Source organism: Acinetobacter bereziniae (assembly GCF_016576965.1).
Taxonomy (GTDB): domain Bacteria; phylum Pseudomonadota; class Gammaproteobacteria; order Pseudomonadales; family Moraxellaceae; genus Acinetobacter; species Acinetobacter bereziniae.
Genome location: NZ_CP066119.1, coordinates 4,209,656 through 4,267,326 on the forward strand (window position 1 = coordinate 4,209,656; position 57,671 = coordinate 4,267,326).

At 38.2% G+C, this 57,671-nt stretch carries 53 protein-coding genes and 4 tRNA genes (2 of these 57 running past the window's edge); 32 read left to right on the forward strand and 25 right to left on the reverse strand.

Features of this window, described 5'->3' with window-relative positions; genetic code table 11:
* Both I9192_RS19690 and I9192_RS19695 read right to left on the reverse strand, forming a co-directional pair.
* Positions 1 to 867, reverse strand: the 5' portion of a protein-coding gene (locus I9192_RS19690; RefSeq protein ID WP_005035552.1) for an MBL fold metallo-hydrolase. The gene continues 264 nt to the left of window position 1, outside the view; 867 of the gene's 1,131 nt are visible here — the first part of the coding sequence; it begins with the start codon at positions 865 to 867; its stop codon lies off the left edge, out of view.
* A 2-nt stretch (positions 868 to 869) separates the two neighbouring features.
* Complete coding sequence (locus I9192_RS19695) at positions 870 to 1,808, reverse strand: cation diffusion facilitator family transporter (protein WP_004826547.1); 939 nt, start codon at positions 1,806 to 1,808, stop codon at positions 870 to 872.
* A 128-nt stretch (positions 1,809 to 1,936) separates the two neighbouring features.
* Between I9192_RS19695 and I9192_RS19700 the strand changes: the two genes are divergently transcribed.
* The 3 genes from I9192_RS19700 (at position 1,937) to I9192_RS19710 (ending at position 4,561) form a co-directional block, all read left to right on the forward strand.
* A complete protein-coding gene (locus I9192_RS19700; RefSeq protein WP_005035550.1) occupies positions 1,937 to 2,386 on the forward strand; it encodes a GNAT family N-acetyltransferase in 450 nt (149 codons plus the stop codon).
* Between the two features lie 291 nt (positions 2,387 to 2,677).
* On the forward strand, positions 2,678 to 3,583 hold the full coding sequence (gene hcaR, locus I9192_RS19705) for a DNA-binding transcriptional regulator HcaR (RefSeq protein ID WP_005035548.1): 906 nt from the start codon (positions 2,678 to 2,680) through the stop codon (positions 3,581 to 3,583).
* Between the two features lie 300 nt (positions 3,584 to 3,883).
* On the forward strand, positions 3,884 to 4,561 hold the full coding sequence (locus I9192_RS19710; RefSeq protein WP_151713972.1) for a DUF1345 domain-containing protein: 678 nt from the start codon (positions 3,884 to 3,886) through the stop codon (positions 4,559 to 4,561).
* Between the two features lie 156 nt (positions 4,562 to 4,717).
* Here I9192_RS19710 and I9192_RS19715 read toward each other — a convergent pair whose 3' ends face one another.
* The 4 genes from I9192_RS19715 to I9192_RS19730 form a co-directional block, all read right to left on the reverse strand.
* Positions 4,718 to 5,323 carry a glutathione S-transferase family protein gene (locus tag I9192_RS19715; RefSeq protein ID WP_151780697.1) on the reverse strand — a complete coding sequence of 202 codons (606 nt, stop codon included), beginning with the start codon at positions 5,321 to 5,323 and terminating at the stop codon, positions 4,718 to 4,720.
* Between the two features lie 48 nt (positions 5,324 to 5,371).
* Positions 5,372 to 6,082, reverse strand: a complete 711-nt coding sequence (locus I9192_RS19720; RefSeq protein WP_200150008.1) for a helix-turn-helix transcriptional regulator — start codon at positions 6,080 to 6,082, stop codon at positions 5,372 to 5,374.
* Between the two features lie 77 nt (positions 6,083 to 6,159).
* The gene (locus I9192_RS19725; RefSeq protein ID WP_004826534.1) at positions 6,160 to 6,828 is read right to left on the reverse strand and encodes an HAD-IA family hydrolase; all 669 of its coding nucleotides are present in this window, start codon (positions 6,826 to 6,828) and stop codon (positions 6,160 to 6,162) included.
* 200 nt (positions 6,829 to 7,028) lie between these two features.
* Positions 7,029 to 7,967 carry an RluA family pseudouridine synthase gene (locus I9192_RS19730; RefSeq protein ID WP_004826533.1) on the reverse strand — a complete coding sequence of 313 codons (939 nt, stop codon included), beginning with the start codon at positions 7,965 to 7,967 and terminating at the stop codon, positions 7,029 to 7,031.
* A gap of 767 nt (positions 7,968 to 8,734) precedes the next feature.
* Between I9192_RS19730 and I9192_RS19735 the strand changes: the two genes are divergently transcribed.
* The 6 genes from I9192_RS19735 (at position 8,735) to I9192_RS19760 (ending at position 15,088) form a co-directional block, all read left to right on the forward strand.
* Positions 8,735 to 12,142: an Rne/Rng family ribonuclease gene (locus I9192_RS19735; RefSeq protein ID WP_200150009.1), complete on the forward strand. Its 3,408-nt coding sequence runs from the start codon at positions 8,735 to 8,737 to the stop codon at positions 12,140 to 12,142.
* 331 nt (positions 12,143 to 12,473) lie between these two features.
* Positions 12,474 to 14,315, forward strand: a complete 1,842-nt coding sequence (locus tag I9192_RS19740) for a long-chain-acyl-CoA synthetase (RefSeq protein WP_005035534.1) — start codon at positions 12,474 to 12,476, stop codon at positions 14,313 to 14,315.
* 130 nt (positions 14,316 to 14,445) lie between these two features.
* Positions 14,446 to 14,521: transfer RNA gene (locus I9192_RS19745), tRNA-Lys, on the forward strand.
* A gap of 88 nt (positions 14,522 to 14,609) precedes the next feature.
* A tRNA-Lys gene (locus I9192_RS19750) sits at positions 14,610 to 14,685 on the forward strand.
* Positions 14,686 to 14,775: 90 nt separating this feature from the next.
* Positions 14,776 to 14,851, forward strand: a tRNA-Lys gene (locus tag I9192_RS19755).
* Between the two features lie 161 nt (positions 14,852 to 15,012).
* A tRNA-Lys gene (locus I9192_RS19760) sits at positions 15,013 to 15,088 on the forward strand.
* A 23-nt stretch (positions 15,089 to 15,111) separates the two neighbouring features.
* Here I9192_RS19760 and I9192_RS19765 read toward each other — a convergent pair.
* Positions 15,112 to 15,774 (reverse strand): hypothetical protein, encoded by a 663-nt coding sequence (locus I9192_RS19765; RefSeq protein ID WP_200150010.1) that lies wholly within the window; start codon positions 15,772 to 15,774, stop codon positions 15,112 to 15,114.
* A gap of 345 nt (positions 15,775 to 16,119) precedes the next feature.
* Between I9192_RS19765 and I9192_RS19770 the strand changes: the two genes are divergently transcribed.
* Positions 16,120 to 16,380 (forward strand): PspC domain-containing protein, encoded by a 261-nt coding sequence (locus I9192_RS19770; RefSeq protein ID WP_005035529.1) that lies wholly within the window; start codon positions 16,120 to 16,122, stop codon positions 16,378 to 16,380.
* A gap of 82 nt (positions 16,381 to 16,462) precedes the next feature.
* Here I9192_RS19770 and I9192_RS19775 read toward each other — a convergent pair whose 3' ends face one another.
* Both I9192_RS19775 and I9192_RS19780 read right to left on the reverse strand, forming a co-directional pair.
* The gene (locus I9192_RS19775) at positions 16,463 to 17,563 is read right to left on the reverse strand and encodes an HPP family protein (protein WP_005035527.1); all 1,101 of its coding nucleotides are present in this window, start codon (positions 17,561 to 17,563) and stop codon (positions 16,463 to 16,465) included.
* A gap of 121 nt (positions 17,564 to 17,684) precedes the next feature.
* Positions 17,685 to 18,098, reverse strand: a complete 414-nt coding sequence (locus I9192_RS19780) for a lysozyme inhibitor LprI family protein (protein ID WP_005035525.1) — start codon at positions 18,096 to 18,098, stop codon at positions 17,685 to 17,687.
* A gap of 117 nt (positions 18,099 to 18,215) precedes the next feature.
* On the opposite strand from I9192_RS19780, the gene I9192_RS19785 reads away from it, so the two are divergent.
* On the forward strand, positions 18,216 to 18,578 hold the full coding sequence (locus I9192_RS19785; RefSeq protein WP_227559280.1) for a hypothetical protein: 363 nt from the start codon (positions 18,216 to 18,218) through the stop codon (positions 18,576 to 18,578).
* Here I9192_RS19785 and I9192_RS19790 read toward each other — a convergent pair.
* Positions 18,547 to 20,025, reverse strand: coding sequence for an FAD-binding oxidoreductase (locus I9192_RS19790; RefSeq protein ID WP_005035520.1), 1,479 nt, complete (start codon positions 20,023 to 20,025; stop codon positions 18,547 to 18,549). The genes I9192_RS19785 and I9192_RS19790 overlap by 32 nt on opposite strands.
* 259 nt (positions 20,026 to 20,284) lie before the next feature.
* Between I9192_RS19790 and I9192_RS19795 the strand changes: the two genes are divergently transcribed.
* The 6 genes from I9192_RS19795 to I9192_RS19820 all read left to right on the forward strand — a co-directional run bounded on the left by I9192_RS19795 (position 20,285) and on the right by I9192_RS19820 (position 26,812).
* On the forward strand, positions 20,285 to 20,680 hold the full coding sequence (locus I9192_RS19795) for a hypothetical protein (protein WP_005035518.1): 396 nt from the start codon (positions 20,285 to 20,287) through the stop codon (positions 20,678 to 20,680).
* Positions 20,681 to 20,786: 106 nt separating this feature from the next.
* Positions 20,787 to 21,764, forward strand: coding sequence for a glycine--tRNA ligase subunit alpha (gene glyQ, locus I9192_RS19800; protein ID WP_004826512.1), 978 nt, complete (start codon positions 20,787 to 20,789; stop codon positions 21,762 to 21,764).
* Positions 21,764 to 23,833 (forward strand): glycine--tRNA ligase subunit beta, encoded by a 2,070-nt coding sequence (gene glyS / locus I9192_RS19805; protein WP_005035513.1) that lies wholly within the window; start codon positions 21,764 to 21,766, stop codon positions 23,831 to 23,833. Before glyQ ends, glyS begins: the two co-directional genes overlap by 1 nt.
* A gap of 251 nt (positions 23,834 to 24,084) precedes the next feature.
* Positions 24,085 to 24,468 carry a hypothetical protein gene (locus I9192_RS19810; protein WP_005035510.1) on the forward strand — a complete coding sequence of 128 codons (384 nt, stop codon included), beginning with the start codon at positions 24,085 to 24,087 and terminating at the stop codon, positions 24,466 to 24,468.
* Positions 24,469 to 25,215: 747 nt separating this feature from the next.
* The gene (locus I9192_RS19815) at positions 25,216 to 25,935 is read left to right on the forward strand and encodes a hypothetical protein (RefSeq protein ID WP_004826503.1); all 720 of its coding nucleotides are present in this window, start codon (positions 25,216 to 25,218) and stop codon (positions 25,933 to 25,935) included.
* Between the two features lie 211 nt (positions 25,936 to 26,146).
* Positions 26,147 to 26,812 carry a hypothetical protein gene (locus I9192_RS19820; RefSeq protein WP_005035506.1) on the forward strand — a complete coding sequence of 222 codons (666 nt, stop codon included), beginning with the start codon at positions 26,147 to 26,149 and terminating at the stop codon, positions 26,810 to 26,812.
* A 109-nt stretch (positions 26,813 to 26,921) separates the two neighbouring features.
* On the opposite strand, the gene I9192_RS19825 is transcribed toward I9192_RS19820, so the two are convergent.
* Both I9192_RS19825 and I9192_RS19830 read right to left on the reverse strand, forming a co-directional pair.
* A complete protein-coding gene (locus tag I9192_RS19825; protein ID WP_005035504.1) occupies positions 26,922 to 27,878 on the reverse strand; it encodes a 2-hydroxyacid dehydrogenase in 957 nt (318 codons plus the stop codon).
* A 146-nt stretch (positions 27,879 to 28,024) separates the two neighbouring features.
* On the reverse strand, positions 28,025 to 28,726 hold the full coding sequence (locus I9192_RS19830) for a TetR/AcrR family transcriptional regulator (protein WP_004826499.1): 702 nt from the start codon (positions 28,724 to 28,726) through the stop codon (positions 28,025 to 28,027).
* Between the two features lie 82 nt (positions 28,727 to 28,808).
* Between I9192_RS19830 and I9192_RS19835 the strand changes: the two genes are divergently transcribed.
* On the forward strand, positions 28,809 to 29,912 hold the full coding sequence (locus I9192_RS19835; RefSeq protein ID WP_005035502.1) for a fatty acid desaturase: 1,104 nt from the start codon (positions 28,809 to 28,811) through the stop codon (positions 29,910 to 29,912).
* Positions 29,913 to 30,037: 125 nt separating this feature from the next.
* The gene (locus tag I9192_RS19840) at positions 30,038 to 30,469 is read left to right on the forward strand and encodes a hypothetical protein (RefSeq protein WP_005035499.1); all 432 of its coding nucleotides are present in this window, start codon (positions 30,038 to 30,040) and stop codon (positions 30,467 to 30,469) included.
* A gap of 181 nt (positions 30,470 to 30,650) precedes the next feature.
* Here the strand turns inward: I9192_RS19840 and I9192_RS19845 are convergent, their stop codons facing one another.
* On the reverse strand, positions 30,651 to 31,913 hold the full coding sequence (locus I9192_RS19845) for a hypothetical protein (protein ID WP_034715533.1): 1,263 nt from the start codon (positions 31,911 to 31,913) through the stop codon (positions 30,651 to 30,653).
* A 116-nt stretch (positions 31,914 to 32,029) separates the two neighbouring features.
* Between I9192_RS19845 and I9192_RS19850 the strand changes: the two genes are divergently transcribed.
* A complete protein-coding gene (locus tag I9192_RS19850) occupies positions 32,030 to 32,806 on the forward strand; it encodes a class I SAM-dependent methyltransferase (RefSeq protein WP_005035496.1) in 777 nt (258 codons plus the stop codon).
* A 29-nt stretch (positions 32,807 to 32,835) separates the two neighbouring features.
* A complete protein-coding gene (locus I9192_RS19855) occupies positions 32,836 to 33,390 on the forward strand; it encodes a hypothetical protein (protein ID WP_004826494.1) in 555 nt (184 codons plus the stop codon).
* A gap of 503 nt (positions 33,391 to 33,893) precedes the next feature.
* Here I9192_RS19855 and I9192_RS19860 read toward each other — a convergent pair.
* Together I9192_RS19860 and I9192_RS19865 are read right to left on the reverse strand one after the other, a co-directional pair.
* Positions 33,894 to 34,298 (reverse strand): protease inhibitor I42 family protein, encoded by a 405-nt coding sequence (locus I9192_RS19860; protein ID WP_004826493.1) that lies wholly within the window; start codon positions 34,296 to 34,298, stop codon positions 33,894 to 33,896.
* Positions 34,299 to 34,378: 80 nt separating this feature from the next.
* Positions 34,379 to 34,969, reverse strand: a complete 591-nt coding sequence (locus I9192_RS19865) for a hypothetical protein (protein ID WP_004826492.1) — start codon at positions 34,967 to 34,969, stop codon at positions 34,379 to 34,381.
* Between the two features lie 178 nt (positions 34,970 to 35,147).
* Between I9192_RS19865 and I9192_RS19870 the strand changes: the two genes are divergently transcribed.
* On the forward strand, positions 35,148 to 35,771 hold the full coding sequence (locus I9192_RS19870; RefSeq protein ID WP_005035492.1) for a class I SAM-dependent methyltransferase: 624 nt from the start codon (positions 35,148 to 35,150) through the stop codon (positions 35,769 to 35,771).
* On the opposite strand, the gene I9192_RS19875 is transcribed toward I9192_RS19870, so the two are convergent.
* Positions 35,768 to 36,235 carry a Holliday junction resolvase-like protein gene (locus I9192_RS19875; RefSeq protein ID WP_005035489.1) on the reverse strand — a complete coding sequence of 156 codons (468 nt, stop codon included), beginning with the start codon at positions 36,233 to 36,235 and terminating at the stop codon, positions 35,768 to 35,770. The two genes, I9192_RS19870 and I9192_RS19875, sit on opposite strands and share 4 nt — an antisense overlap.
* Before the next feature lie 128 nt (positions 36,236 to 36,363).
* Between I9192_RS19875 and I9192_RS19880 the strand changes: the two genes are divergently transcribed.
* The 4 genes from I9192_RS19880 to I9192_RS19895 all read left to right on the forward strand — a co-directional run bounded on the left by I9192_RS19880 (position 36,364) and on the right by I9192_RS19895 (position 40,969).
* Positions 36,364 to 37,008, forward strand: a complete 645-nt coding sequence (locus tag I9192_RS19880) for a ParA family protein (RefSeq protein WP_004826486.1) — start codon at positions 36,364 to 36,366, stop codon at positions 37,006 to 37,008.
* A gap of 101 nt (positions 37,009 to 37,109) precedes the next feature.
* Positions 37,110 to 38,231: an AI-2E family transporter gene (locus tag I9192_RS19885; protein WP_005035487.1), complete on the forward strand. Its 1,122-nt coding sequence runs from the start codon at positions 37,110 to 37,112 to the stop codon at positions 38,229 to 38,231.
* A gap of 201 nt (positions 38,232 to 38,432) precedes the next feature.
* Positions 38,433 to 38,987, forward strand: a complete 555-nt coding sequence (gene sodC / locus I9192_RS19890; RefSeq protein ID WP_005035485.1) for a superoxide dismutase family protein — start codon at positions 38,433 to 38,435, stop codon at positions 38,985 to 38,987.
* A gap of 1,013 nt (positions 38,988 to 40,000) precedes the next feature.
* Complete coding sequence (locus I9192_RS19895; protein ID WP_151801028.1) at positions 40,001 to 40,969, forward strand: omptin family outer membrane protease; 969 nt, start codon at positions 40,001 to 40,003, stop codon at positions 40,967 to 40,969.
* A 148-nt stretch (positions 40,970 to 41,117) separates the two neighbouring features.
* Here I9192_RS19895 and I9192_RS19900 read toward each other — a convergent pair whose 3' ends face one another.
* Positions 41,118 to 42,341: a DUF2252 family protein gene (locus tag I9192_RS19900; protein WP_005035480.1), complete on the reverse strand. Its 1,224-nt coding sequence runs from the start codon at positions 42,339 to 42,341 to the stop codon at positions 41,118 to 41,120.
* Between the two features lie 182 nt (positions 42,342 to 42,523).
* Here I9192_RS19900 and yccS point away from each other — a divergent pair, with 182 nt between their 5' ends.
* The 3 genes from yccS to I9192_RS19915 all read left to right on the forward strand — a co-directional run bounded on the left by yccS (position 42,524) and on the right by I9192_RS19915 (position 45,794).
* On the forward strand, positions 42,524 to 44,674 hold the full coding sequence (gene yccS, locus I9192_RS19905; protein ID WP_005035479.1) for a YccS family putative transporter: 2,151 nt from the start codon (positions 42,524 to 42,526) through the stop codon (positions 44,672 to 44,674).
* A gap of 29 nt (positions 44,675 to 44,703) precedes the next feature.
* Positions 44,704 to 45,258, forward strand: coding sequence for a hypothetical protein (locus tag I9192_RS19910; RefSeq protein ID WP_005035477.1), 555 nt, complete (start codon positions 44,704 to 44,706; stop codon positions 45,256 to 45,258).
* Positions 45,259 to 45,506: 248 nt separating this feature from the next.
* A complete protein-coding gene (locus tag I9192_RS19915) occupies positions 45,507 to 45,794 on the forward strand; it encodes a DUF3817 domain-containing protein (RefSeq protein WP_005035475.1) in 288 nt (95 codons plus the stop codon).
* A gap of 59 nt (positions 45,795 to 45,853) precedes the next feature.
* Here I9192_RS19915 and craA read toward each other — a convergent pair whose 3' ends face one another.
* Positions 45,854 to 47,095, reverse strand: coding sequence for a chloramphenicol efflux MFS transporter CraA (gene craA / locus I9192_RS19920; RefSeq protein ID WP_004826478.1), 1,242 nt, complete (start codon positions 47,093 to 47,095; stop codon positions 45,854 to 45,856).
* A gap of 344 nt (positions 47,096 to 47,439) precedes the next feature.
* Between craA and I9192_RS19925 the strand changes: the two genes are divergently transcribed.
* A complete protein-coding gene (locus I9192_RS19925) occupies positions 47,440 to 47,832 on the forward strand; it encodes a hypothetical protein (RefSeq protein WP_005035473.1) in 393 nt (130 codons plus the stop codon).
* Positions 47,833 to 47,865: 33 nt separating this feature from the next.
* Here the strand turns inward: I9192_RS19925 and I9192_RS19930 are convergent, their stop codons facing one another.
* The 6 genes from I9192_RS19930 to I9192_RS19955 all read right to left on the reverse strand — a co-directional run bounded on the left by I9192_RS19930 (position 47,866) and on the right by I9192_RS19955 (position 53,780).
* Entirely contained in the window at positions 47,866 to 48,747 is an 882-nt protein-coding gene (locus I9192_RS19930) for a pirin family protein (RefSeq protein ID WP_005035471.1), read from the reverse strand.
* A 30-nt stretch (positions 48,748 to 48,777) separates the two neighbouring features.
* Complete coding sequence (locus I9192_RS19935) at positions 48,778 to 49,542, reverse strand: nucleotidyltransferase domain-containing protein (RefSeq protein ID WP_005035469.1); 765 nt, start codon at positions 49,540 to 49,542, stop codon at positions 48,778 to 48,780.
* A gap of 268 nt (positions 49,543 to 49,810) precedes the next feature.
* On the reverse strand, positions 49,811 to 50,908 hold the full coding sequence (gene ddlA / locus I9192_RS19940; protein WP_005035467.1) for a D-alanine--D-alanine ligase: 1,098 nt from the start codon (positions 50,906 to 50,908) through the stop codon (positions 49,811 to 49,813).
* A 55-nt stretch (positions 50,909 to 50,963) separates the two neighbouring features.
* Positions 50,964 to 51,335: a hypothetical protein gene (locus I9192_RS19945; protein ID WP_004826467.1), complete on the reverse strand. Its 372-nt coding sequence runs from the start codon at positions 51,333 to 51,335 to the stop codon at positions 50,964 to 50,966.
* 78 nt (positions 51,336 to 51,413) lie between these two features.
* On the reverse strand, positions 51,414 to 52,232 hold the full coding sequence (locus I9192_RS19950; RefSeq protein ID WP_005035464.1) for a DMP19 family protein: 819 nt from the start codon (positions 52,230 to 52,232) through the stop codon (positions 51,414 to 51,416).
* Positions 52,233 to 52,370: 138 nt separating this feature from the next.
* Positions 52,371 to 53,780: an FAD-binding oxidoreductase gene (locus I9192_RS19955; RefSeq protein WP_005035462.1), complete on the reverse strand. Its 1,410-nt coding sequence runs from the start codon at positions 53,778 to 53,780 to the stop codon at positions 52,371 to 52,373.
* A 371-nt stretch (positions 53,781 to 54,151) separates the two neighbouring features.
* Between I9192_RS19955 and serA the strand changes: the two genes are divergently transcribed.
* Entirely contained in the window at positions 54,152 to 55,384 is a 1,233-nt protein-coding gene (gene serA / locus I9192_RS19960; protein ID WP_005035460.1) for a phosphoglycerate dehydrogenase, read from the forward strand.
* 151 nt (positions 55,385 to 55,535) lie between these two features.
* Positions 55,536 to 56,405 (forward strand): EamA family transporter, encoded by an 870-nt coding sequence (locus tag I9192_RS19965; protein ID WP_005035458.1) that lies wholly within the window; start codon positions 55,536 to 55,538, stop codon positions 56,403 to 56,405.
* 43 nt (positions 56,406 to 56,448) lie between these two features.
* On the opposite strand, the gene I9192_RS19970 is transcribed toward I9192_RS19965, so the two are convergent.
* Positions 56,449 to 57,671: the 3' portion of a PKD domain-containing protein gene (locus I9192_RS19970; RefSeq protein WP_151801029.1), read on the reverse strand. Its footprint extends 781 nt past the window's final position; only the last 1,223 of its 2,004 coding nucleotides appear in the window; its start codon lies beyond the right edge, outside the window; it ends in the stop codon at positions 56,449 to 56,451.

Genomic DNA, 57,671 nt, shown 5'->3' on the forward strand with positions numbered 1-57,671 from the left:
ACCTAAACGCTTTTGAATTTCTTTAAAATGTGGTCCATAGCCTGTATCGCCTGCAAAAAAGAAATGACCATGCTCAGACACGACCGAGAATCCACCCCACAAAGCAATATTTTGATCACGTAAACCACGACCAGAACCATGTTGTGCTGGCGTATAAACGATTTTTAAGTTTTTAAAAAGTGCAGATTGCCACCAATCCATTTCAATCACATGAAATTCTTTAGGTAAATAACTGGCATTGCCTAAACCCGTGTAGATCGGCATCGCAAATTTGTTATGCAACCATCTCAATGTTGCTAAGTCCATATGGTCATAGTGATTATGACTCAATAAAACAGCATGAATTTCTGGAAGTTGTTCTAAAGCAATTCCTGCAGGAATAACGCGTTTTGGACCACGACCATGTTTTGGACTGACATAATCTGCCCAAACAGGATCAGTTAAGAAATTATAAGGACCTATTTGTACCAACACCGTGGCATGACTCACAAACCAGACTTGCCAATCGTGATCATCGACTTCTTGGCGATTTTGCGGAAGTAGCCGCTTAGTTGCATAAAACTCTGCTGCTTCTTTTTGAGTGTCTACATTCCAAGTATAGGATTTACGTGTTCCCAGCCACTTCATAAGATCCCAACGGCTACGACCTTGTGGTTTAGGTACTTCATTAAAGAAACGTTCGCCATTGTGTTGCTTAGAACCAATTACACTAAATACAGGTTTATACCAGGTGTGTGACAAACAATTTTCAGTATCAATTCGATAATGCAATTGCTGTATATGCTCAGATTGAATTGTCTTTTCTTGCATTGTATGGTCTTGTACCGTTTTATCATCCAAACGGACGATTGGCTCTTGTTTCGACATGATTACTCTAAACGCCCTTTCATTCTTTCAAGCCAAACTTGCTGTGTTTGTGGCTTGACAAATAATGCCACGATTTCGGGATGAATACTTTTAATCTTTACTTCAATTCGGTTGACACATGCTTCAATCTCATCAGAGGTTAAACCATCTTTAAACTCTAAGCTTAATGATGCAATCACCTGATGAGCACCCATTTGTTCAGTCAATACACCATTTGCTGAATATACGGCAGGATCTTCCTGAGCAACTTCTAATACATTATGACGCAGTTTTGGATCAGCAGTTTCACCCATCAGTAGTCCTTTCGTCTCTCTGGCTAAAAGTAAAGCAGAGATTGCAAGAACCACACCGATCAATATTGAAGCAATACCATCCAATATAGGTAAATCAAACTGTTGTGCGCAGAATATACCAACAAAGGCAATGATCAAGCCGATCAATGCTGCAGAATCCTCAAAAAGCACTGTAAATGTCGTAGGATCTTTACTGCGGCGGAAACTTTCAAAATAGCCCATTTTTCCTTTCATTTTCTTAAAGCTTTTTAAGGCAATAAACCACGAAGTTCCTTCACACAGCATTGCAAATCCAAGTACAACATAATTCACCAAAGGTGATTCTATAACTTCTGGATGACGAATATGTTGAATACCCTGATAAATTGAAACCATTGCACCCAATGCAAAAACCAACAATGCAACAATAAATGCCCAAAAATATAACTCTCGACCATAGCCAAAAGGATGTTGATAATTTGCAGGTTGCTGAGATTTCTTTAAGCCATACAATAATAAAATTTCATTGAGTGTATCGACTACGGAATGAACAGCCTCACTCAACATAGCCGAACTATTGGTGATATAAGCGGCGATGAACTTTACCAAAGCAATTGCTAAATTGCCCAAAAGTGCTGCATATACAACAATTTTGTTGGAATCTGACATTTATTGTCCTGCTTTTTATCATCAAATACATCAATTTGATTTTTATACCTATCCTGCCTCATATTAACCAAACAACTTGTGATTTATTTTTATTTTTTGTTGCTTTTCACAATTGAGTGAATCTTTTTATGCAATCTGATTTAACCCCTATTCTAATGACTCATTCAAAGCACCACCCACAATTATTAGAAATTTGGGAGGCATCTGTACGTGCAACACATGATTTTTTAAATGAACAACATATTCTGCAAATTAAAGAATTAATCATTCAGCACCATTACTTTGACCATGTAAAATTGTTTCATGTGGAACGCGAACAGCAAATTGCAGGTTTTATGGGGCTAGCTTATAAAAAAATTGAAATGCTATTTGTAAACCCTATTTTTTTTGATCAAGGTATTGGCTCACTGTTGATTCAAAAAGCTTTTGAATTAGGTGCGGATGAAGTGGATGTCAATGAACAAAATACTCGCGCTTTAGAGTTTTATCTTAAACATAATTTTCAACAAATGGCGCGCTCTGAACTTGATGCGGAAGGTAATCCCTTTCCAATTTTGCATTTGAAACTGAAAAAGTAATCAAGACGATAAAGCCTGTATACCGTATGAGATAAATCTAGATCATCTCATACGGTAATAAGCTCAAAAAGTTGTAGTTAAAAGAATAATGATTAAATATTGAATTGCTGTTCATTAATATATTTTAAGAATTATTTAAAAGAGGATTTTCTATATTGAAATATCTATGGGTTTTAATAATCCATTTATTTTCTAAATACTATAACCATCTTCACCTGATCATTGTTTATCGATTATACTCTTGCAAAATCTTAATAAGACTTTTTTTGGATTATTCTTTGGACGAGTTATATGGAATTACGACACCTAAGATACTTCATTACTGTGGCTGAAGAGCTGAACTTCAGTAAAGCAGCATTGAGGCTTTATACTGCACAGCCCTCACTCAGCCAACAAATCAAAGATCTTGAAGAAGATGTCGGTGTCAAACTATTGCATCGAACCAAACGGAAAGTCGAACTGACAGAAGAAGGTGCTGTTTTTCTTGAGCAAGCACGTCTCACCTTGGCACAAGCAGATAAGGCTGTTGCCATGGCTCGACAAGTTTCTAAGGCAAAACAACAATTACTACGCATAGGTTTTGTACCTGTTGCTGAAATGAAAGTCTTCCCTTATGTGTTACCCAATCTCAGAGTTCAAAACCCTGATTTAAAGATTGAGCTACTCAGCTTAGACAATCACGAACAAATACGTGCCATCAAAAAAGGTGATTTGGATATCAGCTTTACTCGGCATAATTTTCATAATGATACAATCGAAAGTAAATTTGTATTGCGTGAACCACTCATTTTTATTTTGCCTAAAGACCATCCACTGGCACAATACGAGCGTATTCCAGTAAAAGCACTCAATGGCGTTGATTTTGTGATTCCTGCGGAAGAGCCATCAGGTACATTACACAATTCTATTTTAGACTTTGCGAAGCAGCATCATATTGAATTTAATATTGTGCAAAAAGTAGACAATATTTTATCTCATATCAATTCTGTGGGTATGGGGCTCGGTTGTAGTATTGTGCCTGGCTATATCGCTCCATTGGCAATGAGTAATACCGTCATTCGTCCATTAGATGTTGAACTTCCTTATTTAGACTTATATGTCAGCTATAAGAAACTTAGCCACGCTGTTACAGTACAAAAATTTATGGCTTTACTGACAAAAACGTTCCATCTTGATATCAACCGTATAGACAATTAAATGTTGCTATGGAATAAATTCATGCTGTATTTACATGATTCATCGCACAGAGTGCTTAAGACATTCTCTTGCTTACAAACAGCGAAACTTATTCATCGTTGAAAGCAACAAATACACTTGAATAAGTTACTTTCAATCGCATATATTTCTCATTTTAGAGAAAAATATCCTCCAAAGTATTAGAAGCTTTTCACTTTCTTTAATCAAGAACGACAACATAAGTCTCAATAAGTCTCATCATCTGATGCTATTTCAGTTAAGATATTTCTGAATAATCATAACAATGATAGTAAAGGCTGAATGATTGTGGCGATATCGACATTTCATCATATTCGTACAGGGATTCAATCTCGTCCCTATTTTTTTATTACTTTTCTTATCACTTTTGTGGTTTATGTTGTATTGGGGCTAAGTACAGATTGGGCATGGTCAACCAAATTGTTATTCGGTTGGAATATCGCAATCATGATCTATCTAGTACTAACCATGAAGACTTTATGGGCAACCCATCAAACCCACATTCTCAAGCGAGCCCAACAACAGGATGCCAGTAAGTGGATTATTTTACTTTTGGTCATCTTTGCTTTAGTGATGTGCTTCATTGCAATTGTGGTTGAACTCTCACATATGCCCAGCAATGCAATGTTTAAATTTGGGCATTTGAGCTTGGCGATATTGACCATTATTTTCGCATGGTTATTTATGCATACTGTGTTTGCCATTCATTATGCACATGATTTTTATTTGGCTGTGGCAAAGCATCAAGATGGCGGATTGGATTTTCCCAAAACACCTGAACCAACCTATCCTGAATTTCTATATTTTAGTTATGTGATCGGTACTTCTGCACAAACCGCTGATGTATCCATTACTTCTCGCTCAATGCGTGTCTTAAATATTTTACATATCCTTTTAGCCTATGGCTTTAACACTACAATTTTGGCGATCTGTATTAACGTTGCCGCAGGTTTTATCTAAATATTGAATAGCGACATGAATTCGAATCAATGTCATCGTAAAACTGTTGAAAACTCATACCGTAAAATATAATTTCTCATTTGTCGGCGACGCCTCAATTTTCCGAGACAATGATGCAAAACCAGTCTAATTTCTGATTTTGCATCGTCTTGAAAGTTACTCAGCAAAAAGCGATTGAGGATTTTTTAAATTTTTACGACTTTTGACTGCATCAAGATATTTTTCAATTGCTGGATGACTTTCAATCTCTGCCATCTTTAATTGCCAAAATAGCATCGAGCCCACAAAAACATCCGCTGCCGTAAATTGCTCACCACAAAGATAGGGTTGAGCTTGTTCCAAGCCCTGAATTAAAGCCGTATAGGTATCCTGAAAATTCCCATAGCCAATATGCTTTTTTTGTTCATCAGCAATTTCAACCTTTAAGGCGCGATCCGAATTAGCTGCATCCCACGGTCCAGCAGCAAAGAGTAACCAACGGTAATATAAACCACGTTTTGGATCATCTAATGCAGGTGCAAGACCCTGATCAAAAAATTTATCTGCCAAATAAGCACAAATTGCCGCCATTTCATAAATCACAATGTCGCCATCAACCAAAGTTGGCACTTTCCCAAATGGATTAATTTTTAGATAAGATTCTGATTTCATCTCAGTATAAAAAGCCAACTCAATTTTTTCAAATTCAGCACCAAGTTCAATCATTAGCCACTCAATCACAAGACCTCTAGATTGTGCGTTGGTATATAGTTTTAAGCCCATTTTTTCCATTCCTTTATTGTGGTCCTTTAACTATAGTCATGGGCTGTGTCAGTTTTTGTCAGGAGCGTTTGTGTTTGATTTCTTTTCTAGCTCTTTTTGCCACCATGCCTGAAAAAGATGACGTTTAAATTCAGGATAGACTGTTTCTGACACATGCATTTTTTGAATGCGATCTAAACGAAAATTTCGAAAGTCTTCGCGCAATTCACACCACGCAGCCAAAAGCATTTTGTCGTTAAAATAGCCCAACACAAATGGCCAAAGTACTCGTGTAGAAATATTCTGTTTTTCATCTAAATAATCAACTTCAATTTTGACTTGATAGCGGATTGCCAAACGCACCTGTTCTACAGTTTTTTCATCAACAGCCAGCCAGTGATTGATAGAACGAAGCATGGTTTCATTAATTAATTCCTGTTTATTTTTTGGAAGTACTGCATTGAGCTTCGTTAAGACGGAATGTGAGGCACTTTTCAATGCAGGATCTGGCACAGATTTTAACCAATGCAATGCCAAAAACACTGCTTCAACTTCTGTTTCATCCAGACTCATTGGGGGAAGCAAAAAGTTTTCTTTGAGCTGAAAACCTAAGCCTGCACTGCCTTCGATATGAACACCTTGATCTCGTAAACTTTCAATATCCCGATAAACGCTCCTAACACTGATTTCTAAATGCTCAGCTAAATGGCGTGCAGTAATCGGATAACGTTGTTCCCGTAAATGTTGTAGTAAAGTGAGTAATCGTATTGAGCGGCTCATAAAAAATTTTCTTGTAATGTTTTTTGCTTTTGAGTAAAGAACGTTGTTTGCCATATACAAACAACGTAAAGAGACAGTTAGGCAACTTCAGAAGTATTGATTTGTGTCTTTAAAAATTGATGTAAAACAGTCACATTATTGGCAATCATCAAGGGATTAAATGTTTTGAGTACATCAACACTGTGCACACCATAACTCACACCCACACGCGGCATTGCAATTTTTTGCGCCATTTCCAAATCATATGAGGTATCCCCCACCATAATCGCCTGTGTAGCATCCATCCCCGTGTAATTTAAAATTTCAGTCAACATCAAAGGATCTGGCTTAGATTTAGTCTCATTGGCTGCGCGCGTGACTTCAAATAATTCAAGACTTTGTGTTTGAGCTAAAACTCGATCTAGACCACGACGGCTTTTACCTGTTGCAACAGCCAATTTAATATTCTGACTTTTTAAATCGTACAACATCTCAGAAACGCCAGCGAACCACTGATCATCTTTAGAGTGTTCAACATAATGATCGCCATAACACTTCAAAATATCTGCGTGCAATTCAGGAACTTGAGGAAATAGCACTTGTGCCACTTCAGGCAACCCTAAACCAATAATGCTTTTAGCTGCTTCAGGCGTTAAGGGTTGTTCATAGACTTTTGCAGCAAATAATAAACTTTCAACAATTTGCCCAACTGAATCAAATAATGTTCCATCCCAGTCAAAGACAATCAGTTCTACAGGCTTTTGCATGAATTACTTCCAATATGTGTTCCGTTGATTGGGTCTTTACATTCCCGATAAAGGTTACCGTATCACAGACCAAGAGAGGTGATATTGATTTATTTTCATCCTTGACAGGTTAAAGTCATCACTTATTTTAAACATGTGGAAATTTTGATCATCAAATTTCCACATGCTATAAAGCAAAAGAATAGGATCGTTTGATCCAATTAATCTTTCTTTTGTGCTCTTAGCTGTGCAACCAAACTCTGCATATCTTCGGGTAAAGGCGCTTCAATCACAGGATAACCCGGAATTTCCAAGCGCATCGCATGCAAACATAAGCGACGTGGATTTGGTCCGCGATATTCTGTCTCATGACCATATTTTTCATCCCCAACCAGAGGATGACCAATACTTAATCCATGCACACGAATTTGATGGGTACGCCCTGAAAGAGGTGACGCATAGACCAAAGTGGCATGCATAAAACGTTCAGCAACATTCCACTGCGTCTTAGATTCTTTACCATCTTTTGACACACGTACACGACGTTCGCCATTAGATAACTCATAACGCAATAATGGTTGGTCAATAAGTTGACGATCCAGACTGACCTGTCCTTTCACGATTGCGGCATAAGTTTTTTGAATCTTATGCTCCCGCAGCAAGTCTTGTAGTGTTTTTAATGTACTGCGTTTTTTACTGACCATGACCAAACCAGAAGTATCACGGTCGATACGGTGAATCAGCTCTAAATATTTTTTGCCTGTTGCCGCACGCAAGCCTTCAATCAAACCATACGCTACGCCACTCCCCCCATGTACAGCAATTCCAGAAGGTTTATTGACCACCATCAACCCTTCATCTTCATAAATTACACGGCTGAGTAAACTCTGTGCGACTTTATCAGACACAGGAGCATCCGTTTCATCTTTCTGTTCAAATCGAATGGGAGCAACACGGATTTGATCACCAATTGCCAATTTAGTTTCAGCCTTAATACGCTTTTTATTGACGCGTACTTGCCCTTCACGAATTAAGCGATAGATCCGACTTTTTGGCACACCTTTAAGACGCGTAAACAAGAAATTATCTATGCGTTGACCTTCTTGATGCTCGTCCACTTCAAACCAAGTGACACTTTGCCATTGTTGCGTAGAATTCATACAGTTACGTGATCCAATAAAAAACTAAAATTTGATTAAAAACTGATCATTTAGACTATACTTTTCATACAAAATAAGTGTATAGCCCATAGGCAGATGATTCAAGGTTTGCTATAGTCAGCGCACGGATACCACCGTAAGTGAAGTTTATTATGTTCCTTTCACCCATTGAAAATGGAATATAAAAGGTAAACCTCACGACAGATGCGGAAAGGTCCCAAAAGAATATGCCGACGCCGAAGGCTTTATTATATCGGCAAAAAGACAAACTGTTGCGTTTAATTGTACTTAAAGTACAGAAATCGGTTTGTTTAAAAATATATGTCGCCAACCCAGACGTTGGTTTTTAAACATAAACTGATACACATCAGACAAGTCGCTTTAGAGTGTTTTTCAGGACATAAGTGTTTGAGGCATTGGAACTGCACAATTTGTAAAGATACGATGATCATTCCGTATCAAGACGCTCTCACCAAAGTTGAGAGACTCTTCGAGCAATGTGATAGTGAAAGACGAACAAATCAGTCATCCAATGCACCACTTTGAGTACCAGTGAAAGCCTCAAAACTTTAATTGTGCAAAGATTAAAGAAGTATTGCAGCATCAATACAGGTATCAAAAGCCCAAGCTTGCTCAAAACAAGTGGGTTCATTACTGAAATCATATAGATGTACTGATGGTTTGAGTTTTGATCCAATATTCAGATGTTCGCTTCACTTAAACAGATAGCGAGTTGTTGGTGTGAATCACTATTAGGTGTTACACCCATGAAACGTATGTTGATTAATGCAACACATGCAGAAGAAGTTCGCGTTGCACTCATCACTGGTCACCGTCTTTATGATTTCGACTTAGAAAATCGTACCCGTGAGCAAAAGAAAGCCAATATTTATAAAGGGCATGTCACTCGCGTAGAACCCTCTTTAGAAGCTGTATTTGTAGAATATGGTGCAGGTCGTCAAGGTTTCTTGTCGATGCGCGAAATAGCCAATACATACTACAAAGCAGACCCTCGTCAAACTTCAAATATTCGTGAGTTAATCACAGAAGGTACTGAACTTTTAGTTCAAGTTGAAAAAGAAGAACGTGGCAATAAAGGTGCTGCGCTTTCGACGTATATTTCACTTGCTGGTCGCTATTTGGTGCTTATGCCAAATAATCCAAAAGGTGGCGGTATCAGTCGTCAAATTTCTGGATCAGTTCGTGAAGAATTGAAAGAGATGTTGGCATCATTGAACACTCCACGTGGTATGAGTGTCATTGTACGTACTGCGGGGATTGGTCGTTCACAAGAAGAACTACAACTCGACTTACAACATTTATTGGACCTTTGGGCGCAAATCCAAAACTCAGCGAACTCTGGTCCATCACCAATGTTGGTTCACCAAGAAGCAGGTGTGGTAACACGTGCAATTCGTGATTACTTACGTGATGACGTTGTAGAAATTTTAATTGATTCAGAGCAAGCATATAACGAAGCCTATAACTTTGTTAAAGCAGTAATGCCAAATCAATTGGATAAACTCAAAACCTATACCTTGAATGAACCATTGTTTGCTCACTTTGGTATTGAAAGCCAAATTCAAACGGCTTATGAACGTGAAGTCAAACTTCCTTCAGGTGGTTCGATTGTCATTGACCAAACTGAAGCATTGGTTTCAATTGATATCAACTCAGCAAAATCAACACGTGGTCACGACGTAGAAGAAACTGCGTTAAGCACCAACTTAGAAGCTGCGGAAGAAATTGCGCGCCAATTACGTTTACGTGATATCGGTGGTTTGGTTGTAATCGACTTTATTGATATGACCAAAGAACGTAATCAACGTATGGTTGAAGCCAAACTTCGTGAAGCAACACAAAGTGATCGTGCACGTATCCAGTTCGGTCAATTGTCACGTTTTGGTTTGATGGAAATGAGCCGTCAACGTTTACGTCCTTCATTGGAAGAAGCCACAGGTTATGTCTGCCCACGCTGTCACGGTACAGGTATGGTACGTGACTTACGCTCACTGTCTCTTTCAATCATGCGTAAGGTTGAAGAAATCGCGCTTCGTGAACGTCATGGTGAAGTTCAAGTTGAAGTGCCTGTTGAAATTGCGGCATTCTTATTAAATGAGAAACGTCACAGCCTAGTTTACTTAGAGCAAACCTCAAATGTACGCGTGACTGTACTCCCTCACCCGCATTTAGAAACACCACATTACGAAATTTCGTATAACCCAGAAGGCTTTGCGCCGACAAGCTATGAGCGTACAGAAGCAACACGTTCAAGTGAAAAAGAATTGGGTTACCAATCTTCTGAATGGCATTTGGAAGAAGAACAGACTCAGCAAAATACAGCACCTGTTCAAGCTCAAAACAATAAGCAAAATAGAAAGCAACAACCTGCTCAAGCTCAAAAAGCAGTACCAGCACAAATTGCTCAAACATCATCAAGCCCATGCGCTTGGTTAGAAAACTTGTTTGTACAAAAACAAGCTGCAACCATTGATCAATCACGCACTGCAAATAATGCAGCAGCAGCAATTGAGCAAATGATTAATGGTGGAGCTGTCAGCCGTGGTCAGTTTGGTCAAATCAATCAGCATGCTTCAGCAGCGATTGAAGCTCAGATTGTTCCTGAAACCAATGCTTATCTTTCACATACACCTGTTCAAAAGTCAGAACCGCGTGAATATGAAAAACATGTTGAGAAAGAAGAAAAATCTCAACGCAACAATAAAAACAAAAATCGCAATAAGCATAAAGAGTCTCGTGAACAAGCGAATGATCAACATCAAGTGATCGAAGAAGTTGTTCAAGTGACTCGTCAAGAGCAACGCCAAGAACAGCGTCAAGAGCAACGTGATCAACGTCGCCAACAAAAGCAACAGCGTTCACAACACGATCAACAGGCTGATAGCAACAATGAGCAAGCTGTTCCACGTCGTGATCGCAATCATCAACAACGCCCAAATCGCCCAAATCGCCATCGCGACAGCAGCGTATTTAATGATGAGCAACAATCAGCGCCTCACAACGCACCTGTAGAGTTAGCTCAAACTCAAGAGAAACAACCAAAAGTTGAAATTATTGATGCACCACAACATGCGTCAATGACAACTGCATTGGTGGTCAATCTTGATCAGGCTCAAAGTGAAATTGTTGCGTTGACACCACAACAAGCCACAGTACCTGCAAAAGCGAAGAAACATGATCGTCATGAAAAAGGCGAAACTGTCGCAAAAGCACCTCGCCCTGTTGAAACTCAACCTGTGGCGAAGCCTGTTGAAGAAAATCAGCATGCACAGGCTGAACCAGAGCTCAGTATTGAAAAGGCTGAAGTACAGCAACCTGTTCAACGTGCGAGCAATGATCCTCGTCAAAAACGTCGTCAACAGCGTGAAGCAGCACAAGCAAAAGCAGCAACACCAAAGATCAGACCTTCACAAGTACCGACATTAAACCAGTACTCAGTTGGTTCTTTGATTCGCCATGTCTATGGTGATGATTGTGCGGTATTGATTGAACAATTTGGTCTAATTCCAACATTCAATCGTGCATTGCTTAAGTTCACAGAAGAGTATTCTGCAACCTTAACGGTTCAAGAAACTGCTGAACCTGCGAAGCAACCTGTGACACGTGATGTTGCTGTTACAAAAGCAGCACCAGAAGCACAACCTGCTGAAGTGTTAGACTTAACTCCACCAAAACCTGAAAATGACCGTCGTGTAGCCAATGACCCTCGCGAACGTCGTCGTTTAGCAAAACAGGCTGCGGTACAAGCAAAGCAAGAGCATCAGGCTGAACTTGAGCAAAATCAAGAACAAGCACAACCCGTAGCGCCAGCTGAAGCTAAAGCAGAAGACACAGCAACTGTAGATATTTCTGCACCGAAAGCTGTTGAAGAAAAAGCACCAACAGAAAATACTGTAGAAACCACAGTAGCGCCTGTTGCAGCTAAAACAGCTACAGCAACTGAAACAGTAGTAGCAAAACCGTCTAAAAGCGCAACAGCCGCGACAGAGAAAGCACAAAAAGCACAGCAAGCTTTAGCTTTAGATACAACAGCAACTTCTGATGAGGCAGAAACATCTAAGACAGATGTTGCGGCAACAGAAGAAAAGCCTGCTCGCCCTCGTCGCCCTCGTGGACGTCCACCGAAAAAAGCGACACCACCTGCTGCGGAGTAATTCAGCAAATTTGCTTAAAATATAGCGATTAAAGGAAACCTAGTCATTTCGATGGCTAGGTTTTTTTGCTATTTTGAATAGATTTTAAAGACATTTGTCAGATTAGGTTGATTGCACTAGTCTTAAACGATTAAAAAGACAAATGTCTAAACGATAAGGTGGTTTTTATTTCCAATTTGATTCTCGAATCTGGAACTAAGAATAATATCTACTGATCATGTATACATGTTTATTTAAATGCAGACATGACATGAAAGTTGATGTGTACCTTATGCAGATCAATGACACACTAAGAAATTGTATCGGATTACGAAAAAAAAATAGGATTGATATGAGTCAAACAACACAGACCGATCTCATCGGATTTGCTGATGTAGCCGAGCGCTTACCACAGCTCATCAATAAGCTTCCAAATATCCTGACTGGACTTAAACAAGCTTATATCAGAACGCCCAACACACCTGCTGGGCTAGGTCTAGCTTTTGAGCGTGCGGTCAAACGTAATCCATATGGAGATGCGTTATTATTTGAAAACCAACGCTACAGTTATAAAGAACTGAATGCTTGGGCAAATCAAATTGCACATTTCTATCTTTCTCTTGGTATAAAAAAAGGCGATGTGATCACTGTGATGATCGAGAATCGTCCAGAGTTGATTGCAACAGTGATCGCTTTAGCAAAAATTGGCGTAACCTCTGCACTTGTGAACACTTCACAAACAGGCAAAGTACTCACACACAGTGTCAACCTCGTTAATCCTGTGGCAATTGTTGTGGGAGAAGAATGTCGTGCTGCTGTGGATGAAGTTCGTCAAGATTTAAACATCGCTTCAGATCGCCTACACTGGTTTGCAGATCAAGACACCTTAAAAGAACCAGGTAGTGCACCACAAGGCTATATCAATCTTGCACAGCAAATTGATGCATTCCCTAAATTTAATCCAGCAACAACCCACAATGTTAAAGGTAAAGATGGATTATTTTATATCTATACCTCTGGAACAACGGGATTACCTAAAGCGGTTATATTCACCAACAGTCGTTGGACACTCGCTTATGGAACCTATGGTCACATCCTAAATTTAGGTGAAGATGACGTAATGTACTGTACTTTACCGCTCTACCATGCAACAGGCATGGTGGTATGTTGGTGTGGCGTCATTGCAGGTGGTTCGGCTTTGGCAATTCGACGTAAATTTTCAACCTCTGCATTTTGGTCAGATGTGAAAAAATTTAACGCATCTGCAATTGGGTACGTAGGAGAACTTTGTCGCTATCTTATGGATGCAGCCCCATCAGAACTTGATCATTCACACCGCGTTACCAAAATGATCGGTAATGGCATGCGTCCAAATATCTGGAACAAGTTTAAACAGCGTTTTGGCGTAGAAGAAATTCTTGAACTGTACGCTTCAAGTGAAGGCAATGTGGGGTTCAGTAATATCTTCAATTTTGATAATACTGTTGGGTTTTCACCTACTCCTTATGCGATTGTACAGTTTGATAAAGAAAGTAACGAAGCAGTACGTGACGCAGATGGCTACTGCCAAAAAGTCAAAAAAGGTGAAGTGGGCTTACTGATTGGTAAAATTACCAAACGTTCTCCTTTTGATGGCTATACAGACCCCGAAAAAAACAAATCCGTGATCATGAAAGATGTCTTTAAAAAGGGCGATGCTTATTTCATTACAGGTGATTTGGTTCGTGATATCGGTTTTCGTCATGCTCAATTTGTTGATCGTCTGGGAGATACCTTTCGTTGGAAAGGCGAAAATGTATCTACCACAGAAGTTGAAAATATCTGTAGCGACTATCCCAAGATTACAGAAGCAGTGGTTTACGGCGTTGAGATTCCAAATACCAATGGTCGTGCCGGTATGGCAGCAATCACCTTGCATGAAGGCGAACAGCTGACAGAACAAGATTTAAGCCAGATGGTTACAGATTTTAAAAAGAACTTACCTGCTTATGCAGTTCCAGTTTTTTTACGTATTCAACAGATTGTAGAAACGACTGGAACATTTAAATATCAGAAGAATAAATTGAAGGAACAGGCTTTTAATCCTGAAAAAACTTCTGATCGTTTACTGGTTTTATTGCCAAGTGCGACAGCATATTGTGATGTCACAGCTGAAGTTTATGCCAATATCGAAGCTTATAAATACCGTTTCTAGAAATAAAAGCCCTGTTTTCAGGGCTTTTTTAATTGATTTTGTGTTATTTATAACCGAACGTTGCAAACTTTCTTAATTTTTACTTGCGCTCTATCAATATCTTGCTAAAATACGCTCCATCAAAACAAAAGGGTCGTTAGCTCAGCTGGTAGAGCAGCGGACTTTTAATCCGTTGGTCCCGCGTTCGAATCGCGGACGACCCACCACTTATTGTTTTGACCTGTATGGATATCGAATGAAAATTACTGATTTTCATGTCGCTTTAAGTAAAGTTTTACTTTACATCCTAACTCAGGGTCGTTAGCTCAGCTGGTAGAGCAGCGGACTTTTAATCCGTTGGTCCCGCGTTCGAATCGCGGACGACCCACCATCTATATGTTTCAATCTGAACATGGATACCGAATGAAAATCTAGATTTTCATTGATTCGGATAAAGTGATACTTTATACATCCAGACTCAGGGTCGTTAGCTCAGCTGGTAGAGCAGCGGACTTTTAATCCGTTGGTCCCGCGTTCGAATCGCGGACGACCCACCATTCTTTCTTCGGGCTTCTTTCTGTACTGTTTAAGTACTATACTAGAAACGAAACCTGCAAATATTCCGACCTAGACAAAACATCATCTTTTTTGATGCTTCGCCGTTCTCGAAATTTTGCTTGATCTTTTACTTTTGTTTAAACACTTTTAGACAAGTATTGGGTTGTTAGCTCAGTTGGTAGAGCAGTAGACTCTTAATCTATTGGTCGTGGGTTCGAACCCCACACAACCCACCAAATTTAAAAACGATCTATCTGTTTTAATTCTCAAAACGCTTTAAGACATACGCTTTCATTGGCTCTGTATGGTGTTGAGCAAAATACAAACGGTTCTCTTCAGTTCCATTAAGAATTTTATCAATATCCATCACCAAATTATTTTTCTCATCCACTTTATAAAAAAATTGAATTCCTTCGACTCGATTTACAATGATTTCATGCTGCGCGTCATCATAAATCCATGTATTTTTTTGATAGCTTCGATTTGATTTTACATCACTATTTTCATTGCTTATTTTGCCCATATATACAAATGTACGATGCGCTGTTCCATCTGCGAGTAAGTTGATAATAAACTCTGCACTACCCTGTTCACACTTGGCAAATGGATCATCACAGCTGATTTGCACATGATAGCGTCCAACAAACTCTTCAGCTTTGGATGGTAAGGTTTCACGCTGTGGTGCAAAACCTTTAATCTCTGCCATTGCAGGTAAGGTCGCCTGCCCCGCAACTTCACTCAACTTCTTGCCATCACTGGCAGGTACAGCTTGTGTTGCTTCCTGCAAAGCAATCTCACTAGATGAATTCTGTGAATCAGAAGATCCCTGCTGCTTACTGTTCGATTTTGAAGAATCACAAGCACTCAATAGGCTACAGATACCTATACCTAAAATTCCAAGGAAGCTTGTTTTATGAACCATCAAATGCATAAATCCCAATAACCCAAATATACTGAGTAAAAAACATGTCAAACATTCATCTACATGCGCATATAGTATTGCGTTGTACCACTTCTCGAAATCTTCACGGTATTTTTTTTACAAAAGTATAAAAAACACTTTTTTTTCAACTCGTCAGCACTTGCTTTACGTCCGCTTTTTTACAGTATTTTGAATAATTTAAGAAACATTGTTACACAGTATTAACAATTTTTATCGGCACTTTACTTGAAGAATTGTGTCAGAACTCCATTATTAAAAGTACAGAGATTGTTCTTATAGTGCTAAAGCATGATCTGTAACAGATAACTTTCTAAGGAGATTTAAATGACCAATTCTGGTTTATATCGTTCAAGCCGACATAATATGATCGCCGGTGTTATGGGCGGTATTGCTGAACGTTTTGGTTGGAATGTGACTTTGCTGCGCATCATTTTCGTGATTGTTTCATGTATGAGTGCTGCATTCCCAGGTATTCTGGTCTATCTAATTCTTTGGTTACTGATGCCTAAACAGAATTTACGTTTGAATGATCATCAAGGTTATCAGCGTCCCGTACGTACCATTTATGAAGAGAAAACCCATTAATTAACATTCTTTTAAACACTTTTCCCTTTTCTGCTACAACAGTTCCCCCAAACTGTTGTAGCTTTTTTTATTCAACATCACTTTATTTTTGATGATTTAACTGTTGTTGCAATGCGGCGATCATATCTGCGCGACTGATAATTCCCACCAATTTCTGATTTTCAATCACAGGAATGTAGTTAAAAGACCGTTCCACAAAATATGGCACAAGATCTTGAATCGGCTGTGTTGGTTGTACAGTTACGACCTGTCGATTCATAATTTGTTTGACAAAGTGCTCCCATGAGGCTCGTGGATCAGCCGCTCGTTTAAACCATTCCACAATTTCATACAGCGCCAATGTACCCACCAATTCATGTGCGGCATTGACCACAGGTAAACTCATTAAATTTACCCGTTTGAATTTGTCCAAAGCTTGGTGAATATCGTCCTGCTCGTCTAAACGAATCACATCTTTACTCATAATATCCTGACAAAGAAACTCATGAACTGCACGTGCATTGGCTTTCTCTTGTGCTTCTAAAATGATTTTTTGTAAATCATATTCACTAATGTCTAAAAGCTGAGTTTGATACTCTAAGACCTCTTGAATATCTTGGGGTTGGATGGTGACCTTCTGTGTTGGTGTTGGGTCTTTAGATCGAACATTGAGCTGTGCACTTTGGGGATATTGTTTGCCTAGCATTCTGTTAAAAATAATTGCGATAGCCAACAAAAATACAGAGTTGATCAACACGGGATAGAAAATAAAATGATAGCCCAGTTGGTGTACCGAATCACCGCCCAATACAGCAGTAATTGCCACAGCTCCACTTGGCGGATGCAATGAATCGGTGCTCATCATTAAGAAGATCGACAATGCAACGGCTATACTAAATGCTTCCGTTGGATTGGAAATCAAGAGTGCGCATGTCACACCAATCAGACCAGCAATGGTATTTCCAACCACCATATTCCATGGTTGCGCCAAAGGACTTGCGGGCACTGCGAATAGCAATACAGAGGATGCTCCCATCGGTGCGATATACCATGCGTTAAAGCCACCTAATACATACCAACAGATCAGTGAAGATATCGCCAAGCCTAAAAGTGCGCCTAAGCCACAAAGTAACCGATCTTTTAGGGGTAACACTTTAAAATTGGGTTTTAAGGTATTTAACCATTCAAGTTGCGTATGAAACACGACGATCCTGCACTTTTGCACTGTTGAAGTGCGAATTATACGTTGTTGTGATTATAAGATGTATTTATTATCCATCTTAGCTGTATAAATTTTTCTACTATATTTCTCACACAGTGATTTTTTATCGTGTATATTCAGTTAACTGCTCTAATCTTTTGCCATATTCTTGCATAGGGCAAAATTCATACATCGGTGAACCAATATAACGCCCTGCGTTTTGACACTCCTGATCAACATATGCTTTCCATAAGCGTTGAGATTTCATCAGGTCCGTATAACGTTCTTGTTGATTGTCTTTTTGACTTTGTTTTTTAATCTGATCCAACACTTTAACAATTTCTTTTTCATAGAATGCTTTGCCTTGATGACTACATATTTCTACAACAGCATTATTAATATTGCCCAATCCAAGTTCTTCTATGGTTTGATCAACACATTTATTGTATACATCTATCTGTACATTTTGATTTTCCGCATATAGCAAAGTGGAAAAAATCACAGTAGAAAAAATAATCATTTTTAGGCATGATTTCATTATTTAATCTCTTTTGTTGTTTTGATCATGGTTCAATATAGCAATAAATCTATTTTAAAAGCTTTATTTTTAGCGCCGAGTATTAGCTTAATCCTATTAATCACTTTTTTTCTTTTCATGAATCATCAATATGATGTGCAGTCGTTACTGACCGTATTCGGCATTAGCTTAATGATTTATTTGATTTACTGTGTGATCGTCATTCCAATTGCATATGCGCTTTCTTTATGGCTTGCACATAAATATTGGCTCAATTTTTTCAGTATTTTCGCGGGTTCATTATTGATGTGGCTAATTGTTACTATGATTGGTTATTTGGTTTTTACGGGCGCGTTCCCAACGCCCATCTGGAAATTATTCAGTGATTGGTTTTTCTATGCAATTGCAATATTTTCAGGTTGCTGTTATTGGGCATTTTTACAAGTACTTTCCTCTCAACCACACTCTGTTAGCGATAATGTAGATAGAACTGATTACTAAAAAGCTCATCAGGATCATATTTTTTCTTCAAACTGAAAAATGCATCTGCCTGTGGGTATGCCAGTCGCATCTGGTCAGGACGAATATGTAAACGATAAGGTAAATAATATGTGCCATGATTTTTCAGAACAATATCGACCAATTGCCGTGTCAGTTGTTGCATATCCTGTTCCTGCTGTGGTGTTTTCTTTTGGTTGAATAAAAAAACCAAACCAAAAACGTCCTCTCTTGCATAATTCATAAAAGCATCAGGATCATATTCGACTTCTCGAATAGTAATATTGAGTAGGTCGACTTTTTTATGTTTTAAAACAGGCTTTAAATCTTGAACAAACTGTGCCAAATAGCGTTTTGGAATAAAGTATTCATGTAATAAATCTGTTGAGTTCGGATCTTTATTTTCAATCAATGAGGCATCTTCACTTAGAATTTCATTGCGGCTGAATGTTGTATAAGGCGATATTGAATTAAGACTACTTTCAAGATCCCAACGGAGACGCTTACCATACTCGCTATCTACAGAACCACGAAACACAATACGTTTAGTTTCGGCATTTTTACTTTGTTGTTGTGATAAGGCTAAAGGCTTTTTATCTATTTTTTCAAAATAATTTAAAGTGGCTTGTTCTAAAAAGTGTTTATCTGAGATACGTAACCGTCCATATGCAAACTGCACGTTTGTATCTTCACTCACAATCCGTTGATATTGTTCTAAATAATCCTTTGGTGAAACAGCAATAGAGTTAAATACCAAAGCAACATTGTCTACCACTTTTAATTTTACATCGAGAATTATGCCAAATAATCCATAACCACCGATCACCAATTTGAACAGTTCAGGGTTTTCTCTACGACTACATTCTAATATCTCCCCCTGCGCATTCATCAATGTAAATGATTCAATGCTAGACGAAATTGGAGGCGAATTTTTTTGCCAACCATGTCCATTTACACTTATTGAACCGCCAATAGAAAAATTACTAAAAGATTGCATGACCGCAATTGATTTACCATAACGGTCTAAATAACGGAGTGCCTCTTCCCAAGTTGCGCCAGAGCCGATGGTTAAAATATTATTCTTTTCATCGAGACTCATATGGCGATAAGGCAACATATTCAATGTAATACCATCCGGATAGATGGTATGTCCTCCCATACTGTGTTTTGCACCGGCAATTGAGATTTTTAAATGTCTTTCATTGGCATACTGAAGCAATGTTTTTAATTGACTCTGAATTGCCTGTGGTGAGGTTTCAACGTCCACTACACCATGTACTTTAGTTAGATTCAGATGACTAGCATCATCTCGATAGCCTGTTGGAATGTGTTCCATGGCTTGATGTTCATTCATTTTAGTCTTAATTAGATGAATGGATGGGATTGAAATGACAGCAATTAAAATAAGTAAAAGGCTTATCCAAAGTTTGTTTCGATATTGTTTTTGCATCTTGATCAATTCTATTAAAAATTATTGTGATTGAAGTTCTGAATTAAAATTTTAGCCTTAAATATAAAACGAAGGTTCAAAAATGTCATGGTAAATATCTTAAAATAATTCATTTATTTAACATGAAATAAAGCCTCATCGTATCCCCCTGATCCATGCTTAATATCTAACACTCAAAAGACAGTTCACAATCCAAAAGTTAATAAATTTATTTTTTTTGTGTTAATATCAAATATATAATTTAACTTTTTAATTATGAATGATGAGCAAAACACCCCTTATAATCACTTTAACTTCTTGTCTTTTTCTTAGCGCCTGCCTTTCATCGAATGAACCTGTAATTTTAGAAACTCAACAGATTGAAATTGCAAACAACCCTTTAAGCGTACTTGAACTCACACTGATCAAGAAAGGTAAAATCTGTCTATTAAAAACAAAAACAAGTGTAAAGAATACCCCGCCCATTGAAAAAGACTGGGCTTTTTTTAGAGATGGCCTCATTTTAATTTCTGAGAACTCTACCTCAGAACCCAGCATAGATACAGACTCCCCAGATGCAGAAATCGAGGCACATATTCAGGAAATGAAAATAAGAAAAGAGGCCAATCAAATGAAAAATTTGATCTCAAAAGAAAATCTTAAAAAATGTACCTGAACTGATCTGCGATGAGCGTCAATATTTGTAGACTAACCTTTGCCACACCTCCGCAAAATCCTTATACTTAGAACCAATTTTTTCTAATACTTATAGTGGATGCTGCATGAGTCGCGCCATATCGCATATTGATACATTCCAAGGCTTAATTCTTGCCTTACAAAACTACTGGGCTGAACAAGGTTGTGTGGTGTTACAGCCTTACGATATGGAAATGGGTGCAGGGACATTCCACACTGCAACATTCTTACGCGCACTTGGTCCTGAAACATGGAACGCAGCCTATGTTCAACCATCACGTCGTCCAAAAGACGGGCGTTATGGCGAAAACCCAAACCGTTTACAGCACTATTATCAATTCCAAGTTGTACTTAAACCGAACCCTGACAATATCCAACAGCTTTACTTAGACTCGTTAAAAGCAATCGGTATTGATACTTTAACCCATGACATTCGTTTTGTAGAAGACAACTGGGAATCTCCAACACTGGGTGCTTGGGGTTTAGGTTGGGAAGTGTGGTTAAACGGGATGGAAGTCACTCAATTTACCTACTTCCAACAAGTAGGTGGTGTTGAATGTTATCCAGTGACTGGTGAAATTACCTATGGACTTGAACGTTTGGCAATGTACCTACAAGGCGTAGATTCTGTCTACGATTTGGTATGGACCAAAGGTCAGTTTGGTACAGTGACGTATGGTGATGTTTTCCATCAAAACGAAGTTGAACAATCGACCTATAACTTTGAATATGCCAACGTTGAAAAAATGTTTGAGCTGTTCGACTTTTATGAAGCTGAAGCAACGCGTTTAATGGAAGCTGAGCTTCCGCTTCCTGCATATGAACAAGTCATCAAAGCATCCCACAGTTTTAACTTGCTTGATGCCCGTGGTGCTATTTCAGTCACTGAGCGTCAACGTTATATCTTACGTGTCCGTACTTTGGCTCGCTCTATTGCGCAAAGCTATGTGGCTGCCCGTGCAAAATTAGGATTCCCAATGGCGGAACCACATTTACGTGATGAAGTATTAGCACAGTTAAAGGCGCAAGTTGAAGCAGAAGCAAAAGCTGAGGAGAATAAATAATGTCTAAACATACTGTTTTATTCGAACTTGGCTGTGAAGAGTTACCACCTAAAAGCCTAAAAACGTTACGTGATGCCTTAAAAGCAGAAACAGAAAAAGGGCTAAATGAAGCGGGTTTGGCATTTGAAGCTATTGAAGCTTACGCTGCACCACGTCGTTTGGCCTTGAAGATCGTCAATGTGGATGCTGCTCAAGCAGACACCCAAAAGCGTTTTGATGGCCCTGCTGTTCAAGCGGCTTATGATGCTGAAGGCAAACCAACCAAAGCTTTGGAAGGCTTTATGCGTGGTCAAGGCATTACAGCAGATCAAGTATCAACTTTCCAAGCCGGTAAAGTTGAAAAAGTTTGTTACCTAAAAGATGTAAAAGGTCAAAGCCTTGACGTTTTACTTCCACAAATTTTACAAACAGCATTAGATAACCTGCCAATTGCTAAACGCATGCGTTCTGCTGCAAGCCGTACCGAATTTGTCCGTCCTGTGAAGTGGGTAGTATTGCTGAAAGACAATGCTGTAATTGATGCATCGATTCAAGATCACAAAACAGGCAATGTGACTTATGGTCATCGTTTTCATGCACCAGAAGCTATTGTATTGGCAAACCCAGATGCGTACTTAGATGCACTACGTCAGGCTTATGTTGTTGCTGACTTTGCTGAGCGCCAAACGATCATTGATCAACAAGTCAAAGCTTTGGCAGATGAAGTGAATGCGACTGCGATTGTACCGGCAGATCTTCGTGATGAAGTGACAGCATTGGTGGAATGGCCTGTTTCGCTTCGTGCAAGTTTTGAAGAACGTTTCCTTGCTGTTCCTCAAGAAGCTTTGATCACGACCATGCAAGACAACCAAAAATATTTCTGTTTGGTCAACGCTGACAATAAATTACAACCTTATTTCATTACTGTTTCAAATATTGAGTCTAAAGATCCAACTCAAATTATTGAAGGGAATGAAAAAGTTGTACGTCCACGTTTGTCTGATGCTGAATTCTTCTTCTTACAAGATCAAAAGCAGCCACTTGCATCACGTAAAGATAAATTAGCCAATATGGTGTTCCAAGCACAGTTAGGAACACTTTGGAATAAGTCTGAGCGTATTGCTAAATTGGCTGTGGCATTATCTGCAATCACAGGTGCAAACCCTGCGGATGTTGAAAAAGCCGCACTGCTTGCTAAATGTGACTTAACGTCTGAATTAGTCGGTGAATTCCCTGAACTGCAAGGGATTGCAGGTACTTACTATGCACGCATTGAAGGCGAAAATGATGAAGTTGCTGAAGCTTTAGGTGAGCAATATCTGCCTAAATTTGCAGGCGATGTTCTACCAAAAACCAAAACAGGTACAACGCTTGCGCTTGCTGACCGTTTAGATACCCTCACAGGTATTTTTGGTATTGGTCAAGCACCAACAGGCTCGAAAGATCCATTTGCTTTACGTCGTTCTGCGATTGGTATCTTGCGTTTAGTGACTGAAAATAATCTTGATGTTTCGATTGAAGAACTCATCAAGTTAGCTTTGGCTGCTTATGGCGATGTATTGAAAGATCATGCGAAGACTTTAGCCGATGCTGTGGCATTCCTTGAAGGTCGTTATCGTGCTAAATACGAAGACCAAGGTGTTGCCGTTGATGTGATTCAGGCTGTTCAAGCCCTTTCACCAAAATCACCTTTAGATTTTGATAAGCGTGTTACCGCAGTGAATCATTTCCGTGATTTACCAGAAGCTGCTGCTCTTGCTGCTGCAAATAAACGTGTTGCAAATATCTTGGCGAAAGAAGCTACACCTACTGGTGAGATTATTGAAGCTAAACTGGTAGAAGATGCAGAGAAAGCACTTTATAGCGAGATTCAAAATATCCTTCCTGTTGTTCAGCCGCTTTTAGATGCAAAAGACTACACCACTGCGCTTTCCAAGTTGGCAGCTCTTCGTGCACCAATTGATGCTTTCTTTGAAGGTGTTATGGTCATGGCGGATGATGCCGAGTTAAAAGCAAACCGTTTACGTTTACTTGCTCAGTTGCGAGAATTATTTACAAGCGTTGCGGATATTTCAGTGTTACAACATTAAGAAGTTAAATCACTGAAAAAATAAGACCTGCCTTTTGGCAGGTTTTATTTTTCAAGCACAAAACAAAATTAATAAAGGAAAAAGTGTCGTCCTCTTTTCCCATTGAAATGATGCTTTTTAAATGAATAAAATAAAAACAAAATATGTAAATTTTCAAAATAGTCTTTAACAATCAAAAACTAAATAAAGCTTAATCTATCCAATGATTTGTATACACTGAATATCAACCTTTCAATCTGAGCGTAACAGTAATGACTAAAAAAATCATATTCCCCGCAATACTCATGACACTCGCCCTCAGCGCCTGCTCAACGACACCCACTAATCCAAACGCACCGACTGTTTTAGAACAACACAAAAATATCTCAGCAGAGCCCAACACCAAACACAATCTTGCTCGACTCATTCGCCAAACAGATAACTGTGTGATTGAATTTACAGGGAACTTTGAAAAAGGAAAAGCAACTGAACATTGGATTTTTAAAGGAGAGCAATTGATTTCAGCATTTTCAAATGTCGATGCGGATATTGAACAGAAGCAGACAGTTTTTGATCCTAAAGATGCTGAAAAGCTAAAAAACTTCAATTCACTCAAAAACAACTTTAAAGCAGCAAATCTGGAAAAATGTAACTAATCTCAGCACTTGACTTACGCTGTCCGTAGAGCTAAATACACAACCATTTAGCTCTTTTTAACAACATAAATCACGGGATAGAGCCAAAAAATCACACCAATGAGTCCAATCGCAATAAAAATTAAGCTATTCGGAAGGTAATCCGCAAACCAATAATAAATTGGATTTAAACCCAATTTAAAAGAATTCAACAAAGCGTAAAGCATGCCTAACATCAATATATGAGGCAAAACGAGGTGTAGGATAGATAGCTGATATTTCTTAAAATATTTTACAAAATAAAAACTAGGAATCAAATAAATGAGAAATATGATTGCCGTTGTAACCCAGCCAATCATTTGATGACTGAAAGGGACTTCTTCCCCACAAGCACAGGCAAAACTCGGTCTAAAACTGAAAAATATACTCAACAACACTAAGATTTTTATATTGTTCATTATAGGAATAAGATATAGATTGATTCCAAAGCTTATGTGTTTTTTGTTTCAATGACAAGATGACGATGTGAATAACACAACGTTTAGAGTCGTGAGTTTTCATTTATAAGTATCAGAATTTTAAAATAAAAAATAAAAAATTTTTCATAGAAACTCGATCTTAATCTTTATTCACAATTTTTACATTATTGTTAAAACTGTGTAGATAAGCTGTTGCTATTTTATCTCTAAGACTATTTTCACTCAAATTTCACATTATGATAGGCAACACTCAAACTTGAACTCATTCAGGTATAGGATAAAACTAATTATGAAAATGCTTAAAACAACAGTGATCGCTACAGCCCTTTTAGCTAGCTCTCCTCTTATTTTCGCCAATACAAATGTCAGCGCCAATGCATCAGCTGAAGTCAATGCAAATGGTGGAGGTCTACTCAGCAATATTGGTCAAGGAATCCATAATACAGCAGACAAAGTTGGTAATGGTATTGAAAAAGGTGTCGATAAGACTCGCGAAGTCTCAAAAGATGCTTGGGATGGTACAAAAAATACTGCCGTTAAAGTCGGTGATGGTATCGAAAAAGGTGTCGATAAGACCCGTGATGTGTCAAAAGATGCTTGGGATGGTACCAAGAATGTAGCAGGTAAAGTCGGTACTGGTGTAGAAAAAGGTGTCGACAAAACTCGTGAAGTCTCTAAAGATGCTTGGGATGGCACTAAAAATACTGCTGATAAAGTCGGTACAAGTGTTGAAACTGGAATCGATAAAGGTAAAGTAGCCAGCAAAGGTGCTTGGGAAAATACCAAAAAGCTAAGTTCAGAAGCAGGTCATAACACCAAAGAAGCTGCGATAAAAGCGAAAGATAAAACCAAATCTGCAACCAGTAAAACTTGGCAAAAAACCAAAGACTTGGTTAAGCCGAAATCAACCAACACAGGTGCTAAAGTAAATTCACAAACACATGTGAAAACACCAGTAGGTAGTGCAAACGTCGGCGTATCAACAGAAGCCAAAGTTGCAGCTAAATAATTGCAATTGATGTTCTCTAAACCACAATATTAAGATGAAAAGCTCACATCCGTGGGCTTTTCTTTCAAATACTCAGTAATATTACGAACCATATATTGTTATATTTTGCTGTCGTTGATTTATTACTGTTTAAGCGGGTGATTGAATAAAACAGTACCATTGCTCAATATGATTCACAGCGTTAATGACATCATCATAAAGGAATGAAAACATGGTGAAGATGAAAAGTTTATGTATGATCACTGCAATATGTGCAACATCATCACTTTATGCTCAAACAGACACTCATACACAACCTTATGGTGATAACCCCAATATATTTAGAGTCCTAGCCCATAAGACAGGTGAAGCAGTACAAAATACGGCTGAAAAAGTAGGAGATGCAACCGAAAAAGGCATTCAAAAAATCAAACCTTCATTTGATGAAACCATTGAAAATACGAAAAAATATACCAGTGAACAAGCAACGATTGCCCGAGACAATACACGACAAGGCATAGATACCGCTGTCAAAAAGGTTGAACAGACCAAAGACCGTGTGCTGGGTAAAAACAGCTATAACGTGCCAATAGAACAAGGCAGCTTGAGTCAATCATCAACTACTGCAAACTCAGCGAATCCCTCAGTTACAGCCACTGTCCCAAACATTTCTAATCAAAACATCTCAGATCAGCCGACTGTATCTGCACAACCACCACTTCAAACACAAGCTTCGCAAAATGTTCAGTCCGAACAACCAGAGCTTGAAATCAAAAAACAAAGTTTGCCTATAGAGAACCAGACCAACACACCAAGTCCGTCATCAACAGACTCCAAGCCAAATCAAAATACCGATACCAGCATATCTACAGATGATGATGCAGGTGTACCAAGATAAACGATCTTAAAATCAGATCATTAAAGCTAAAATCAAAGAAAATCGTAATTTAAAGCGAGAGGTTGTAGTGGTAAGTTTGTCCATAGCATTATAACGATGTTCTAAAACCTCAGTGATTCACCTGACGGATCGCTTTGCCCTGTTGAAATGCCTCAAAATTTTCCAACATTTGATTTACGATGCGCTGTCGAGCATCAACACTTCCCCATGCACTATGCGGTGTGATAATCAAGTTTGGAATATCCTCTGCAAGCAACACATTTCCCTGCGTTGGAGGTTCAACAGACAGTACATCTATCGCAGCTCCTGCGATCTTACCTTGTCTTAATGCGTCCGCCAAAGCCTGCTCATTCACAATGCCTCCACGGGCACAATTGATTAAGAATGCTGATTTCTTCATCGAGTCCAATGCTTGTGCATCAATCAAGTCACGTGTTTCATCAGTTAAAGGACAATGTAAAGAAAGAAAATCGACTTGTGGAAGTAGCTCAGCAAAAGCAATTCTTTCTTCATGCTGTGGACGGCTTGGTAATGCCCCGACAACAACCTTCATCGCAAAAGCTTCAGCTAATTTGGCAACCGCTTGCCCCAACTCTCCATAACCAATGATCCCTAAAGTTTTTCCTGACAACTCTACAATGGGAAAGTCCAATAAACAGAAAATTGGAGATTTATTCCATTCCCCATTCTTTACAGCACCATCATATTTGAGCAAAGAGGTTGCTAAAGCCAACATCAATGTCAGCGTATGCTGTGCAACTGCTGATGTGCCGTAGCCCTGACAGTTGCACACCACGATGCCTTTAGACTTGGCTGCATCTAAATCGACATTATTGGTTCCTGTTGCCGAAATTAAAATGAGCTTTAGATGCTTCGATTGCGCAATTGTTTCAGCATTGATCAATACTTTATTGCTGATGACCACATCGGCATGCGCTACACGTGCTAATACCTGCTCAGTCGTGGTCGAAGGATAAAGTACAAGTTCATCAAAAGCTGCGTTTAACTGACTAAAATCCAAATCATTTTTGTCTAGAGATTCATAATCTAAAAATACAGCCTTCATTGCCTTTACCTTGTGGTTTCAATCATTTGCACAATCTTGTTTATAACATGAAAATTTCACTGATTTTCATACAGCTCTTTAGAATATTTTGAAATGTAAACCGTCATTATTCAGCTTTAAAAACACCCCTTTCCAATTCAATAATTTTAAGATTGTGTTGATACTTGAGGAAAACCAAAGGTGTTATTTTTGAGTGCCAATAAATACGCATTGGTCATACGGTAGGCTTCTTGAATAATGGCTTCAGAAATATAACTTTCATTGTAATAACCATGCTTCATACAGGTAAAAACCAATTCCATCAAAATGGTTAAAGTATCGGGTTGTTGAGGGACATAATTATCCACCTGAATCATTTCCAATGCTTTACGTACACCATCACTGACTTTTTTCAACTCGATTTGATACTCAAGATAAGCTTGCCGTGTAAAAGGACCACTAAGAATCAGTAAGCTGGCAATTTCTGATTCATTGAAAAATTTAGCCGTGGTCCGAATCATACTTTCTGAAAGCAGTTGCCCGTATACTTCGATGCTTGCTTTGGGATTATCCGTCAAAACGCGAACAGCAGCCTTCCCCAGTTGTTTCACCAAATCATTTAAGTGTGCGAGTGCAATATGACGCAAAATATCGTATTTCGTCGGAAAAAATTGATAAATACTGGTACGAGGAACGCCAGAAGCATTGGCAATTTCAGGAATAGAAATCTTTTCAATTCCAATGGATAACAACAATTCTTGCGTAGTCGCCAACATCTTTTCCATTCTTTTTTGTGAGCGTTCTTGTTTTGGTTGACTCACTTTTTTGGTCATTTTCTTTAAAACTGACGTTGACGTTATTTTGATCATCAGATAATCTCTCAAAAAATCCAACAAATGTTGGTTTTTAAAACTTCCTTGTTCTCAAACAAAAATATAGAGGAAAACGGAAATGAATTTACCCCTTTCCGATGTACATATATCCAAGCTAAACAAAGCCAAAAACTTTGCTGACCCTGAAGATGAGCAACGCAGTCATCAAATTCGTAAAGCGATTTTGGAAGCTGGGAATCAGTTACGAGAACGCCATCCTTGGCTGGTTCAATATCAAGATCAAATCGGTTTAAGTATTCTGGGCACTGCTATTACAGGGATTATTTTCAATATAACACAATACGCTCGCGGGAAAATGGCTTGGTATGTGGCAATTCCACTTTCTGCATTTTGGATGTCAATTTTGCATGAACTGGAACACGATTTGATTCATCAAATGTATTATCGTAAGAATAAAAAAATAAATGATGCCATGCTTGCAGCCGTGTATGCCTTTCGTCCAAGTACAGTCAATCCGTGGATACGTCGTGAAGTACACCTACATCACCATAAATCCTCAGGTACAAAAACAGATTTAGAAGAACGAGGTATTAACAATGGTGACAAATGGGGTTTAAAACGCTTGATCATGACAGGTGACAATATGTTGGCTGTCTATTTACGCCCCATCACCATGATGAAAACCACCAACCGCTATATTCATGCGCAGAAGAATTTATCGAAAACTGAAAAGCTCAAATTAAAGGCAAAGCTATCTGCAAGTTATGCACCATTTGGGCATATTCATTATGCACTTTGGCATAGCTTTCTATTGATCAGTGTTGCCAAATTAGCAATGAAAGCTTTTGGCATCGCACAACCTAAAAATAGCTTATGGAAGTTTATTGACCGCAGCACAAAATTTTATGCGGTAAGTATTGCTGCGCCTAACTTTCTCCGTACCTTGAGTTTACACTTCACCAGTTCCAATATGCATTATTACGGCGATGTTGAGGATGGAAATGTTGTACAGCAATGCCAGATTTGGACGGATTGGCGCATGAAACCTTTGCAGGCATTTTGTTTTAACTTTGCAGGTACTCATGCAATACATCACTTTGTTGTTCGTGATCCATTTTATATCCGCCAAGCGATTGCTGAAGACTGCTATCCAATCATGAAAGAAAATGGTGTGCGATTTAATGACTTTGGAACCTTTAAACGCGCAAATCGTAGATTTTAAACTTTATTTTTTTCAAGTTGAATTTCAGTTTATGGGGATCTCCGGCATGGGGTCCTCTTTTTTTTATATTCAAACATGCACTTAGACGATATAGTCAATCAAATGAAATTTAAAAAGATATTAGAATGAAACAATCAAAATCAAGCTCACTGGTATTATTGATGAGCTGTTTTAGCTTATCTGCATATTCAGCACATGCAAAAGATCTCGTTTTACAGTCGATTCAAAATTTAGATAAGGCAGAATTTAGAAGTTCAGAAGGAAATTATTTTAGATTAATTCAATTGAATCGAGGTTGTCGTATAGAAGCTCGGTATTATTTAGAAATGGAAAATCTATTATTTAGTTATAAATTTATTGATCAAAAACTTCTACATGCCTCACGAAAAACCTTTCGTTATCATTACAAAGAAGGTCAAGAAGGCTCACTCATGGCGGTAACAGGTGTTTATCAACATTCTAGCGAAACTTATAAACTCGATGACTTAAACGTTCAAAGTGAATTTAAGAAATATCAAGCATTGTTCCCAACACGCTATTTAAAGCAATGTATTTAAATGAAGGTGCTTTTAAAGCACTTGCATACATTCGAAAGCATGATAAATAATCAATCATATTGCTCTTGATCATGCCTTCTCTTTTTGAGAGAAGGCGAGAAAAAAAGCTATATTATTGAATGATGCTGTTAAAAAAGGCTTTGGCAAAAGCCGATTTAGTCATACGATGAATTGCCTGAGCTTAAGCGATCTTAAAATGACAAAACTCATTTAAACTTTCATCGTCAAAACTGACTTGACCTTGAATATCACAGCTCATATAGAAGTTTTTATAACTCAACACATAAAAGTCAGGGGTTTTCTTGATCACAATTGGATTCATATCCAATGACAACGCTTCATCATGTTTAAAGAGTTTTGTCACACGACGATCATTCATGCAAATCAAATAGGTCTGTTTCTTAATCTCGACTTGCGCTAGACCATTGCTTTCAACATTTAATGGAATAATATATTTACCATTAACATCAATCACCTGTTGATCATAACTTTCCAGTTTCTGGGTAATGACATTAAATACCAAGATATTACCAAAGTTGTCTTGTAGCTGAGTTTTGTCCTCAAATGCAAAATTGACCTGAATCCCCAGCTTTTGCAGATCTTGCTCATCCACACGTTTATTGGTTAATAAAATACGGGTAATGGTCTGCTTTAAACTGGCATCAAAGAAAGTACTGTCCAGTTGAATATCAGTTCCTTTGAGAATTTTACCCAATGCTTCATTGTGTGTTCCCAACAAACGTGCAATCACACTGCGATAGTAAAACTTACTGTTCTTCTTGACCTCACGAATCTGCTTATAGAAATAAGTTTGATCATAGGGGCGTTCAATAAAATCATGTAATAAGGCAGAGTTCGCCAAAACAGCAATCGCATCATGCCCTGTATAGGGTAAATGAAGAGTATGTAGATGAGGAATTAACGGCTTAATTTTTAAATAATGTTCTTTATCATTTTCAAAATACGGATCATAAACAATGATGTATTCACATTCTTCAACAATATCCTGTGCCTGAATACGCATATTTGCGTTTAAATCAGCATCATAGAAATCCGTATAACGTTTATCTTCAATTTCTGAAGGATCTATTGAATATTGCGGAACCATAGCAACTACACGATTCATGTTTAAATCTTTGGCATATTTGATCGCTGCATAGCCCCCCATCGATCCACCATAACCGACAATATTCTTAAATTGACTTAAGATGGGTTGCAGATGCTGTAAAAGTGCAGCCATACTTGATGCAGGAAACCAAGACTTTTGCTTAGGCATAATACCGACAACAGCATAGTTATATTTCATCAAAGACTTTTCAGCATTAATTGAAAGCCCTTTGGCGCGAGTGATCAAGTCCCCAAATGACAGGACTAAAGTGTCAGATTCACCTGTTAAATAGATTGCTCTGATATGATCATCTTCAAAAATTATTTGTTTATCCATTCGCACACCGAGCATCCGCTCTTTCATTGGCTGAAATTAAATCAATCGGCTCTTGCCTATTGATTGCTTCAAGTGTCATATTTTATAGAGTCTAGTCAGATAAAAAAGCGCAAAATATGACACATTCCTTACATCCTGCTGCTCAAAAAGGTTTCAGTACGGCTGCTGAACTCTATCAACAAGCCAGACCCAATTATCCACAGGCTGTGGTTCAATGGCTCATCGAAGATTTAGCACTCAGCCCAGATTTAAAGGTGGTTGACTTGGGTGCAGGTACTGGAAAATTTCTACCTTATCTGAAACAAGCGACGCCCAATATCATTGCAATTGAACCTGTTTCTGAAATGCTGGAGCAGTTGAAAATAGTACATCCTGATGTACAAACGCTTCAAGCGAAGAGTGATCAAATTCCGTTAGAATCTGAAAGTATTGATGCTGTTTTGTGCGCTCAGTCCTTTCATTGGTTTGCCAATATCGAAACATTGAACGAAATCCACCATGTTTTAAAGCCCGAAGGTCATTTAGGTTTGGTTTGGAATCAACGAGACGAGAATATAGACTGGGTGAAAGCATTGGCAGATTTGCTCGCAACCCTTGAAGGAGATACCCCTCGCTATCACAGCGGGCAATGGAAGCAGGTATTTGAAAATCAATTTTTGTTCCAACTTGAAACCGCTAAAGTATTTTCACAGCTACACACAGGTACGGTAGAAAATGTGGTGAGTAAACGATTGCTCTCAACCAGCTTTATTGCAGCGATGCCAGAACAAGAACAACTCAAATTGAAACACAAATTCGAACAGATTGTATCGGAATATACGGGCAAACAAGCTCAAGATGAAATAGACTTCCCTTATGTCACCTATGTTTATAACTTTAGGAAACTGCGCTAATTGATACGCTTTAATGAGGAATGTTTATCATGAATTTAATACTTCGCCCTTTGCTTCTTTCAAGTTTACTCACATCTATCGTTTTCATGGCTGCATGTTCCCCTAAAGATGGTCAACAAAACAATTCATCTGAGCCGAAAGATGCATCTCAAGAAGTTATGGACCAACTGAAAACCAAACCGATTAAAGCCTTTCCGAGTACGCCGAATGATGCACACGATATTGCCTTGCTCGACGAATATGATCAGAAATTTACTGAAAATAATAATGCTTTAGAAGCTGATCTTAAAAAACGTGCTGCTGATGGCAGTCTAACCGAAGACATTGATCGCCAACTCAAGCGAGATAATATTGAATCGGCACTCAATATGTTGAAAGACTTGGATCTTAAAACAGAACAAGGGCGCTATATTCAAGGTTTACGTTATCAATATTGGGAAAACCAAGCCAAAGTCTATGATGAGAAAAAGCAATCTGCTGATGGTGAGCTTAAAAATCCAAGTGATGCAGTCAAAGGCATGGGAGAAATGTTCACTGCCGATGAACAGCTTGATCACTGGAAGCAAACCACTGAAAGTAAATAATGCTTTAATCAGACTAGGGTCTGTGGACAATTCGTCTATGTTTGCGACTAGGTGTGTTTTTTAGGCGATTCTAGGCGCGAAATACGAAATTTAGTCATTCTAAATGAGTAGTTCGTAACGACGAAGCGACAAAAAACACGCTAGCCCCGAAGGGTTGTGGTTAAAATTATCTCAGGCTACGTTATGAAACTTAAAAATAGTCTAGCTATTCTCTTCATTTCCTTGCGGAGTATACTCCTCATACCTGCTCAATTTTAACCTACAACGCAAGCCATTTATGAAATGTCCACAGCCCCTATTATGTTCATCAAAATGAGCATTCAATTTTTGGATGCTCTTAAAGTTGAGCACTCTCAAAGATTGATAAAATACCCGTAGGCTTTCTACCGTAAAGCGACATGGATGTCGCTACTCCATTGTAAGCCTGTATAGGAAGGCTTCTCTGCAATAAAAAGTCTTAAAGGTCTAGAAGAAGCTAAAATAACAATTAGCGTGATTTGAGCTTAAGAAACCCGAATGCGACAACGCCATTGTTGATCTGGTTGTTTAGAAGACTCCCAAGCTCTGATATGAACCAATTCAATATAATCTTGTCCCGGTTTCTCTGCTGTAAAACGGAAAGTTTTGGTTCCACCCACACCTACAGCACCTTCTTCACTGTCATTTTGTAAATAGGTTTCTTCAGTTTTAAATATTTTAAGTGGCTGTAATAATTGCCATTGATAACCCGTGCTTGGATTTTCAGGAGCATTGAACAACAACACCTCTCCCACTTTCATATCCATGAGCGTTGGGCACTTTTGTTTGAGGGTGTATTCATGTGTTTTACCTACGCTAGGATTTGGACTTTGACAAGCAACCAGCCCCAAACTGCAAACCAACAAAGTAAAACACGCTAAACCTTTCATTTACCACACTCTTTATTGTTCAATTGACCTAAAATTATACATCTCACCTTAGCATCTTCTCGGATTTGGCTCAATTGAATTTAGATATTTTGCTTTTCTAACCATTGAATCGAATTGACTCGAATCAGTTTACAAGCACCATCTCCCACCCCATTCCAATCTAAAGCCGACTTCCAAACCAAATCTTTATCATTCACCTGAACCAAATCGCCCGTTAAACGAACCAAGTCTCCACGTTTAACTTGTTTGATTTTTTTGGCAATTTCAGGATTGGCAGGAATGATGTGCATATTACTGACCAATTGCGTTGCCAGTTGTGCAGGAATAGGCGGGCGCGCCATTTTCCAATTGAGGAATCGGTCATATTGATTGATTGAAATTTGACGGGCAATTTCAGGTTCAGTAAATAATCCCCGTGTCACAGCATAATCAATCGGTGAGAATTTTGCCTGTGCATCGTCATGATATTCTTTTGACCCTAAAATACGAAATTCTCCACGGAATGGCTCCAGAACAGAGACTTTCTGATTTTGATCAATCGGCGCTAAACCATTGGCGATATTAAAGGCCGGATTGGATAATTGTGCCTTTGGCACAGCAGTAGATTGAAAAGCATTGACCTGAAAAGCACTCAGTGCCATCAATGCTGCACAGACTAACTTTTTATTCATAACATGCTCCTCAAACTCAGTACTCAACCAGCAAAATATCTAGACTTAGTATTAACCGATAAACTTAAAATAAAATCGAGTTTCGGTAACAAAATACAGAAATTTCGTCCTATTTTTGTCTTATATTCAAAATTCACATTGGTTAGAATCATGATCATACTCTTAAAATGATCAAATTATGATTTATAAATATTATCAACAACGCATTTTTCCTCACCTGCTTAATCAAGTCATGCAAACACCCAGCATGATGGAAGGACGTGCAGAACTGATTAAAAAAATTCGTGGCGAAGTATTAGAAATTGGTTTTGGGACAGGCTTGAATTTACCTTTTTATCAAGCAGTTGATCAACTCTATGCACTTGAGCCAAATCCTGATGTATACCGCCTTGCACAAAAGCGAATCTTTGATACTCCCTTTCATATCCAGCATATCCAAGCCAGTGCCGAAAAATTACCTTTTGCAGATCATTCAGTTGAAAATATTGTCAGTACATGGACCATGTGTAGTATTGCCGACTTAACGCAAGCACTCCAAGAAATTCATCGTGTATTAAAACCTGAAGGCAACTTACACCTGATTGAACATGTTCAGTATCATGACAATTCGACCTTGAAAAAGTTACAAGACCTTTTGACCCCAATTCAAAAAGTCCTCGCTGATGGATGTCATCTAAATCGCAATATTGAACTTGAGTTATTAAACGCTGGCTTCAAGTTTTCTGAAAAATATTATTTCGATGCGGAAGATCTACCTAAAGTGGGAAGACGTATGTTTATGGCAAGAGCACAAAAAATTTAATCGGCAAAATCAATATGGATAGTTTCAAAACGTACCCGCCCTTCACGGATGGCTTGGGCAATTGCTTGTTGCCCTTTGGTTAAACGTGCGCCACCACTCTTGATATCAATCAATACCACTTCAATCTCTTCAGCCAAGCCTTCACCATCTCGAAAGTCGGTATAGCCATCAAAAATCACATAGTCGATAGGATCACCTAAAAACTTGGCATCACTCGGCAAATATTGGAACTCAGGCATGATTGGCGCGAGTTGTTCCGCCATCTTTCCTTTTAGAACAGCACGACTGGTATTCACACTGCGCTTTTGCGCATGTGCAAGTGCCTGTTGATGTTCCAGTTCAAGCTCAGTGATATATTGTTCATACTCTGCTTTAATCTTGCCATTTCGCGTACTCGATAACACGATTGTCGTTAAAACGATGCCAATACATGCTCCTATCAACATCGCCATCCAGATGGACATGCGCTTTCCTTTCTGTAAATCCTTGGCACAATGTAAACAACTACTAAAGTTTTGTCATGTGTAACCTATATGCTTAAAATTAATGCTAAAGTAGACAAGGGCTAGCGGACAGATATTATTGATATACGATGAAAACAATACTTGTTGCAAATTTAAAAGGCGGTTGTGGAAAAACAATTACAGCAATTACTTTAGCCACAGCATTGGCACAAAAAGGTTATAAAGTTGCATTAGCCGATGCTGATGGGCAAAAGTCAGCACTACAATGGTTAAAACAGCGCCCTGAACAAGCAGCGAAAATTCAAAGTCTCGATTGGCGTCATGAAAAATCAATAGGAGATGCACCTAAAAATCTCGATTATTTAGTCATTGATGCACCTGGCGCTTTAACCGGTGAACACGCTGAACAGTTAATCAGTGAAAGTCATGCTGTGGTTACACCACTACAACCCTCATTTTTTGACATCGACAGTACTCGACGCTTTCTCAAACACATCCAAGACATTAAAAAAATTCGTAAGGGGAAAGTTGCGGTACACTTGATTGCCAATCGTATGAAAGCCAACAGTGCGAGTTCCAAAGATATTCAACAATTTTTTGAAAAGATTGATCAGCAACCCGTTGCATGGATTTCAGAACGTACAGCATATGGTCAATTGGCGATGCAGGGCTTAAATATTTTTGATAAGACCCAAAAGAATTTTTTAACCATTCAAGAACAATGGCAACCACTGCTTGATGCTTTAATAGATGATCCAAGTGATTGGTTCTAAAACCAATCTAAAGCAGGTCGGATAAAGCAAGCTTAAAATTTGCCACATTTGATTTTTCAGTTAATATTGAGTGAATCACTCAGCAATTTTTAGAGTAGTTAGTGCAAGACTTCACTTCAAACTTACAACGCATCTTATTGTTTGGGTTATTGTTTATCCTGATTTTCTTGGGCTACGATATTCTCAAATATTTTATTGTCCCTGTATTATGGGCATGTATCATCGCCTATATGACATGGCCGATGTATAAGCGCATATTAAGAATGTTTGGTCCGAACCGACCTACATTAAGTGCCTCAGTGATGATTACGCTAGTCGTTTTAGTGGTTGGCATTCCACTCACCTTTGCGATTTTTATTTTGCAGCATGAAGGTCGAAATTTGTATTTTGACCTACAACGCCAATTATCATCGGGTCATTTGACCGTTCCTGATTTTATTCGTGAACTCCCTATTATCGGAAAGGAAGTCAGCCGAACTGTTCGTGAAATAAATGCAGATCCGACATCGCTTTCTCAAACCATTGGTCTTTGGATTCAAGGACATTTGAACTATGGGAAGTTTGTACTGAATGAGATCACCAAAAATTTAGTCAAACTGGGCTTTGCCATCATGTCGTTGTTCTTTTTCTATCGAGATGGTCAAACCATTTTGGAACAAGTCAGCAAGGCATTACAAATGTTAATTGGACCTCGTATCCATCATTATTTGGATACGATCTCTGAAACCACACGTGCTGTGGTCTATGGCGTCGGTTTAACTGCGGTTGCACAATCTATTCTTGCAGGCATCAGCTACTTTGTTGCAGGCGTACCAAATCCGATGGTACTAACGATTGCCACTTTCCTGATGGCACTCATCCCATTTGGACCACCTGTCGCTTATGGTGCAGTATCGTTATGGCTATTTTCCCAAGGTCAAACAGTTGAAGCAATCGGCGTGATGGCTTGGGGTGTCTGTATTGTCAGTACCGCAGATAATGTGATTCGTCCATTGGTCATTTCAGGTGCAACAAAAATTCCATTCTTATTGATTATGTTTGGTGTGCTGGGCGGATTGGCGAGTTTTGGGCTGGTTGGACTCTTTATTGGTCCTGTTATTTTGGCAATATTATTGGCAATTTGGCGTGAATGGCTACATGAAACCACGGAGTCTGGTATTTTAATGCCTGATGCGACAATGGCATATGAAATTGAAGAAAACGACCTGAAAAAGCCTGATTAACTCCCTCTCCTGATACAGGATTCGCCAAATATTTTATTTGGCGGATTGTTTTCACCTCTCTAGAAGGCACAGCATAATCAATGCCAATTTACCAGTTATTAAATAAACTTATACAATCAGATATTTAATTCACATTGTTTATCCATACATGCTTTGTTTGAATAGTATTTAAATCATGATTAAAGCTATTGGATGCGAATAATGACATCTACTTTTTTTAAAACATCAATACTTTGTATGTGTGTAGGGCTTTTTACAGCTGCATGTAGCACAACACCGCACACAACTAAACTCAAAACACCTCAAAAAACGATTGATGTTCATGCTGTTTCAGCACAAGGGATTGGTGCCAAGATTGGTACAATTAGTTTTCAAGACTCTCCAAACGGTTTAAATATTTCGACTCAACTCAGCCAACTTCCTTCTGGTTTTCACGGTTTTCATATTCATGAAAAAGGCTCTTGCGCGCCTGCTGAAAAGGATGGAAAAATGGGGGCTGCCCTCGCTGCTGGCGGGCATTACAATCCTCTCCAAACTGGACATGGCACACCAAATGATGGGCATATGGGTGATTTACCTGTATTGAATGTTGATTCAAATGGGAATGCTAAAACCACATTGATTGCCCCACGATTGAAACTTGCTGATATACAAGGTTTAGCCATTATGATCCATGCAGGTGGTGATAACTATTCTGATCATCCAAAACCTTTAGGTGGCGGTGGAGATCGTATTGCTTGTGGTGTAATCCAGTAACCAAATCATTATTCTATAAAAGCCAGAGATGTGGATAAAGATATACTTATCCACATCTTTCCTTGTTTTTCTATCAGCGTGTATCACAAAGACACTCATCCAAATCATTCTGTTGATCAGTAATTTGTACTTTTAAAACATTTAATTCGTATCTACATCATAAAAAATGATGCATCATCAATCATATTGAAATTAAAATTTTCTTATCTTCATCATCAAAAGGAGAAATAGAATCAAGGCGCTTGATTGTTTAAACACCTCATTTGATTTCAATCATCCATATGCAATGCGCTTTATCGTTTTATACAAATTATTGAAAGACTTGGCGACTTCTTTATTCTGTACTGTTGAATCATCGTGAATATGTCTAGCATAAGGTGATAGGAATGTCGCCATGCGGAGCGAAGGGATATCGGCAAAAAAGCAATACTTTATTGGCAGTGCAAAAATGCAGTTAAACAAAAAAGTTTGATTAGAGTGACGTTCGGATTGATTCTCTTATTTAAGAGAAACTATATTTTACTCTATGCGTTTTTCAACAGCTTGACTATAGCGGATTCTACTCAAGATCCTCCCCAAAAAGTATATAAAAATTTAATCTAAAAGGTTTTTGTTAATATGAGATAATTTAAATAATAATAAATAAAAATGTTAATATTATCACGGTTTAATAATAATAAATAAAACACATTTTTACTTTACTAATAAAGTATTACCCAACCACGCACTTAGAAAAACCAATGCGATAAAATAAAATTTCAAACACTTCAAACAAAAAATTTTTAACCTAATTTAAATTTAAAATGAATTTTTTTAAAATAAATATAACTTAAAAATCAATCAAACAACTCACTGATATTTAAAAAATAAATATATTTAACAATTAAATTCAAAAGACATTATCTGCAATTAAAATAATATTTGTAATTTTACAATCTAGTAAAAATCGAATAGATTAAATCCGCACTTTAGCAAATTAAATAATTAACTCATTTAAAAAGGCTTTTATTTTAATGAAAAAGATCGTAATACCAATAGTTATGCTGTGTATAAACTCCACGTTTGCAAGTGAAAATAATGGGTCGAGTCGATTTACACCAAGCGATCTTTCTATATCTTTATCTTCTGGGCTTTTACTGAACTCCAAAGCCAAAGAACTGGTTTATATGGATGATCAAAGCAAAGCATCCGAACTCACTTGGGACACCAACAGCGCGAATATCATCAATGCTGAAATAAATTGGCAAATCCATCCTAAGTTTTCTTTTAATGCGAGAGGCTGGAGTACATTATCTAAAAACTCATCGGTGATGAATAACTATGACTGGATGTCGGAAACAGATAGAGATTTACTGACGGATTGGTCTCATCATGATCGTACACCACTCAACTTTGCGAATGAGTTTGATTTCAATGTCAATATCAATCTACTGGATACACCACATTATAAGTTAGGCACTTTATTCGGTTATCAGCAAAATAGATACTCATGGTCAGCGATGGGTGGTTCCTATTATTATTCTGAACAAGATGATGATGGGGATTATGTTGAAGGATCAGCACTTAGTAATGTCGGAGAGTTTGACCCTAATGAGAAGCTTATTGGCTATAAGCAAAAATTTAAAATGCCTTATATCGGCATCTATAATAAGTTTGAATACAATAATTTTGAACTGAATACTACGCTAAAATATAGTCGTTGGGTCAATGCATCAGATCGTGATAATCATTACTTACGTGATACTACATTTGATACTAAAGCCAGCAATGGAAGGTATTATGGAGCAATTGTAAACGCAGGCTATAATATTCGACCAGATACAAAATTATTTACTGAATATGCATGGAATCAATATAAACATGTGACAACTGATTCGGTCATGATGGAAAATCAAACCAATGAAATCTCAAGCTCCAAAGATGGCGGTGGCATTTCAAATAAATCTCAAAGCGTGAGCTTGGGTATTGCTTATACGTTCTAATATCTTTTTATCGTGAATGACAATCTTCATCTATTCGGTTAAAGCCAATTTGATGTTGTGCTTTAAAAATCTTACTACTCAAGACCTATGAAGATGAAAATTCAGCTTTACAATATGTGGATAACCATGCAGTTATCCACATATTACTTTATTTTTGATGAGCAAGTGCATAACGACGGCAATGATCCAAATAACCCGCTTCATGTACACTGATTAATTCCACAATACTGCGCCATAACCAAAATGGAGCATCTATGGTTTTAGACTGATTTCGTTGCAGCTCTTTGAGCCAACTATTTCGAGTTGAATCATCCATTTGCCGAACATGTGCCCGTCCTACCACAAAAGCCAAATAAAACGCCAAATCTCTCGCCCCAGTTTGATTCATGCCCTCGATTTCTAATTTTAAATCCTGCGGTAATAACTCACGAATAAAGATCGATCGCTCTAAAAATTTGGTTGCTCGCATTCGCTCACCCAGATAAGGGGATAAATGTCGTGCACCTTCCACAATTCGCATTGCATTGTCTTTCGGCATCGGCGCATTTGAATAGCGAGGCGCTAAAGCTGTGGTGGCTTCTTTTAAATCCATTAAACACAAGCCTTTACCATCTCTGACAATATGATTGGATGAATCCATTAAAACGATATAGCGCAATAAGCCTAAAGAACTGCAACCTTTCACCCAGTACACCGAATCAATCACTTTGAGCTGTGCTGATGCATCACGCTGCCCAATCATTTTGACCAAATCTTCTATATCTGGTTGAGCAAAAACATTGTGTATTTCCAACTGCTCTTTTTTTAATAACGGCCAAAATCGTTTACCCAAGGTAATTTGTGGTTTTACATCTTCCAAACGTTCTTTTGCTAAGCTTTTCCATGATCGTTTCACTGCTTTTTCCATCACACTGTGTACTAAAGCAGGACGCTGTAACTGATCACTTGTTCGACCACTACGTTCCAGCGCATAAATATAGCCAGCATACAGCGCTTCAATCATTTGTGCAGTCACCACACCCGGCAAGTCTGAACTGCGTACTGCTGTTGCTAAAGATAAACCTAAACGAATCAAATCATTGGCTGGATTACCAATCACTGTCTGATCCAAGTCCCTAATTTCAATGTCAATCTTCCCTTCAGCATTGGCAACAGGACCTAAGTTCCCAGTATGGCAATCGCCACAAATCCAAATTGCAGGACCTTGAGGAATGGAGCTAATTTCAGCTTGTTTGAGCCAATCATAATATTTAGAAGTATTGCCTCGTACATAAGCATGGATTGAACGTGCCATTTTTAAATTACGGCGTTCGGTTAACTCAGCATTACGATAACGCGGTTGTTTAATTGCGGTGTTTTGTTTTTTTGACATTGTCGATATTTTTAAGCATTCAATGATTTATTCTGGATGTTTTTAATCTGCTGCGTAATAGGCAATCTGTATATAAAATGTTGAATTTTCCTATTAATTTTTACATTTCCACAGCGAATAAAGCATCTGAAAGTATCATAAATGAGTAAAATATAAAGACTCCCTATCTGCGAAACGATATTGTGAATAGCGTTCATCAAATCTTTCAAAATATAAAATCAAATTCAACATTCATTTATTGCTTACAGATTTTGATTGTTTTCACAGGAACAACGCTGGGGCTTTATTTTCTTGGCTATCAGCAATTGATTGTTCCTTTGACGCTTGGAGCAATTGCAACAGCATTGACTGACTTTGATGATCGTCTCAGTATTCGTTTAAGAAATCTTGGATTGGTGTGCGTTCTATTTTTTAGCGTCAGCAGTATCTTAGATTTTTTACATCCCTATAAACTTTTATTCTTAATTTATTTATCCCTTTCCAGTGCCGCTTTTATATTAATGGGTGCATTGGGGCAACGCTATGCCACCATTTCTTTTGGTACTGTGTTACTTTCAATTTATACCATGTTTGGCTTAGGTGAATATTCTGAGTGGTATCAACAGCCGAGTTACTTTGTCATGGGGGCGCTCTGGTATGGTCTGACTTCGATTATTTTTTATCTACTTAAACCAACGCAAGCTGTACAGGACAATTTATCAAACAGTTTCAATAATCTTTGCGATTTACTCATGGCAAAAGCTAAACTGTTCGACCCTGATAATAAAGACAATGTTGAACAACTTTTATATGATCTTTCATTAAAAAATAGTGTTGTGGTACACAGCTTAAATACCACCAAAGCATCATTACTGACTCGTTTGAAAGCCTCACGCGCCAATAAAAATACCATTTATTGGCTGAATTTATATTTTCTCGCCCAAGATATCCATGAACAAGCCACATCCAATTATCTACATTATGAAAGGATCCAACAGAACTTTAGCCGTACCGATTTAATTTATCGAATTCAAAAGAATGTACGTTTACAAGCACAGCATTGTCAAAAGCTCGCTGAGTCTATTTTAAAACGTCATACTTTTACAGTTCATGCAGACCATAGTACGGTCTTAGCACATTTAGAAAGTTCCATGCATGATTGGATTCAACAAAATCCACATAATTTAGAAGTAAAAAACTTAGTTTTGGTTTTAAGAAATTTAAAAAATGTTCAAGACCAGTTCACCAACCTCAGTATTGAACAGGTCAATTATCAACAAAGCTACAGTCAACACCGGGATAATTTAAATTTATTGGATGACGATATCCACGGCATACAAGATCTTTGGCTCAAGATCAAACAACATTTAACCCCAAAGTCAGCCCTGTTTCGTCATGCTGTCCGGATTGGTTTTGTGTTCGCTGTGGGCTATGCCATGTCTTTATTGCCTTTTGCCAAAAATGGTTACTGGATTTTATTGACCAGCTTATTTGTCTGCCAAATCAGCTACTTTGCCACTAAAAGCCGTTTAAAAATGCGAACCTTGGGCACTGTTTTAGGTGTCATTTTAGGAATTCCAATCTTATATTTTGTACCCAGTATTGAAGGTCAGTTGGTACTTACCATTATTTTTGGGGTGTATTTTTTCTATTTGCGTTCCAAAAAATATGCCATGGCGACATTAATGGCAACCCTGATGGTCTTGTTGATTTTTAATCTTAAAGGTGCAGGCTATGCCATCATTTTACCGCGCATCATAGATACACTTTTAGGCTGTTTAATCGCATGGTTTGCTGTCAGCTTTATTTGGCCAGATTGGAATTTCCGAAATATTTCCAACAATATTCTAAAGAGCAGTAAAGCAAGCCTAGATTATTTCGATGCTGTGGTAGAACAATATCAACAAGGACGCACAAACAGTATTGATTATCGTAAAGCCCGTCGTGCAGCCCACAATGCGCAAATTGAATTATCCACCATGATTTCCAGCCTTAGTGCCGAACCCAATCCCAATCAAGATTTAATTCATCATGCATTTAGGTACTTGGTCTATAGTCATAGTCAACTCAGTTATGTATCTGCTCTCGGCAGCCATCGTGAACAGGTACATGATCAACAAATTTTAGATTTAATGCTTTGGTGTAAACACACCTTGAATGAGGCTTTACTCAATCAAGCCCCTTTAAATGAGGCTGCGATTGACCAGAAATTGGCAGAAATACAAACTTTAAGTGATCAAGACAATTTATCAGATGGTTTACTATTAGCCTTAAAACAAATCAGTTTATTATTGGAAACCTTACCTGAGTTGTTAAGACTTAAAACAACTTTACTTGGATTAGAAATTAAATAGAAATGACGACATGATTTGAGAGGGTTCAAATGAAACTTAAACAGCATTTACAATTATTCGTCGCTTTATTCACGCTAGGTGCCATGACATCTAGTTATGCAGATACTCAATTTAATCAAAACTTAGAGCAATTTTTAGAATGTAAGAAAACGCTCAGTGATTATTATGGTCTAGGTTTTGAGTTTGAAGACAATCTAAAAAAGAATGGTTGGATCAAACAAGGGGAAGATTACTCATATGTGAGTAAAGAACCCATCAAAGTCTTTGGTCAAACAAGCCATGAAATTAGTTTGGTTGCTGGTGGCATGTTGGCTGTATTTAAAAATGCCAATACCAAAGAACTTGCTGAAAAATTTAAAATTTCTCAAAATCGATTTTTTAAAGATATGCCGTATTTTTCAGGCGAAAAAATTGTAAAAACTGATCCTGCGACCAAAGACGCTGAAAAGTCTGTTCGAAAACTGACCCTTGCTGAATCCAATCCTGTTATCAATGAAGGAGAAAATAAAACTTATCTGGGTTGCGTTTATATCTCCGAGTTTGAACAACAGCAACAAGAAGCTGCACTTGAAGCCGCACAGTAATCAACAAACATCGAAATCGAGAATGATGAAAGATTTAATGCAATGCCAATTCTGCATACTTCTCAATAAATCATAAAAAACTGATGTGTAATAATGACTTTCGATTGTGATATTTTAACAACATGATCGAGGTCATTTTTTACACTGAATAACATCACTTAATGGAACTGATGAGAGTGATAAATATATTCAACTTTTGAACACAATTCGGTTAGACTCAAGATTCATTCTCATTTGACTAAGTGACCATGAATATCAAAACTTTACGTCTTGTTGGTTTTCTTGAAGGGATTTCCTTTCTTCTCCTGCTGTTTATTGCAATGCCGCTCAAATATATTTGGGATAACCCAATCTATGTGAAATACGTTGGTATGGGACACGGCTTACTCTTTATTGCCTTTCTTGCCGTTCTATTCATTGTTTGTCAAAAGCAAAAATGGTCACTCAAAATGTTTATTTTAGGCTTAATCGCTTCAATTTTACCTTTTGGACCCTTTGTCTTTGATCATAAATTAAAGCAAGCGCAATCTTCTTAATCTCCATTGAGCACAGTTTTAAAGCTCCCTTTCCTTTTGGAGAGGGAGCTTTTTGAATTTTAAAAAATACCGTCTGCCTGACGTTGTTTCATAATTGCTTTTAATAACCCACGTGGAATTGTGAACCATAACGCAATCAATGCAAAACATGACAAAGCATACGCCCAGAGATGGAAGTGCTCGTACAAAATTCGTATCAGTTCAATGACAAAGAAAAAGGTAAACATCATCAAGACTGAAACAGCAGCGGCAACTGTACCTTTAGAAACCTCTGAAGACATCAAGGCAAAACGATACAGCACGGAGAAACTGATCCCTTCACCAAAACTGACTAAAGTCATGCCCAAAATGACGCAATATAAAAAATATTCGCGCCAGATCACACCTGCGAACACAATCACAGTGCCCAAAAGCATCAATGGCAAGCCAATTAACACTGTTTTTCCAAGCGCCAAACGATCAATCACTCGAATCAGCACAATATTACCTAAGATCAGCCCGCCCAATACAGGAAACTGCGCTAATCCATATTGCAGACTCGTCAGCCCTAGTTCTTCAACCAACATCACTGGGGACAGAGCAATCCACAGCATTAAAGGCATCGCCACCATAGGCAGACCTAAAGTCATTCCCATAAAGGTCTTATTCTTAAAGACTTTCTTATAGTCATCCCAAATATAACTCAAGGGTTGTTTTGGAATACTGATACGACGCGCTGGCATTTTAGCCTTCAAGCCAAACCAACTCAGAAAGGCTAAAAATGCAATGCCAATAAAGCCCCAATGCCACGATACATGATCAATCAGGAAAGCACCTACGACAGGTCCAATTAACGGCGCCAGTAGAGAAATGTTAGCCATGAGTGCCATGACTTTAATTGCATCACGTTCTTCAAAAGTTTCCTGAATTGCAGCATAACCGACCGCTGCAATCACGGATAAACCAAAGCCTTGTAAAAATCTCAAAGCGAGAAAACTTTCAATATGATGAGTCAGTAAGATCAATAAGCAGGTGATAACAAAGAATGCCACACCAGCCAATAAGACTTTTTTTCGTCCTAATCGGTCAGATAATGGCCCCAATAAGCCTGCGACACATGCACCACCAAGCAGATAAAAGGACATCGACGACGGTGCCCATGCACTACTTACGCCAAATTCCTTGGTAATCGCGAGCATAGCAGGCTGAACCAAATCATTTCCGATATACACTGAAAACTCAAAAAGCACCAACGCCAATGGAAACATGAGCGTAGCGCGACTCAAACTTGCAGTGTGTTCTTGTTGCACTGAATTTTGCATTGTTTTCTACATATCATTATAGGCTTGCTGGAGTGACACTATTTTTCTAAAGATAAGCGTCATCCCAATGACAAGCACTGAAATTTAAATATTAAGTTGTGGAATTTACGTTGAATAAGGGGTCAACACCGCATTCACAAGGTGTCTAATTCAATAGGTAAAAAAGTAATGCTTGCAGCAAATTTGTGAGATTTATAACTGAACCCTACTATAAAAAAGTTTATAGAAAGTACACACAGGGTTGAGTTTTTGTAGTGTAACACAGACATTTTTCGAGAGGAAGTTGAACATTTAATATTCTTAGGCTACTCTAAATGTCACATAAATCTATATGAATAAATTAAATGAAAAATAAAAATCCAGTTTCATTGATCATCATCGGCATTATTTTACTTCTGGTCGGTGGTGGGCTTTATTTTATGAGTTCAGGATCCCATATCAGTGCTTCTGATCAAGCCAGATGTGAAGAATTAGTGCAAAAAAAATATGGTGAAAACTCTGGCTCAATTATCTCAAGCTGTAAAACGGATACAGGTTTTGTTGCCATGATGGACGCTCAAGCCAATGCGACAGGCTCAGCAGAAGATACAGCGAAAGCAATTAGCTCAGCCAATCAAAAAGAACTTGGTTTAGGTATATTCGGCAAATTCCTGATGGGTCTATGTGTGGGAATTGGAATTGCATTGCTGATCAAAGGTCTGATTGGTTTAAAAAATAAACCACAAACAGGCATTTAACACTTTACAGTAAATTATACGTTGAGCTTGCTGTCATTGATCATCTAACACTTTAAACTTGATGAATGTACCATTTTTAATATCATCATATGCTTCAAGAATTTGATCATAGCTGTTCATTACAAATGGACCATGACCATTGATCGGCTCTTGAAGTGGTTTGCCTGTCAGCAACAATAACTTGCAATGCTGTAAAGCGGTGATCTCAATATCCTGCCCTAAACTCGACATCACAGCCAAGCCTTGTTCTTCGAGAATTTCATCTTCAGGCTGAAATTGAACTTTACCAGTTCTTAAATAAATCATAGTGGTGTCGCCAATATTCGCAGGTAGAACCACACGATGCCCTGGCTGGACTTCGATGTCTAAAACTTGGAGCGGCGAATGCGTTTTGGCTGGTCCTTGGGCATTTCCATAATGCCCAGCAATGACCCTGACTGTTCCTGCGGAATGTCTAAGTTCAATCACTGGAATATCCGCTTTGCGCAGACTTTGATAACGGGGTGGATTCATTTTATCTTTGGCAGGCAAATTCACCCACAACTGTACCATTTCAAAATATCCCCCTGTTTTTGAGAATGCCTCACTAAACACTTCTTTATGTTGGACTCCTGAAGCAGCCGTCATCCATTGCACATCGCCTGCAGAAACGATCCCTCCGCCACCCGACGAATCTCGATGTTCAAGTTCTCCAGCAAAAATCAGCGTGACGGTTTCAAAACCTCGATGTGGATGTTCACTCACGCCTTTGTGTAAATTGGTCGGTTTTAAAACTCCAGGTCCCAAGTGATCAAGTAACAGAAAGGGAGAGACGGTATTGCCTAATTCATAGTATGAAAATACAGAAAGTACAGGATAAAAATCCCCTATCGCAAAGCGCGTATCATTACGATGAATAAAGGCAAGGGTTTTCATACTGTCGATCTTCTCTAATTGGTAAACGCATTAACCGTAAAAATGCTGTTTTAAATTGAAGCTATATGCTGTGAGATATTGCTTTAATTTTTCAATATCATTGGTCGGTTCAATTGCCCTTAAATTTAAAGCTTGAATCTTATCTTCCAATAATTTTAAGATCTGCGCTTGTTCAATCACCGGTAATTGCGCTTTTTCTTTTTGTTGCTTTTTGATTTCTAAATAATCCTCTGCCCAATGACGGAGTGGATCATTGGCATCAATTTGATCGAACAACTGCGTGATCTGGAGTTCAGGCATAATCTGTTGTGTTGCCAACTCTGCGGACATCAAACCACGAATCGAATAAAACACTTTTTTATAAGTAAAATTATCTGCCGTTTGCATGACTTGCATACCGCCTTTCGCTAGCGATAAGTAATGATAATACAGCGCTTTATAGTCTATTCGTTCCAGCAAACCTGCTCTAAAGCTTTCCCACTCAGGAAATTGATTAAAATAGACAATATGCGCTCGTACCCATTCAAGTACTGTAGGATTACTCTTTGCCAAAAGTCCAAACATCTTATTTAAATCAAATGAAACAAAGTCAAAATCCCCCTCCATGATTTCGATTAAGTCACGATGTTGACGATAATCATAATATTGAGCTTTAGAAGGTAAATGGAAACCACGCACATCATAGTCGCTGTCTGGACTTGCCATGCCCCATAATCGACTACCACTTTCGATATAAAATAGTGGATGTTCATCTCGATTTTGGAATAAGTTTTGAATTTCTTGTTGGATGTTCATTATGTTCACATTTTTGGTAATCTATAAGTTTTATATCATTAATTTCAATGAATTTTGAATTTTCTTTAGTTTTTGAATACCTATTTTTATCGAATTGATTAAGCATGCTGAAGCCTGATTAAACTGAAACTATCACTCAGACAAGGGAGCAAAAATTCACTCTCGTTAATTGATTCTATTGATATTCTAAAAACGCATCATATCTGGTGCGTTCTCAAGCAAATGTCTTATCCATTCTTCAATAAAACATATGAATAGCGAAAAACAGCTATCCTTTGGACACCAATTTTGGATTTCTTAATAAATTTTCATGACGCTCTAAAGCCAATTCTATGAGTTGAGTAATTAATTCAGAATAAGTGATCCCACTTGCTTCCCAAAGCTTTGGATACATACTGTTATTGGTAAACCCTGGCAAAGTATTTACTTCATTCAGAAAAATATCACCATTTTCAGTCAAGAAAAAATCGACACGTGCAAGTCCAAAACAACCCAGAACTTTAAAAGCTTTAATCGAAATCTCACGGATCTTATTACTTTGCTCATTTGAAATTGGAGCAGGAATCACGACTGCAGAAGATTGATTATCTATATATTTTGCTTCATAAGAATAAAAACTAGACTTTACAACTACCTCACCGCAAACACTGGCTCTTGGATAATAATTTCCCAAAACCCCGCACTCAATTTCACGACCTTTGATAAATTTTTCGATCAATACTTTGCTGTCATATTGAAATGCATTTTCTAAAGCAGCAATAAATTCCTGTTCATTTTCAACTTTACTCACCCCGACGGAAGAACCTTGATTTGCAGGTTTTACGAATACAGGAAGACCTAAAGTAGTTTGAACCTCATCGAAACTTACCTCATTTAGGTCATAAGCATGAATCGTTAGAAATGGTGCAACAGCAATACCAGAACCTTGTAATAAACGCTTGGTAACATCTTTATCCATACAAATTGCAGAACTTAAAACATCTGAGCCCACAAATGGTAGATCTAAAATTTTAAGCATGCCTTGTAATGCACCATCTTCACCTAAGGTCCCATGAATAATTGGAAAAATAACATCAAGGGGCGCTAATCCTTGTGCATTTTCAATTTCAAAAATTTGAGGTGGCTTAGACTGTAAATGATCTTGCTGTTCACGTGCGGCAAGAGAAATTAATTTAGGATCGTGACCATATTCTAAATAATGTGTAGCATCTAAAATACGCCAAGTGCCATCTTGATCTATCCCAATCAAACTAAGATCAAACTTTTGCCGATCTATTGCATCCACGATGTTTTGTGCTGACTGTAGTGACACGCGATGCTCTGATGATTTTCCACCAAAAATTATTCCAACTCTCGTTTTTGCCATTTTGTTGTTCTCTATTTTTAATTTTTCAAAACTATAATTCCTGGTAAATCATTGATTAAGGACATTTTGCCTTTTGGAATGTCTTGGTATTTTTACCACGTAAACACTGATATTCCTTTTGTACGTCTATGCGTTTCCACTGACCATCTACATTTTTAAAGCTATATACCGTACGAATTGAACGAACTGAATCATCCATCAAACCCGTTTCAGTCAATTTCACCTCAGCGACTGTTGGCGATTCAACACGGTTAAAATATTGACGTAATTCAACAGTCGCTAAATCTTTGCGCAGATCAGGACGCTCATTTAAAACTTGGCTCAATGGCGTTTCAGAACCACCCACTTTATTGATTAAATTTTGTGTTGTTGCACAACCCGACAGAGTCACTAAACAAAATACTGAAATTAAACTCAAACGGTTCATTCTGGTTATCCTTAAAACTCAAAGCATCGCTTTATAATGCTATGCACATTCAACTTACACTATTTAAAAACTGTGACTTTATGACTCATCTGCAATATGAGCAATATCGAGAGCAATGACTTGTTGATCTTGATCATCAAACATCAATGCTTGATCACCTAAATCCAGCATATAGAAATGCCCTTGTTCCGTTAGAAAATGCCAAGCGACAATCTCTTGTCCATTATATTGATGCGATGGATCACCGATAGTAATACGATCCAGCTCTTGACCAAGCTGCTGACACAATTCTTCAATAATTTTAAAATAACGGGGTTGATTTTCAGCTGCCTGTTGTTTCCGCTGTTCCAGATTTGGAATCTTCGCTGAAACTTGTTCAATAACCGTCAATATTTCATCTTCATCCACTGCTCGTAACTTTGGATGCTGTCTTAACCATTGGCTATTGATTTCAATCAGATCTTCACTTTCATTCAATGCAAAGAATTTATCATCAAAGCTATTGAGTACATCACGTTGCTGGTTCTCACCAAAATATTCACCCTCTAAAAACTGTTCAAATTGCTCATCAGAAAATTGTTCAATCAAATTAGCGCTTTGTTCAAATAAAGCTAAATGTTGAGTGGCATTCATGGCTTTTAAACCATCACGAACATGCTTCACCATAAATGCATCCCACCCCGTGTTATACACAAATTGAGAGAATCCACCGTTATTGACTTGGGCGAGATAATAATCCACAAAATAGCTATATAGCGCTTCAGCTGACACTTCATCGTATTCGATATAGTGTTCAAATAATCCATTTAATGTATCGATATTGGACATAATCACATCATAATGATCATCACTTTCTAAACTTTGTTTAGAAATTAAAATATTATCAATCAGCATCATTTTCAGTTTCTTATCAATGTTTAAGCGCTACAAACATAACAAATTTTTAACGACAAATAACCACAACACTGTAAATTTATTTTTATTTTTGTGTGTCCATAAAAAACGCTCCCTGAGGAGCGTTTTTGGTTCAAACTTTTAAAGATCAAAGAGTTTACCCGGGTTCATAATCCCATTTGGATCAAATACTTTCTTTAAAGCCTTCATGTATTCAATTTCTTCAGCAGTACGGGTGTAATCAAGATAAGGCTTTTTGGTCATGCCCACACCATGCTCAGCAGAAATCGAACCATCATATTTCTTCACTGTTTCAAACACATATTTATTGACTACCTGACACTTTGCAAAGAATTCATCTTTCGACAAATTTGCAGGTTTTAAAATATTTAAATGCAGGTTGCCGTCACCAATGTGCCCGAACCAGCAAATTTCAAAGTCTGGATAATTCTCTGCAACAATCGTATCTATTTCCTTAATAAACGCAGGAACATGCGTAATCAGTACAGAAATATCATTTTTATAAGGGGTAAATGGTGCAATCGTTTCTGAAATGTCTTCACGTAAGCGCCATAAGCTTTGCACTTGTTCGAGACTTTGGCTCATCACGCCATCAAGTACCCAACCTTGTTCCATACAGTGTTCAAAAATTTCCATCGCCGCATCCATAATCGGTTCATACGGCGCTTCAAACTCAAGCAAAACATAGAATGGACATTCAGTTTCAAATGGACGTTGAACATGACCACGGTCTAATACCTTTTGCATCGCAAGTTCACCAAAGAACTCAAATGCTGTGAGGTCAATTTTATTTTGAAAAGCATGTAATACTGGCATGATCGCATCAAAATCAGGTACACCCAGTACCATCACTTGTAAGTCATGTGGTTGACGTTCAAGTTTAATTTCAGCTTCAGTCACTAGACCTAAAGTACCTTCACCACCAATGAATAAGTGCTGCATTGCATAACCTGTAGCATTTTTGATCATGCCTTTGTTTAAACGCAATACATCGCCTTTTCCTGTCACGACTGTCAGACCAAGCACCCAGTTACGTGTCATACCATACTTGATGACTTTAATCCCACCTGCATTGGTTCCAATATTTCCACCCAGTTGAGACGAACCTGCAGAAGCAAAATCAACGGGATAATACATACCCTGTTCTTCAGCATAATTCTGCAATTGCTCAGTCACGACACCAGCTTGGATACGCACCATACGATCAGCAGGATAAAACTCTAAAATCTGGTTCATTTTGTCGAAGCTCACGACAATTTCACCATTCGCTGCAACAGCACCAGCCGATAATCCAGTACGCCCACCAGAGGGTGTGATCGCAACATTAAATTGATTGGCCAATTGAACAATGGCTTGCACCTGCTCCGTACTAGAAGGAAAAACGATAATCGAAGGTTTTGGATCGAAATGCTTAGTATGATCTTTACCCCAATTTTCTAAACTGTCCGCATCGGTTTTAATTCGGTTTTCACCGACAATTTGCGTCAATTGGGTCAATAATTCTGGTGCTATCGTTACTGGAGCATTCATCGTTTTGCGGACCTAGCAAGAAGTAAATAAAAGGCGTCGTGTACAACATTTGAGATTTTAAATCAGTCAGTGAAAATTTTTCAGCATATTTTTTAGCCTAAATCTTCAATCTCACCGATTTCAGCACTATTTTACCCAGATGACTGCTCAGGATAAAGTACAGATTTGATTCACATTATCCACACTTTGTATATAAAGCCATCAGCAAGCATGATAAAAATCAATGCATTAGCATTTCATTTGATTTTTGAATAATGCTTATCAGAAATCGTAGATAAAATATCCACTGTAGTGTCACAATCAAAATATCTATAGAACAAGGTCTATGGTATCATATTGCGACTAAATTTGGCCTTTGTAGCGGAGCCGTAATGAGCCAACATCTTTCACTACCTAAAGATAAAATTCGTTTCTTGTTGTTAGAAGGCGTTCACCAAAACGCGATCGACACATTAAATGCTGCTGGATATACCAATATCGATTACCGTAAAACTGCGCTTGAGGGTGAAGCGTTGAAAGAAGCGGTGAAAGATGCTCACTTCATTGGTATTCGTTCCCGTACACAATTAACTGAAGAAATCTTTGAAGCTGCGAATAAATTGATCGCAGTGGGTTGTTTCTGTATCGGAACAAACCAAGTGAATTTAAATGCAGCCATGATTCGTGGTATTCCTGTATTTAACGCACCATATTCAAATACTCGTTCAGTTGCAGAACTTGTTCTTGCAGAATCGATTCTTTTACTTCGCGGTGTACCTGCTAAATCTGCATCTACACACCGTGGTGGTTGGAACAAGTCAGCTGTCGGCTCGTTTGAAACACGTGGAAAAACTTTAGGTATCGTGGGTTACGGCTCAATTGGTTCACAACTTTCAGTTTTGGCTGAAAGCATGGGTATGCATGTGATTTATTATGATGCTGTGACCAAGCTTCCTATGGGTAATGCACGCCAAGTTGGTTCTTTAGATGAATTACTTGCCAATGCTGATGTGGTTACTTTACATGTTCCAGATGTTCCTTCAACACGTAATTTCTTTGCAAAAGATCAATTTGCAAAAATGAAAGAAGGTTCAATCTTCCTCAATGCAGCACGTGGTACATGTGTTGTTATTGAAGATTTAGCGGATGCGATCAAATCTGGTCATATTGCTGGTGCAGCAGTAGATGTATTCCCGAAAGAGCCGAAAGCCAATGGTGAAGAATTTGTTTCTCCTCTTCGTGGCTTAGACAATGTGATCCTTACACCACACGTTGGTGGATCAACGATGGAAGCTCAAGCCAATATCGGTTTAGAAGTTGCAGAGAAATTTGTTGCTTACTCAGATAAAGGTATGACTTTATCTGCTGTAAACTTCCCTGAAATTGCTCTTCCATTGACTGAAGGGAAACACCGTTTACTGCATATTCATAAAAACGTACCGGGTGTTCTTTCTAAGATCAACAACCTGTTCGCTGAACATGGAATCAACATTTCTGGTCAGTCTTTAATGACTAAAGGTGACGTTGGTTACTTGGTAATGGATGTAGACGCAACTGCATCTCAAGAAGCGCTTGATACTCTTCATGAAGTTGAAGGTACAATCCGCGTTCGCGTATTGTTCTAAGGCTATTAAGCTTGAAAAACCACAGGAACATTCCTGTGGTTTTTTTATTGGTCATTACTTCAGATCAAATGTACAATCATCTCTAAGACTGCACTTCGTTAAAAATTCAAATTCTTAATACATATCATCCTTATTCTAAGTATTTCATAGCATGCTCAATTTAAAAAATGCACCACATCTACAAGCGATCGCTTTACTGTTTTTTGCCATGATCAGTGTGCAAAGTAGCGGTGCTCTTGCCAAAACACTGTTTGAACAATTTCCAGTATTGACGATTTCTGCGATGCGTCTGCTTTTAGGTGGATTGATTCTAGCTGTCATTTTTAAAATCTGGCAGGTCAATTTAAAGCAAGTCAAATGGTCATCTATTATCAGTTACGGTTTGGCACTTGCTGGAATGAATGCTTTATTTTATCTGTCTATTCACCGTATTCCGTTGGGCATTGCTGTCGCTTTTGAATTTATCGGTCCACTGAGTGTTGCACTTTTCCATGCGCGTCGAAAATTTGATTTTATTTGGGTCGGGCTTGCAATTCTCGGCTTAGTTTTATTGTTTCCTTTTGACCAAGCACAACATCACCTTGATCCTGTTGGAATTGCTTTTGCCTTAGCTGCTGGTGCATGTTGGGCTGTTTATATTGTTGCTGGGCAACGTCCCTCTGGTGTTTCGGGAAATCACACCGTATGTTTGGGCATGTTTGTGGGAACACTGTGTTTACTACCGATTGCCTTGTTCTCAGGGATGCCGATTGAAATTTTTCAGCCATCGAATTTAGTCTATTTTATTACATTGGCTATTTTGGCAAGTGCTTTGCCGTTCTCTTTGGAAATGATTGCTTTAAGAAATTTATCCGCTTTAAGTTTTGGGACACTGATGAGTCTTGAGCCTGCAATTGCAGCATTCTCTGGGTTTATTTTCTTAGGTGAACAATTGTTATGGACACAATGGTTAGCTTTAGCCACCATTATCAGTGCTTCAATTGGCTGTACAGTGACTGCCCAAAAAAGAAAGCAAATCTAAAAAACCACCTCGAAAGGTGGTTTTAATGAGTTTTATTTAAAAACTACCAGTCAGGTGCACCCATCAATAGTTTGATCATGGCATCCTGATCAGGCTCAGATTCAAAACCAATTCGCTCAACCCATTCTTGCCCATTGTCTTGTATCAATGCATAAATACTTAAATAAGCAATAGGACCTTTTCCACTTGCAAGAAAACCTGAATATTGATTTGGTAGTTGAATTTGTACTGGTTTTCCATAAATAGCATTAAACGTTAAGGTTTCCTCCTCTACACCATCTAAGCCATATACCGTAATTTCTATATTGCAAGACTTTCCAATTAATTCAGGCATAACTTCCCAATTGCCATTAGGTTCAATGGGTCCATTTGAAGAATCAATCAAACTGGTACAAACGGCAGGGAAAGTTAAACCTTTACTACTGCTGTAAACAACTTCACGATCAGTCAAAACAATATTCACATTACCATTCAAACCTGAAACTTGTTTACCTTTGTAACGTACCCATTGATTGGTTTCAAAAATTAAAGCGCTTTGTGCTGACCAGTCCAACTGTCCATCTGAATCGTTTATACCTGTGATCAAGCGTCCGCCATCTTGCGCTACAGAAAAGTCAAACTTCTCATTTATTTTTCCAGAGCAGGACAGTGCTGTGCCATTAGGAAGCTCACATTTTATAAAATGATCCGTCGTCGGTTTTCCGAGATCAATGATCACATTACCTGCGGTTGTTGAAGTTTTTTCTCCCAACAACGTACCTGTGAGGTCTTTGGCTGACCAATAAATTGTACCGCTTGAAGGCATATTCACTACGGTTAAGCCTTCTTTAGCAACACTATTTGATTTGGTTAAAGCAGAACCATCATTTAGGGTGATTTTTGCCGTGACATAACATGGAATCGCCTCTCCACTAGATTGACACTGGACAAAGACTGAACCCGCATTTTCAAATTTTAAATCCCAGTTCCATGTCGAAAAATGACGCACTGTCGCATGTACAGCAAGACCTGTAGCAGATTGATTTGATGTAATGACTTGACCTTTACCTTCCTCAATCCACAATCCACTGCTTTCGTCGAAATACCACATAGGAATTTCAGTTCCAGCTTTCATTTCTTGGTTATTGAGACTTTTTACAGGTAAATTCATTTGAATATCTGCTGTTTTCCCATTGGCAAGTTGTAGTTGCTGACCATTGGCATCTTTAAATGTTGCGGTAATCATCCCTGCGCTAATCAGGTCAACAATGTTACCTTGAGCATCTT

Excerpts from the sequence above, each read along its gene's own strand:
- I9192_RS19835 (WP_005035502.1), top strand. The coding sequence starts at position 28,809 with ATGAATTTACCCCTTTCCGATGTACATATATCCAAGCTAAACAAAGCC.
- I9192_RS19945 (WP_004826467.1), bottom strand. The coding sequence starts at position 51,335 with ATGAACCGTTTGAGTTTAATTTCAGTATTTTGTTTAGTGACTCTGTCG.
- I9192_RS19925 (WP_005035473.1), top strand. The coding sequence starts at position 47,440 with ATGAAAAATAAAAATCCAGTTTCATTGATCATCATCGGCATTATTTTA.
- I9192_RS19780 (WP_005035525.1), bottom strand. The coding sequence starts at position 18,098 with ATGAAATCATGCCTAAAAATGATTATTTTTTCTACTGTGATTTTTTCC.
- I9192_RS19700 (WP_005035550.1), top strand. The coding sequence starts at position 1,937 with ATGCAATCTGATTTAACCCCTATTCTAATGACTCATTCAAAGCACCAC.
- I9192_RS19840 (WP_005035499.1), top strand. The coding sequence starts at position 30,038 with ATGAAACAATCAAAATCAAGCTCACTGGTATTATTGATGAGCTGTTTT.
- I9192_RS19870 (WP_005035492.1), top strand. The coding sequence starts at position 35,148 with ATGATTTATAAATATTATCAACAACGCATTTTTCCTCACCTGCTTAAT.
- craA (WP_004826478.1), bottom strand. The coding sequence starts at position 47,095 with ATGCAAAATTCAGTGCAACAAGAACACACTGCAAGTTTGAGTCGCGCT.
- I9192_RS19815 (WP_004826503.1), top strand. The coding sequence starts at position 25,216 with ATGAAAATGCTTAAAACAACAGTGATCGCTACAGCCCTTTTAGCTAGC.
- I9192_RS19725 (WP_004826534.1), bottom strand. The coding sequence starts at position 6,828 with ATGCAAAAGCCTGTAGAACTGATTGTCTTTGACTGGGATGGAACATTA.
- I9192_RS19935 (WP_005035469.1), bottom strand. The coding sequence starts at position 49,542 with ATGAACATCCAACAAGAAATTCAAAACTTATTCCAAAATCGAGATGAA.
- I9192_RS19695 (WP_004826547.1), bottom strand. The coding sequence starts at position 1,808 with ATGTCAGATTCCAACAAAATTGTTGTATATGCAGCACTTTTGGGCAAT.
- I9192_RS19930 (WP_005035471.1), bottom strand. The coding sequence starts at position 48,747 with ATGAAAACCCTTGCCTTTATTCATCGTAATGATACGCGCTTTGCGATA.
- I9192_RS19855 (WP_004826494.1), top strand. The coding sequence starts at position 32,836 with ATGAATTTAATACTTCGCCCTTTGCTTCTTTCAAGTTTACTCACATCT.
- I9192_RS19915 (WP_005035475.1), top strand. The coding sequence starts at position 45,507 with ATGAATATCAAAACTTTACGTCTTGTTGGTTTTCTTGAAGGGATTTCC.
- I9192_RS19790 (WP_005035520.1), bottom strand. The coding sequence starts at position 20,025 with ATGCAAAAACAATATCGAAACAAACTTTGGATAAGCCTTTTACTTATT.
- I9192_RS19820 (WP_005035506.1), top strand. The coding sequence starts at position 26,147 with ATGGTGAAGATGAAAAGTTTATGTATGATCACTGCAATATGTGCAACA.
- I9192_RS19730 (WP_004826533.1), bottom strand. The coding sequence starts at position 7,967 with ATGAATTCTACGCAACAATGGCAAAGTGTCACTTGGTTTGAAGTGGAC.
- I9192_RS19825 (WP_005035504.1), bottom strand. The coding sequence starts at position 27,878 with ATGAAGGCTGTATTTTTAGATTATGAATCTCTAGACAAAAATGATTTG.
- I9192_RS19910 (WP_005035477.1), top strand. The coding sequence starts at position 44,704 with ATGAAACTTAAACAGCATTTACAATTATTCGTCGCTTTATTCACGCTA.
- I9192_RS19950 (WP_005035464.1), bottom strand. The coding sequence starts at position 52,232 with ATGATGCTGATTGATAATATTTTAATTTCTAAACAAAGTTTAGAAAGT.
- I9192_RS19900 (WP_005035480.1), bottom strand. The coding sequence starts at position 42,341 with ATGTCAAAAAAACAAAACACCGCAATTAAACAACCGCGTTATCGTAAT.
- I9192_RS19875 (WP_005035489.1), bottom strand. The coding sequence starts at position 36,235 with ATGTCCATCTGGATGGCGATGTTGATAGGAGCATGTATTGGCATCGTT.
- serA (WP_005035460.1), top strand. The coding sequence starts at position 54,152 with ATGAGCCAACATCTTTCACTACCTAAAGATAAAATTCGTTTCTTGTTG.
- sodC (WP_005035485.1), top strand. The coding sequence starts at position 38,433 with ATGACATCTACTTTTTTTAAAACATCAATACTTTGTATGTGTGTAGGG.
- I9192_RS19955 (WP_005035462.1), bottom strand. The coding sequence starts at position 53,780 with ATGAATGCTCCAGTAACGATAGCACCAGAATTATTGACCCAATTGACG.
- I9192_RS19965 (WP_005035458.1), top strand. The coding sequence starts at position 55,536 with ATGCTCAATTTAAAAAATGCACCACATCTACAAGCGATCGCTTTACTG.
- I9192_RS19880 (WP_004826486.1), top strand. The coding sequence starts at position 36,364 with ATGAAAACAATACTTGTTGCAAATTTAAAAGGCGGTTGTGGAAAAACA.
- glyS (WP_005035513.1), top strand. The coding sequence starts at position 21,764 with ATGTCTAAACATACTGTTTTATTCGAACTTGGCTGTGAAGAGTTACCA.
- I9192_RS19785 (WP_227559280.1), top strand. The coding sequence starts at position 18,216 with ATGAATCATCAATATGATGTGCAGTCGTTACTGACCGTATTCGGCATT.
- I9192_RS19850 (WP_005035496.1), top strand. The coding sequence starts at position 32,030 with ATGACACATTCCTTACATCCTGCTGCTCAAAAAGGTTTCAGTACGGCT.
- ddlA (WP_005035467.1), bottom strand. The coding sequence starts at position 50,908 with ATGGCAAAAACGAGAGTTGGAATAATTTTTGGTGGAAAATCATCAGAG.
- I9192_RS19810 (WP_005035510.1), top strand. The coding sequence starts at position 24,085 with ATGACTAAAAAAATCATATTCCCCGCAATACTCATGACACTCGCCCTC.
- I9192_RS19845 (WP_034715533.1), bottom strand. The coding sequence starts at position 31,913 with ATGGATAAACAAATAATTTTTGAAGATGATCATATCAGAGCAATCTAT.
- glyQ (WP_004826512.1), top strand. The coding sequence starts at position 20,787 with ATGAGTCGCGCCATATCGCATATTGATACATTCCAAGGCTTAATTCTT.
- I9192_RS19765 (WP_200150010.1), bottom strand. The coding sequence starts at position 15,774 with ATGGTTCATAAAACAAGCTTCCTTGGAATTTTAGGTATAGGTATCTGT.
- I9192_RS19720 (WP_200150008.1), bottom strand. The coding sequence starts at position 6,082 with ATGAGCCGCTCAATACGATTACTCACTTTACTACAACATTTACGGGAA.
- I9192_RS19715 (WP_151780697.1), bottom strand. The coding sequence starts at position 5,323 with ATGGGCTTAAAACTATATACCAACGCACAATCTAGAGGTCTTGTGATT.
- I9192_RS19860 (WP_004826493.1), bottom strand. The coding sequence starts at position 34,298 with ATGAAAGGTTTAGCGTGTTTTACTTTGTTGGTTTGCAGTTTGGGGCTG.
- I9192_RS19770 (WP_005035529.1), top strand. The coding sequence starts at position 16,120 with ATGACCAATTCTGGTTTATATCGTTCAAGCCGACATAATATGATCGCC.
- I9192_RS19895 (WP_151801028.1), top strand. The coding sequence starts at position 40,001 with ATGAAAAAGATCGTAATACCAATAGTTATGCTGTGTATAAACTCCACG.
- I9192_RS19865 (WP_004826492.1), bottom strand. The coding sequence starts at position 34,969 with ATGAATAAAAAGTTAGTCTGTGCAGCATTGATGGCACTGAGTGCTTTT.
- I9192_RS19710 (WP_151713972.1), top strand. The coding sequence starts at position 3,884 with ATGATTGTGGCGATATCGACATTTCATCATATTCGTACAGGGATTCAA.
- I9192_RS19740 (WP_005035534.1), top strand. The coding sequence starts at position 12,474 with ATGAGTCAAACAACACAGACCGATCTCATCGGATTTGCTGATGTAGCC.
- I9192_RS19830 (WP_004826499.1), bottom strand. The coding sequence starts at position 28,726 with ATGATCAAAATAACGTCAACGTCAGTTTTAAAGAAAATGACCAAAAAA.
- I9192_RS19735 (WP_200150009.1), top strand. The coding sequence starts at position 8,735 with ATGAAACGTATGTTGATTAATGCAACACATGCAGAAGAAGTTCGCGTT.
- I9192_RS19795 (WP_005035518.1), top strand. The coding sequence starts at position 20,285 with ATGATGAGCAAAACACCCCTTATAATCACTTTAACTTCTTGTCTTTTT.
- hcaR (WP_005035548.1), top strand. The coding sequence starts at position 2,678 with ATGGAATTACGACACCTAAGATACTTCATTACTGTGGCTGAAGAGCTG.